At 59.8% G+C, this 57671-nt stretch carries 46 protein-coding genes and 3 tRNA genes (1 of these 49 running past the window's edge); 17 read left to right on the forward strand and 32 right to left on the reverse strand.

Annotation, left to right across the window (positions count from 1 at the left end):
• The 3 genes from ACVWY8_RS09325 to gatA all read left to right on the forward strand — a co-directional run.
• On the forward strand, window positions 1-189 hold a 189-nt coding region (locus ACVWY8_RS09325; protein WP_457397036.1), incomplete at its 5' end, for a hypothetical protein.
• Window positions 190-296: 107 nt separating this feature from the next.
• On the forward strand, window positions 297-593 hold the full coding sequence (locus ACVWY8_RS09330) for a hypothetical protein (RefSeq protein ID WP_414342514.1): 297 nt from the start codon (window positions 297-299) through the stop codon (window positions 591-593).
• Between the two features lie 166 nt (window positions 594-759).
• On the forward strand, window positions 760-2292 hold the full coding sequence (gene gatA / locus ACVWY8_RS09335) for an Asp-tRNA(Asn)/Glu-tRNA(Gln) amidotransferase subunit GatA (RefSeq protein WP_457394420.1): 1533 nt from the start codon (window positions 760-762) through the stop codon (window positions 2290-2292).
• Between the two features lie 17 nt (window positions 2293-2309).
• Here gatA and psb28 read toward each other — a convergent pair whose 3' ends face one another.
• The 4 genes from psb28 to gyrA all read right to left on the reverse strand — a co-directional run bounded on the left by psb28 (window position 2310) and on the right by gyrA (window position 6990).
• Complete coding sequence (psb28, locus tag ACVWY8_RS09340) at window positions 2310-2624, reverse strand: photosystem II reaction center protein Psb28 (protein ID WP_011433213.1); 315 nt, start codon at window positions 2622-2624, stop codon at window positions 2310-2312.
• Between the two features lie 31 nt (window positions 2625-2655).
• A complete protein-coding gene (locus ACVWY8_RS09345) occupies window positions 2656-3831 on the reverse strand; it encodes a glycerate kinase family protein (RefSeq protein WP_457394417.1) in 1176 nt (391 codons plus the stop codon).
• A gap of 78 nt (window positions 3832-3909) precedes the next feature.
• On the reverse strand, window positions 3910-4275 hold the full coding sequence (locus ACVWY8_RS09350) for a DUF760 domain-containing protein (RefSeq protein WP_457394414.1): 366 nt from the start codon (window positions 4273-4275) through the stop codon (window positions 3910-3912).
• Between the two features lie 186 nt (window positions 4276-4461).
• Window positions 4462-6990, reverse strand: coding sequence for a DNA gyrase subunit A (gyrA, locus tag ACVWY8_RS09355; RefSeq protein ID WP_457394411.1), 2529 nt, complete (start codon window positions 6988-6990; stop codon window positions 4462-4464).
• A gap of 191 nt (window positions 6991-7181) precedes the next feature.
• Here gyrA and ACVWY8_RS09360 point away from each other — a divergent pair, with 191 nt between their 5' ends.
• From ACVWY8_RS09360 to ACVWY8_RS09370, 3 genes are all read left to right on the forward strand, one after another.
• Entirely contained in the window at window positions 7182-7415 is a 234-nt protein-coding gene (locus tag ACVWY8_RS09360; RefSeq protein WP_414383944.1) for a hypothetical protein, read from the forward strand.
• A gap of 134 nt (window positions 7416-7549) precedes the next feature.
• Window positions 7550-9256: a SulP family inorganic anion transporter gene (locus ACVWY8_RS09365; RefSeq protein WP_457394408.1), complete on the forward strand. Its 1707-nt coding sequence runs from the start codon at window positions 7550-7552 to the stop codon at window positions 9254-9256.
• 69 nt (window positions 9257-9325) lie between these two features.
• Window positions 9326-10165, forward strand: coding sequence for a DUF6671 family protein (locus ACVWY8_RS09370; RefSeq protein ID WP_457397039.1), 840 nt, complete (start codon window positions 9326-9328; stop codon window positions 10163-10165).
• A gap of 132 nt (window positions 10166-10297) precedes the next feature.
• On the opposite strand, the gene ACVWY8_RS09375 is transcribed toward ACVWY8_RS09370, so the two are convergent.
• From ACVWY8_RS09375 to groES, 7 genes are all read right to left on the reverse strand, one after another.
• Window positions 10298-11881, reverse strand: a complete 1584-nt coding sequence (locus tag ACVWY8_RS09375) for an iron uptake porin (protein WP_457394402.1) — start codon at window positions 11879-11881, stop codon at window positions 10298-10300.
• A 445-nt stretch (window positions 11882-12326) separates the two neighbouring features.
• Window positions 12327-13907 carry an iron uptake porin gene (locus tag ACVWY8_RS09380; protein ID WP_457394399.1) on the reverse strand — a complete coding sequence of 527 codons (1581 nt, stop codon included), beginning with the start codon at window positions 13905-13907 and terminating at the stop codon, window positions 12327-12329.
• A gap of 299 nt (window positions 13908-14206) precedes the next feature.
• Window positions 14207-14278: transfer RNA gene (locus tag ACVWY8_RS09385), tRNA-Val, on the reverse strand.
• Between the two features lie 41 nt (window positions 14279-14319).
• Window positions 14320-15483: a GuaB3 family IMP dehydrogenase-related protein gene (locus tag ACVWY8_RS09390; RefSeq protein ID WP_457394397.1), complete on the reverse strand. Its 1164-nt coding sequence runs from the start codon at window positions 15481-15483 to the stop codon at window positions 14320-14322.
• A 114-nt stretch (window positions 15484-15597) separates the two neighbouring features.
• Window positions 15598-16392 (reverse strand): DUF429 domain-containing protein, encoded by a 795-nt coding sequence (locus tag ACVWY8_RS09395; RefSeq protein ID WP_457394394.1) that lies wholly within the window; start codon window positions 16390-16392, stop codon window positions 15598-15600.
• A gap of 336 nt (window positions 16393-16728) precedes the next feature.
• The gene (groL, locus tag ACVWY8_RS09400; protein ID WP_011433224.1) at window positions 16729-18363 is read right to left on the reverse strand and encodes a chaperonin GroEL; all 1635 of its coding nucleotides are present in this window, start codon (window positions 18361-18363) and stop codon (window positions 16729-16731) included.
• Window positions 18364-18453: 90 nt separating this feature from the next.
• A complete protein-coding gene (gene groES / locus ACVWY8_RS09405) occupies window positions 18454-18765 on the reverse strand; it encodes a co-chaperone GroES (protein ID WP_011433225.1) in 312 nt (103 codons plus the stop codon).
• 244 nt (window positions 18766-19009) lie between these two features.
• On the opposite strand from groES, the gene ACVWY8_RS09410 reads away from it, so the two are divergent.
• Window positions 19010-19822, forward strand: coding sequence for a PhzF family phenazine biosynthesis protein (locus ACVWY8_RS09410; RefSeq protein ID WP_457394445.1), 813 nt, complete (start codon window positions 19010-19012; stop codon window positions 19820-19822).
• Window positions 19823-19983: 161 nt separating this feature from the next.
• Here ACVWY8_RS09410 and ACVWY8_RS09415 read toward each other — a convergent pair whose 3' ends face one another.
• Window positions 19984-20967, reverse strand: a complete 984-nt coding sequence (locus ACVWY8_RS09415; protein ID WP_457394391.1) for an apocytochrome f — start codon at window positions 20965-20967, stop codon at window positions 19984-19986.
• 122 nt (window positions 20968-21089) lie between these two features.
• Complete coding sequence (locus ACVWY8_RS09420; RefSeq protein ID WP_457394389.1) at window positions 21090-21608, reverse strand: cytochrome b6-f complex iron-sulfur subunit; 519 nt, start codon at window positions 21606-21608, stop codon at window positions 21090-21092.
• Window positions 21609-21791: 183 nt separating this feature from the next.
• Here ACVWY8_RS09420 and ACVWY8_RS09425 point away from each other — a divergent pair, with 183 nt between their 5' ends.
• On the forward strand, window positions 21792-22109 hold the full coding sequence (locus ACVWY8_RS09425) for a DUF3067 family protein (RefSeq protein ID WP_414408353.1): 318 nt from the start codon (window positions 21792-21794) through the stop codon (window positions 22107-22109).
• Between the two features lie 123 nt (window positions 22110-22232).
• Here the strand turns inward: ACVWY8_RS09425 and ACVWY8_RS09430 are convergent, their stop codons facing one another.
• From ACVWY8_RS09430 to ACVWY8_RS09445, 4 genes are all read right to left on the reverse strand, one after another.
• The gene (locus tag ACVWY8_RS09430) at window positions 22233-23573 is read right to left on the reverse strand and encodes a hypothetical protein (protein WP_457394385.1); all 1341 of its coding nucleotides are present in this window, start codon (window positions 23571-23573) and stop codon (window positions 22233-22235) included.
• Between the two features lie 145 nt (window positions 23574-23718).
• Window positions 23719-24243, reverse strand: a complete 525-nt coding sequence (locus ACVWY8_RS09435) for a hypothetical protein (protein ID WP_457394383.1) — start codon at window positions 24241-24243, stop codon at window positions 23719-23721.
• A 98-nt stretch (window positions 24244-24341) separates the two neighbouring features.
• Complete coding sequence (locus tag ACVWY8_RS09440; protein WP_457394381.1) at window positions 24342-24896, reverse strand: phycobiliprotein lyase; 555 nt, start codon at window positions 24894-24896, stop codon at window positions 24342-24344.
• A gap of 135 nt (window positions 24897-25031) precedes the next feature.
• A complete protein-coding gene (locus ACVWY8_RS09445) occupies window positions 25032-26309 on the reverse strand; it encodes a S41 family peptidase (protein ID WP_457394379.1) in 1278 nt (425 codons plus the stop codon).
• A gap of 191 nt (window positions 26310-26500) precedes the next feature.
• Between ACVWY8_RS09445 and petB the strand changes: the two genes are divergently transcribed.
• From petB to leuB, 3 genes are all read left to right on the forward strand, one after another.
• Window positions 26501-27148 carry a cytochrome b6 gene (petB, locus tag ACVWY8_RS09450; RefSeq protein ID WP_041436518.1) on the forward strand — a complete coding sequence of 216 codons (648 nt, stop codon included), beginning with the start codon at window positions 26501-26503 and terminating at the stop codon, window positions 27146-27148.
• Window positions 27149-27246: 98 nt separating this feature from the next.
• A complete protein-coding gene (petD, locus tag ACVWY8_RS09455) occupies window positions 27247-27759 on the forward strand; it encodes a cytochrome b6-f complex subunit IV (protein WP_011433236.1) in 513 nt (170 codons plus the stop codon).
• 207 nt (window positions 27760-27966) lie between these two features.
• Entirely contained in the window at window positions 27967-29082 is a 1116-nt protein-coding gene (leuB, locus tag ACVWY8_RS09460; protein ID WP_414399133.1) for a 3-isopropylmalate dehydrogenase, read from the forward strand.
• An 81-nt stretch (window positions 29083-29163) separates the two neighbouring features.
• Here the strand turns inward: leuB and dusB are convergent, their stop codons facing one another.
• From dusB to ACVWY8_RS09485, 5 genes are all read right to left on the reverse strand, one after another.
• Window positions 29164-30249 carry a tRNA dihydrouridine synthase DusB gene (gene dusB / locus ACVWY8_RS09465; RefSeq protein WP_457394376.1) on the reverse strand — a complete coding sequence of 362 codons (1086 nt, stop codon included), beginning with the start codon at window positions 30247-30249 and terminating at the stop codon, window positions 29164-29166.
• Between the two features lie 16 nt (window positions 30250-30265).
• Window positions 30266-30481: a 30S ribosomal protein S18 gene (gene rpsR, locus ACVWY8_RS09470; RefSeq protein WP_011433239.1), complete on the reverse strand. Its 216-nt coding sequence runs from the start codon at window positions 30479-30481 to the stop codon at window positions 30266-30268.
• A gap of 29 nt (window positions 30482-30510) precedes the next feature.
• Window positions 30511-30705: a 50S ribosomal protein L33 gene (gene rpmG, locus ACVWY8_RS09475; RefSeq protein ID WP_457387255.1), complete on the reverse strand. Its 195-nt coding sequence runs from the start codon at window positions 30703-30705 to the stop codon at window positions 30511-30513.
• Between the two features lie 91 nt (window positions 30706-30796).
• Complete coding sequence (locus tag ACVWY8_RS09480; protein ID WP_457394372.1) at window positions 30797-31660, reverse strand: RDD family protein; 864 nt, start codon at window positions 31658-31660, stop codon at window positions 30797-30799.
• A 29-nt stretch (window positions 31661-31689) separates the two neighbouring features.
• Complete coding sequence (locus tag ACVWY8_RS09485; protein WP_011433242.1) at window positions 31690-32676, reverse strand: ribonuclease Z; 987 nt, start codon at window positions 32674-32676, stop codon at window positions 31690-31692.
• 110 nt (window positions 32677-32786) lie between these two features.
• Between ACVWY8_RS09485 and ACVWY8_RS09490 the strand changes: the two genes are divergently transcribed.
• On the forward strand, window positions 32787-33143 hold the full coding sequence (locus tag ACVWY8_RS09490; RefSeq protein WP_457394443.1) for a HesB/IscA family protein: 357 nt from the start codon (window positions 32787-32789) through the stop codon (window positions 33141-33143).
• Between the two features lie 35 nt (window positions 33144-33178).
• Here the strand turns inward: ACVWY8_RS09490 and ACVWY8_RS09495 are convergent, their stop codons facing one another.
• From ACVWY8_RS09495 to ACVWY8_RS09515, 5 genes are all read right to left on the reverse strand, one after another.
• Window positions 33179-34411, reverse strand: coding sequence for a hybrid sensor histidine kinase/response regulator (locus ACVWY8_RS09495; RefSeq protein WP_457394370.1), 1233 nt, complete (start codon window positions 34409-34411; stop codon window positions 33179-33181).
• 34 nt (window positions 34412-34445) lie between these two features.
• Complete coding sequence (locus tag ACVWY8_RS09500; RefSeq protein ID WP_457394367.1) at window positions 34446-38738, reverse strand: PAS domain S-box protein; 4293 nt, start codon at window positions 38736-38738, stop codon at window positions 34446-34448.
• 241 nt (window positions 38739-38979) lie between these two features.
• Complete coding sequence (locus ACVWY8_RS09505) at window positions 38980-41769, reverse strand: cation-translocating P-type ATPase (protein WP_457394440.1); 2790 nt, start codon at window positions 41767-41769, stop codon at window positions 38980-38982.
• Between the two features lie 134 nt (window positions 41770-41903).
• Window positions 41904-41975, reverse strand: a tRNA-Thr gene (locus ACVWY8_RS09510).
• A gap of 8 nt (window positions 41976-41983) precedes the next feature.
• A tRNA-Tyr gene (locus ACVWY8_RS09515) sits at window positions 41984-42069 on the reverse strand.
• 221 nt (window positions 42070-42290) lie between these two features.
• Here ACVWY8_RS09515 and lysA point away from each other — a divergent pair.
• From lysA to ACVWY8_RS09530, 3 genes are all read left to right on the forward strand, one after another.
• Window positions 42291-43670, forward strand: a complete 1380-nt coding sequence (lysA, locus tag ACVWY8_RS09520; protein ID WP_011433248.1) for a diaminopimelate decarboxylase — start codon at window positions 42291-42293, stop codon at window positions 43668-43670.
• Between the two features lie 218 nt (window positions 43671-43888).
• The gene (gene cdaA / locus ACVWY8_RS09525) at window positions 43889-44812 is read left to right on the forward strand and encodes a diadenylate cyclase CdaA (RefSeq protein WP_414423620.1); all 924 of its coding nucleotides are present in this window, start codon (window positions 43889-43891) and stop codon (window positions 44810-44812) included.
• A 6-nt stretch (window positions 44813-44818) separates the two neighbouring features.
• Entirely contained in the window at window positions 44819-45565 is a 747-nt protein-coding gene (locus ACVWY8_RS09530; RefSeq protein ID WP_011433250.1) for an isoprenyl transferase, read from the forward strand.
• 38 nt (window positions 45566-45603) lie between these two features.
• Here ACVWY8_RS09530 and ACVWY8_RS09535 read toward each other — a convergent pair whose 3' ends face one another.
• The 5 genes from ACVWY8_RS09535 to ACVWY8_RS09555 all read right to left on the reverse strand — a co-directional run bounded on the left by ACVWY8_RS09535 (window position 45604) and on the right by ACVWY8_RS09555 (window position 55362).
• Window positions 45604-46203, reverse strand: coding sequence for a CPP1-like family protein (locus ACVWY8_RS09535; protein ID WP_011433251.1), 600 nt, complete (start codon window positions 46201-46203; stop codon window positions 45604-45606).
• Between the two features lie 68 nt (window positions 46204-46271).
• Window positions 46272-47477, reverse strand: coding sequence for a cysteine desulfurase family protein (locus ACVWY8_RS09540; protein WP_457394364.1), 1206 nt, complete (start codon window positions 47475-47477; stop codon window positions 46272-46274).
• A gap of 120 nt (window positions 47478-47597) precedes the next feature.
• A complete protein-coding gene (gene rodA, locus ACVWY8_RS09545) occupies window positions 47598-48908 on the reverse strand; it encodes a rod shape-determining protein RodA (protein WP_457394361.1) in 1311 nt (436 codons plus the stop codon).
• 90 nt (window positions 48909-48998) lie between these two features.
• Entirely contained in the window at window positions 48999-53693 is a 4695-nt protein-coding gene (locus ACVWY8_RS09550) for an NINE protein (RefSeq protein ID WP_457394358.1), read from the reverse strand.
• A gap of 154 nt (window positions 53694-53847) precedes the next feature.
• Window positions 53848-55362, reverse strand: coding sequence for an ABC transporter ATP-binding protein (locus tag ACVWY8_RS09555; protein WP_457394355.1), 1515 nt, complete (start codon window positions 55360-55362; stop codon window positions 53848-53850).
• A gap of 133 nt (window positions 55363-55495) precedes the next feature.
• Here ACVWY8_RS09555 and ACVWY8_RS09560 point away from each other — a divergent pair, with 133 nt between their 5' ends.
• Together ACVWY8_RS09560 and ACVWY8_RS09565 are read left to right on the forward strand one after the other, a co-directional pair.
• Window positions 55496-56494: a ribose-phosphate pyrophosphokinase gene (locus tag ACVWY8_RS09560; RefSeq protein WP_011433256.1), complete on the forward strand. Its 999-nt coding sequence runs from the start codon at window positions 55496-55498 to the stop codon at window positions 56492-56494.
• 142 nt (window positions 56495-56636) lie between these two features.
• Window positions 56637-57671: the 5' portion of a PAS domain S-box protein gene (locus ACVWY8_RS09565; protein WP_457394354.1), read on the forward strand. Its footprint extends 2028 nt past the window's final position; only the first 1035 of its 3063 coding nucleotides appear in the window; the start codon lies at window positions 56637-56639; its stop codon lies off the right edge, out of view.

Raw genomic sequence — 57671 nt, forward strand, 5'->3', positions numbered from 1 at the left:
CTGCGGGAAGGGCAGGCGATGCTGGCACAGTTTTTCCGGGAGGCGCTGGATCGCTTTGACGAGCGCACCCGAGCCATTGAACGGCGCACGGAAGCCCTGGAACGGCGCACCGACGAGATGGCCCAAGAGATGCGGGAGATGCGGCAAGAGATTCGGGATCTACGCCGCGACTTTTTGGAACGGCGGTAGCTTGGGCCCAAGCGCTCCGCGTTGCTAGTGTAACCATCCCCGGATCCTTCTCCCAGGAGGAGATTTAGGGTGGTAGGATTTCCTTGTTCTGTAGCGCCTTGGTAACCATGACACCTGAGCAAGAGCAGTGGCTGATTCGGGCCGTCCAGGAGTTGCAAGCTGCCCAGCAAAACCAGCAGGTTTTGATCCAAGAGCTGCGGGAAGGGCAGGCGATGCTGGCACAGTTTTTCCGGGAGGCGCTGGATCGCTTTGACGAGCGCACCCGAGCCATTGAACGGCGCACGGAAGCTGTGGAGCGCCGCACCGAAGCTTTGGAACGGCGCACTGACGAGATGGCCCAAGAGATGCGGGAGATGCGGCAGGAGATTCGGGATCTGCGCCGCGACTTTTTGGAACGGCGGTAGCTTGGGCCCAAGCGCTCTGCATTGCCGACGCCCTCACCCCCAGCCCCTCTCTCTCAGGGAGAGGGAAAATTGGCGGGATTTTGGGTAGGAAGGGATCCCACCTAGATTAATCTAGAGGAACTTTGTCTGGCCTCACTGGCATTTGCCCTTCCCCACGAGTTTGCCTATGTCTGTCATCCGTGCCCTCCACAGGCAGTTGGTAACCAAAGAGCGCTCTGCCGAAGAGATCGCCCGCGAGTACCTGGAGCGCCTGGCCCAACTGGAGCCGCAGCTCAAGAGCTTTATTACTGTGACCGAGGAACTGGCTCTGCAACAGGCCAGGGCGGTGGACGCCCGCATTCGGGCCGGGGAGGCGATCGGCCCTTTGGCCGGGATCCCGTTAGCTGTCAAAGACAACCTCTGTACCCAAGGGATCCGCACCACCTGTGCCTCCCGGATGCTGGAGGGGTTCATTCCCCCCTACGAGTCAACAGTGACGGCGCGGCTGGCGGCTGCGGGCATGGTGACGGTGGGCAAGACCAACCTAGACGAGTTTGCCATGGGCAGCTCCACGGAAAACTCGGCCTTTCAGCGCACGGCCAATCCCTGGGATCTGACGCGGGTGCCAGGGGGATCCTCTGGGGGATCGGCGGCGGCGGTGGCTGCCGACCAAGCGGTGGTGGCCCTGGGCTCGGATACGGGGGGATCCATCCGCCAACCGGCAGCTTTTTGTGGGGTGGTGGGCCTCAAGCCCACCTACGGGCTGGTGTCTCGCTACGGGCTGGTGGCCTTTGCTTCGTCTTTGGATCAGGTGGGGCCGTTTGGGCGCACGGTGGAGGATGTGGCCTTGCTGCTGCAGGGGATCGCCGGCCATGACCCGATGGACTCCACCAGCCTGAAGGTGGATATCCCGGACTATAGCCAGGCTCTGATCCCGGACATCAAGGGGTTCAAAATCGGGGTGATCCGCGACTTGCTGGGGGAAGGATGCGGCGAGGAGACCCGCGCTGCCGTGCAAGCGGCCATTCAACATCTGCAGGAGCTGGGGGCGGAGATCCTGGAGATCGACTGCCCCAGTTTTCGCTATGGCCTGGCCACCTACTACATCATCGCCCCTTCGGAAGCCTCTGCCAACTTGGCCCGCTACGACGGGGTAAAGTACGGCCTGCGGGAACCTGCCGACTCGCTGCTGGCCATGTATGGCAAGACCCGCGCCCACGGCTTTGGGCCAGAAGTCAAGCGGCGCATCATGATCGGCACCTATGCCCTCTCCTCGGGGTACTACGACGCCTACTACCTCAAGGCTCAGAAGGTGCGCACCCTCATCAAGCAGGACTTCCTCAAGGCTTTCGAGAAGGTGGATGTGCTGGTCAGCCCCACCACCCCCACCCCAGCCTTCAAGCTCGGCGAGCGGGAGGATCCCCTCAGCATGTACCTCTGCGACCTGATGACGATCCCGGTGAACCTGGCGGGTTTGCCGGGGCTGAGCCTGCCCTGCGGGTTTGCCGATGGCCTGCCCATTGGCCTGCAAATTGTGGGCAATGCCCTACAGGAGAGCAAGGTGCTCCGCGTGGCCTATGCCTACGAGCAAAGCACCGACTGGCACAAGCGACGGCCGCCGCTGGGGCAGCCCTCAGTTGAAGAAGGCCAGGGATCCGATCCCGGCCAACCTCAAGCCAAGCGCAGATCCGGCAAAAGGAGCAAAAAATCCAAAAGCTGAGGCGGGAAGGGCGGCAACTAGGCCATGCCCATCTGGTTGGCCGCTGAAAAGCGTTCCATAAAGCGCAGGAAGCGATCCCACTCTGCCTCGGTTTCCATGTCGTAGGTCACTTCCAGGGCTTTGAATTCCCCGTTCAGGAACTTGGCCCTGATGTTGCGGGTGGTCAGCTCCCCTTCCTCATCGATCATCCGCATGCCGAGGATGTTTTGCGTATCGGATTTTAGATCCTCGAAGCGGAAAATCGCGGATCCCCGGTTGCCGGTCTTGGATTTCAGCACTCGCACCTGGGTGGGCACCTCTTGGATGCCGGGGGAGAACTCGATACTGGCCATGATGTCCTACGAAACATGATGATTTAAGCCATTATAACCGGCCAATCCCCGCATCCTGCTCCAGAAAATCTCTCAGCTCCTGGGCCGTCATCTGCTCCAGGTGATGGCCGGCCTGCCGTTGGGCTTCTGCCACATCGGGGATCCGGTCGCACAGGGCGCCAACCCGAAGGGGAAGAGGTTGGGCTGCCAACCAAGTGCGCGCTGCCGGAGTCACCTGGCCACAGAGGATGAGCAGGGGTTTTTGGGCTTGGATAGCCTGCTCCAGCACGGCCCCCACCACCTTTCCCATCGTGCTTTGTTCGTCGAGGCAGCCCTCTCCGGTGACGACCAGATGGCAGCGGCGGATGCGCTCCGGCAGGGCCAATTGCCGCGCCAAGAGCTGGATCCCGGACTCCAGAGTGGCCTCCAAAAAAGCCACCAGACCTGCTCCTAAGCCGCCTGCGGCTCCGGCCCCCGGGATCCCGGCCACGGCCTGGCCCAAATCTCGCTCCACCACTTGAGCCCACTGCTGCAGCGCCTGCTCCAACTGCTGCACCTGGGAAGGGGTGGCGCCCTTCTGGGGGGCAAAGACGGCGGCGGCTCCCAACGGGCCAGTGAGGGGGTTTTGCACATCGCAGAGGCCGCGGACCCGTTTCCCCTGCCAACCAGGCTGTTCGGGGGGCTCGATGCGCGCCAGCCGGGCCAGCTCCGCCCCACCCCAGCCGATGGGATCCCCAGCTCCATCCAACAGGCGATAGCCTAAGGCCTGCGCCATGCCCGCCCCTCCATCCACGGTGGCGGATCCCCCCAGTCCTATCCAGATCTCAGCGATGGGATCGCGGCAAACAGCCCGCAGCAGCTCCCCCAGGCCGTAGGTGGTGGTGCGGGTGGGATCCCGCCGCTCCGGTGGCACCAAGGTCAGGCCAGCCACCTGGGCCAGCTCCAACAGGGCCAGCTCTCCTGCCACCCCGTACTCCGCCCAGACGGGATCCCCCAGGGGGCCGGTGACCCATAGGCCCTTCTTCTCTCCCCCCAGCGTCGGCAGCAGTGCCTCTAGGGTGCCCTCTCCCCCATCCGCCAAGGGGATCCGCTCCACCTCGACTTCCGGCAGCACCTGTTGGATCCCATGGGCTATGTGCTCTGCCGCCGCCGTGGCTGTTAGGGATCCCTTAAAACTATCCGGGCAAACCAAGATCCGCCGGGGCGCACGCTCGAATTCGGATCCCATCTTTCCCAGCCCGAACTCGATGGACTCAACGTCTGATCTGCAACAGCTCCCGGCGGAAAGCAGCTCAAACTCGGGCGGCTAAGAATGGTCGGCCTCCGGCTGAGAAGAAGAGTCGGAAGCGGGCGAGCTGCCCAAGGATTGCTCCAGGGCTAGGCGCTGCTCCATGACCCGCAGGAAATAGCCGCCCATCATCGCGCCGGAGAGCATTTTGGCCAAGCTCTCGCGGTTGGTGATGATCTGAACCCCGAATTGATCGGAGGGCAAGCTCCCCACCAAGCTGCGGATGTTGTGGCCCAAGATCTCCAGCACTTCCGGAGAAGAATTGCGGGCAATATCCTGAAAGACACTGGGATCCTGAGACTGCAAGTATTGCCAGAGCCGGTTGTCGGGGCTCGGAGTTTGCACTGCCTCAAAACCAGGGATGAAATTCAACGGGCTCGCCATGGAGTAACCCAGCTCCACAAACACAGCAGGTGTAGCCCAAACTAGGGCGCTCGGCCTGATCCCACAGACCTTCGCCGTTCCCGGAATTTGGGCTATCCCAAAGGTAACACCCCATCCTCACCCTCTCCGGTACGGGATCCCACCCTTCTGCGGCGGCAAATGCCGTACCTAAGTAACGGCCGGGGATCAAGCGCTGGCTTCTGAGGTCTCCTCCTCGGCAACCAAGGCAGCGGGTACCACTGTAACTCCCACAATGCTGTCTTCCGGATCCAGGCGCTGCACCAGCACCCCGGTCGCCTCGCGGGACTGGGTGGGAATGGCCTTGGCCAACTGGCGCATGACAATGCCCCTGGCGGTTACCAACAGGATCTCGTCTTCGGCATTGACGATGCGCAGGGCCGCCAGCTCGTCCGACGCCTGGCGGAACTTGGTGGCGATCACCCCCTTGCCGCCGCGGTTTTGCTGGCGGAAATTGTCGATGGCCGAGCGCTTGCCCCGCCCTTCTTTGGTGATCACCAGCACCCAAGGGTTAGCCAGCTTCTCCCCCTCTCGCTCGGCAGCCATCACCGATTCGGCAGAGATAATATCCATGCTGACGATGTCATCGCCGGCGTTGAGGGTAATGGCCCGCACGCCCCGGGTGGCCCGTCCCAGAGGGCGCAGTTGCTCGTCATCCGCCGGGAAGCGAATGGACATGCCTTGGCGGGTCGCCATGACCACATCATCGCTGGAGCGGGCGCGGCGCACCCAGCGCAGTTCGTCGTTTTCTTCCAGAGAGATGGCAATCAGGCCGTTGGAGCGTACATTGGCAAAGGCGCTGAGGGCCGTTTTTTTGATGTAGCCGCCGCGGGTGAGCATCACCAGATATTCGTCGTCGCTGAACTGGCTCACCGGCACCATGGACGTAACCCGCTCTTCCCGGGTGATCGGCAGCAACTGAACGATGGCGCTGCCACGGGCGGCGCGGCTCCCCTGGGGGATCTGGTGGGCGGGCAGGGTATAGACTACGCCCCGATTGGTGAAAAAGAGGATGGTGTCGTGGCTGCGACAGGCAAAAAACTGTTCGATGGCATCGTCTTCTTTGATGCGGGCGCCGGCTTTGCCGCGGGTGGCTCGCCCCTGCACCTGGAACTCCTCAAGGCCCATGCGCTTGATATAGCCCTGCTCGGTTAGAAAGATAACCGTCTCCCGATTTTCGATCAGATCATCCGTTCCCAGCTCCCCATCCTCCAAACAGAGGCGGGAACGGCGCGGGCTGGCAAAGCGGGCTTTGAGCTGCTGCAGCTCTTCGCTGATGATCTGCATCACCCGTTCTCGGCGGGCCAGAATATCCCGCAGGTCGGCAATTTGCCTCACCAAGTCTTCGTGCTCGGCCTGGATTTTTTCCGCTTCCAGGGCGGTGAGGCGGCGCAGCTGCATCTGCAGGATCCCGTCGGCTTGGGCTTCACTCAGGCCCAACACCGCCTGCAATTCCTCTCGGGCTGTGGCGGTATCGGCGGCTCCCCGAATGAGGGCAATCACCCGATCCAACTGCCCCAAAGCCAAGAGATAGCCCTGCAGCAGGTGATCCCGCTCCTCGGCTTTTTGCAGCTCGTAGCGGGTGCGCCGCTCAATGACCCCCTCTCGGAAGTCCAGAAAAGCCTGTAGAGCATCCCGCAGGGTCAGGGTGCGCGGCTCGCCGTTGAGGATGGCCAGCATGTTAACCCCAAAGTTGGCCTGCAGGGGGGTTTGCTTGTAGAGGTTGTTGAGCACCACCTGGGCTTGGGCATCCCGCTTTAGCTCGATCACCACCCGCATGCCGCTGCGGTCGCTCTCGTCGCGGATGTCGGCAATGCCTTCCAGTTTTTTCTCGTTGACCAGCTCGGCGATCTTCTCAATCATGGCTGCCTTGTTGGTCTGGTAGGGCAGCTCGGTGATGATGATGGCATCCCGAACCGGTCGGCCCCGCTGCTCTATGGTTTCGACGGTGGCCACCCCCCTCAGGGTGATGGAGCCGCGCCCGGTGGTGTAGGCTTCGCGGATGCCCTCCTGGCCCATGATCAGCGCCCCGGTGGGGAAGTCGGGGGCCGGGATCCACTGCATCAACTCCAGGCTGGTCAGGTTGGGGTTGTGGATGAGGGCGATCAGGCCGTCCACCAATTCGCCCAAGTTGTGGGGCGGGATGTTGGTGGCCATGCCCACGGCAATGCCGGAAGAGCCGTTTAAGAGCAGTTGCGGGATCCGCGCCGGCAGCACCAGGGGTTCTTGCTGGGATCCGTCGTAGTTGCCCACAAAATCGACAGTGTTGGCGTCAATATCTTGGAGCAGGGCTTCTTGGGCAAAGGCAGTCAGCCGACACTCGGTATAGCGCATGGCTGCCGGCGGATCGTTGTCCACAGAGCCGAAGTTGCCATGCCCATCCACCAGCCGCTCCCGCATGGAGAAATCTTGAGCCATGCGCACCAGCGCATCATAGACGGCCTGATCCCCATGGGGATGGTATTTCCCAATTACATCCCCCACCACGCGGGCACACTTGCGGAAGGGGCGATCCGCCGTCAGGCCCAACTCGTGCATAGCGTAGAGAATGCGGCGGTGCACCGGCTTCAGGCCATCCCGCGCATCTGGCAAAGCCCTCCCGACGATCACGCTCATGGCGTATTCCAGGTAGGACTGCGACATCTCCCGCTGCAGGTCGGTAGAGATGATGCGCGCCGTCGATTCGTTGTCGCTCATGGGGTTGGGTTATCCGTAAGGGATCCCAGTCGGCCTTGGCGCAGTGGGTTCATGGAAGTTTATCGAGAAGCCAACCTTGGCCGTGGCAGACTGAAGGTGATTGAATTGAGCAGAAAGCTTTTGTATTCCCAGTCTACCATTCGCCCTTTGTGAAGGCTGGCTGACTTCCAGTAGGAGAGGCTCGGTGGTTCATCGGCGGCCCTCTCTACAGCCTCATGGATCGAGATTTACAGGTGGGCCAAGCGGAGCTGATCATTACCCTGACCGGCATCGACGATACCTTTTCCCAAACCATCCATGCTCGCCACTCCTACTTGGCCGATGAGATTCTCTGGAACCACCGATTTGCCGATATTCTCCACCTGGACAGCAATGGGCATCGCTATGTGGACTACTCTCACTTTCACACCACTCTGCCAGCTTGAGCCCCATGCCTCACTCTGAGTGGGATCCAGATAGGGATCCCTGAGGAAAATCATAGAAGAAAACCTATCATCTAGCGTGATCTCTATAGTAACGTTCAATGATAGGCTGCCCATAGCGTGGAGGGCTTTGGGGCATGCTGAGCCAAGCGAAAGAACAACAGTCCGGCGGCAAGAGATTTCTGGATTGGCACCGACGTCTGAGCCTAGACAACTGGCGCGGGGATCTCTTCGGCGGGCTGACGACAGCGATTGTTTCCTTGCCGATGGCCTTGGCCTTTGGGGTGGCTTCGGGGGCAGGGCCAGTGGCGGGCTTGTACGGAGCAGTGTGTGTGGGCTTTTTTGCGGCTCTGTTTGGGGGTACGCCCACGCTCATCTCCGAACCCACCGGGCCGATGACTGTGATGATGACGGCGGTGGTTGCTAATGTTACAGCTCGTTACCCGGAGCAGGGGCTGGGGCCGGCCTTCACCGTGGTGATGCTGGGGGGCTTATTTCAGATCCTGTTTGGATCCCTGAAACTGGGTAAATACATCACCCTCATGCCCTACAGCGTTATCTCCGGCTTTATGTCCGGGATCGGCTGGATCATGATTTTGCTGCAGATCCCGCCGCTGCTGGGCCACGCCAGCCAGGGGGGAGTGATTGGGTCGGTGCAGAACCTGCCGACCTACTTGCTCAACCTCAAGATGCCAGAGCTGGGGCTGGGGCTGCTGACGCTTGCCATCCTTTTTGGCTATCCCAAGCCCTGGCGACGGGTGGTGCCGCCGCAGTTGGTGGCTTTGGTGCTGGGAACGCTGGTGGCCAGCTTGTTCATGGCCGATGCGGATCTACGGCGCATCGGCTCCATCCCCACTGGCTTGCCGCAAGTGCAATGGCCGCAGTTGCCCTTTTCCTCCCTGGCCAACTTGGTGCTGGATGGAGTGGTGCTGGGGATGCTGGGCTGCATCGATACCCTCTTGACGGCAGTCATTGCCGATAACCTCACCCGCACCCGCCACGACTCCGACCAAGAGCTGATCGGGCAGGGGATTGCCAATATTGTCTCTGGCTTCCTGGGGGGCTTACCGGGAGCCGGCGCCACCATGGGCACGGTGGTGAATATCCAGTCGGGGGGACGTACCCCTCTAGCCGGCATTACCCGAGCGTTAATCCTGCTGATGGTGGTGCTGTTTGCGGCTCCCCTCACGCAAGGGATCCCGATGGCGGTGCTGGCAGGGATCGCCCTCAAGGTGGGGGTGGATATCCTCGACTGGAGCTTCCTCAAGCGGGCCCACCGGCTTTCCCTCAAAGGGGCAGCCATTATGTACGGGGTGATGTTCATGACGGTGTTTGTGGATCTCATCGCTGCAGTGGGAGTGGGAGTGTTTGTGGCCAACTTGCTCACCATTCAACGCCTCAGCGAGATCCACTCCGAAGAGGTGAAAGCCATTACCGATGCCGATGATGCGGTGGATCTCACTCCCCGTGAGAGGGAATTGCTGCGCCAGGGATGCGGGCAGGTGTTGCTGTTTTACCTGAGCGGGCCGATGATCTTCGGGGTTTCCCAAGCCATTTCCCGCCAACATCAGGCGGTGGCCTCCTGCCAAGCCTTGGTGCTGGATTTGTCGGATGTGCCGATGCTGGGCGTTTCCGCAACGCTATCCCTGGAAAATGCCATTCGCGAGGCCCTGGATCGGGGCAAACAGGTGTGGATTGTTGGGGCCAAGGGCCGGATCCGGCAGCGCCTGGAAAACCTACATTTGCCGCTGCCCCCAGAGCGGTTTGTGGACAGCCGTGAGGTGGCTTTGGCCGAGGCTGTTGCCCAGTTGGGCTTGCCGCTCGAGGCCAGTCCCCTGGTTTGAGTAACCCCAATTGGCCTGAGCCACAAAGCTGCGGGATCCGTTTGCCAGATCTAGGTTAAGTCTGAGTCTATGCAATGGAAGGGTCGGGTCGCCTACTTGGCAACCATGCATCGCAAAGAGCAGGTCATCGGCCCTCTCTTGGCCGAACATTTGGGGATTCAAGTCCAAGTAGCAACTTTTGACACCGACCAACTGGGCACCTTCTCGCGGGAGCGGCCCCGACCGGGGGATCCCATCCACACTCTGCGCCTGAAGATTGCAAGGGCTTTGCAGGATTATCCTGAAGCTCTGGGCTTGGCCAGCGAGGGATCCTTTGGCCCCCACCCCCAGATCCCTTGGATCCCTTGGAATCAGGAGTGGGTCATGCTCAGGGTTTTTGAACCCGGCGCGGAGCCCTTGGAGCTGGTCGGCTATGCAGAGAGCACCCAAACCAATTTCAGCCATCGCTGGGTGCAGAGCTGGGCAGAAGCGCTGGACTTTGCCCAAAGGGCGGGTTTTCCCCAGCACGCCCTGATCGCCCTCGACCAGCCAGAAAAGCCCCAGGTTATCCACAAAGGAATCCAAGACGAAGCAACCCTGAAGCAGGTGGTGGGGGAGCTGCTGGCTCGGCAAGGGGGCCTTCATCTGGAAACCGACATGCGGGCCATGTGCAACCCAACCCGCCTGCAGGTCATCGCGGCAGCCACCCAAAACCTCATTGCCAAAGCCCAAAGCCTTTGTCCAGCCTGCGGCACTCCCGGCTACTGGCGCATCCGCCCCCTGGCAGGCTTGCCCTGCGGCCAGTGTGGTGCTCCCACCCCTGTAACCAAGGCATGGATCTATGGCTGTGCCCGCTGTTCCCACACCCACACCGAGCCTGTGGCAGAGCCCTGGGCGGATCCCGCTCAGTGTGCCTTTTGTAATCCCTAGCTTTGTCCCAAGCTTGACGTCAAGCCCAGGCTTTCATCCCCCCAGAGGGGCTGATGTAAGAAAATAGGGATCCAACCCAGTGGATCCCTACTTAACTTAACGACTTGAATGTCAGCGTAAGGACTCTGGGAACTAGAAAGCAAACACAGCCCGCAAGACACCCACGCCGATGGTTGGATCGGTATCCCCAGACTTGCTAGGCCCACCATTGGGATTGCTCACAAAGTAGGCTGCCGGGGTAAGGGTGAGGTACTCGTTCACCGGGAAGCTGTAGTAAACATCCACGATGAAAGGACGGCTGTCAAAAACTCCCTCCTCGGTGCTGACAATCGGTTGGCCAAACACCACACCGCCCTGAGCACCCTCAATGAAGAGATCCGGGAAAGCAAAGCCAAACAGGAACCCGTTAAAATCTTCATCACCCGGATCGATGGTGCCAGCCGGTACCACATTGGGCAAGTTGTAATCCACATTGCCAGCAGTAAACCAGCCAGATACGATGACGCGGGGGGTAATCTCCCAGTTGGCAGCCACAGAAAAGGCGTTCACCCGTGCAGAGGTGGACACATTGGTTACTCTCAGAGGGCCACGGAAAAGAGCTGTACCGTTGGCCAAGAACTCAGGGCCATCGTTTGCCGTCTGCAGATAGGTACTGGCAAACTGCAGGTAAATCTCTAGATTTTCATTCGGCAGGAAGCCCAGCTCTACCGCGTGGGCACTGTCGCTACCGGTTATACCGCTGTCGCCGAAGCCCTTGCCCAAAGCTTGAGCGTTCCTGGTGCTGTAGCTGTAGGCCAAGCGCAGTTGATCGGAAAGGCGGTAGCGGAAGCCAAACAGAGCTCCACCTGGCACATCCGCCGTGGAGTTGGGAGCGTCGGCGAAGTCGGAGAGAGCTTCGAAGGGTGTGCTGTAGTTGAATACATCGAACACACCTGAGCCAACGATACCCGTGTAGATGGTAGCTGCTCGGTTGAAAGCTGGGAATTGGTAGATCAGCTTGGCCAGGGTGAAAGTGCCGCCGCCACGGCCGCCAAACTCAAGGCCGGGATCCCCATCAAAGAACTCAGTCACAGCATCGCGAGCTTGGAGACGAATGCGCAGGCGATCGCGACCCACAAAAGAAGCATCGAAGTTCAAGCGTACCCGATAGGGAAGAGTCATGTTGGCTTGGTTTTGCTCTGCTACTACCTTCCCATCAACAACTCTGTCTTCCGTGAGAGCGCTGCCTACAACAGCGGCGATGACTTGGGCATTCAACTTGGTAACCGGGTTGAAGACCTTCCCTTTCAAATCAGTAACATCGGCTTCCAGGGCATCCACCCGCCCGCGCAGGGCTGCCAGCTCAGCAGCAAATTCCTCTTGCAAGCGCTGCAGCGTGGCCAAGTCTTCCTTGGAGACTTTGTCGGCCAAACCGGCTGCAATCAACTCATTGATGCGATCCAAGCAGGCGTTCATACCGGCGGCAAACTCAAAGCGAGTCATAGCCCGGTTGCCGCGGAAGGTGCGGTCAGGGTAGCCGGCAATACAACCGTAGCGCTCCACCAAGGATTGCAGGGCTTGGAAGGCCCAGTCGGTGGGCTGCACATCCGAAAGCTCAGAGATGGAGGTGACCGGCCCGGTAGCTTGGGCATAAGCCACTCCAGGGGTCAGGATCGCTGCTGCACCCAGAGTGCCGGCCAGCAGCGTTTTCCAGTAGTTCGCGTGTTTCGCGGGCATGTTTCTCTCCTTGTTCTTTTCCTCACACCTTTTTGGCTGTAGGGATGTCTTCTAGAGGTAACCAATTGCCTAACTCAAGAACAAGTCTGGCAACTGCGGACTTCGGTGAAGACATGATGTGGAGATTATGATACAGCCGAAGTCCACATCCTCTTGCTGTCCGGCCTGCCCTACAGTTAATGCGGTGTCCCCACATCTGTGGCCAAGACATGGGTATCTGTTCCCGCCATTCTCACACCTACACCGAGCCTGTGGCAAAGACCTGGGCAGATCTCACGCAGTGCGCTTTTTGTAGCCCATGGCCTCGTCTTAAGCTCAACCTCAAGCTCTTCAATGCCAGCATCCTTATCCCCACAGAGGAGTTGATTATTCTTATTCAATGAAGGGATCCAACCCAGTGGATCCCTACTTAGCAACTTGGATGTCAGCGCAGGGATTTTAAGAACTAGAAAGTAAACACAGCTCGCAAAGCCCCCACCCCAATGGTTGGGTCGTTGTCTCCGGGTCTGCCGCCATTGGGGTTGCTCACAAAGTAGGCAGCAGGCGTTAGAGTAATGTACTCGTTGACCGGGAAGCTGTAGTAGACGTCCACAACGAAGGGGCGAGTATCCCACACTCCGTCGTTGTCGGCAGTCACAATTGGCTGGCCAAACACAATACCACCTTTGGCACCCTCCACGAAGAGGTCGGGGAAAACAAAGCCAAGGAGGAAACCGTTAAAGTCTTCCTCTCCCGGATCCACAGTACCAGCCGGTACCACATTGGGCAAGTTGTAATCCACATTGCCAGCCGTAAACCAGCCAGACAAGGTAATGCGAGGGCTGATCTCCCAGTTGGCTGCGACTGTAAAGGCGTTTACCCGCGCAGAGACATTGACCTGCGTTCTTCTTACCGGTCCACGGAAGAGACTTTTACCCGTGGCCAGGAAGGTGGGGCCGTCGTTCGCCTGCTGCAGGTAGGTGGAAGCAAACTGAAGGTAAAACTCCAAGCCCTTGGTTGGCAAGAAGCCCAGCTCGACGGTGTGAGCGCTATCATCACCTGTTAAGCCACTGTCGCCAAAGCCTCTCCCCAGAGCTTGACCTCTTCTGGTGCTGTAGGCGTAGGCTAAACGAAACTGGTCGCTCAAACGGTAGCGAAAACCAAATAGGGTTCCGCTGGGCACATCTGCCGTAGAGTTGGGAGCATCGGCAAAGTCCGACAGGGCATCAAAGGGCGTGCTGTACTGCAGAACGCTAGACACTCCCGTACCCGTAATGCCCGTGTAGATAGTAGCAGCGCGGTCGAAAGCAGGGAATTGATAAACCAGCTGGGCAAGAGTAAAGGTACCGCCCGCGCCTCCTTGGAAGCCAACGCCTGGGTCACCCTCAAAGAAGGTGGTTACCGCATCGCGAGCTTGGAGACGAATGCGCAGGCGATCGCGACCCACAAAAGAAGCATCGAAGTTCAAGCGTACCCGATAGGGAAGAGTCATGTTCGCCTGATTCTGCTCGGCTACCACTCTCCCTCGCACGACCCGGTCTTCTGTAAGGGCGCTGCCGAGAATTGCGGTGATCACCTGGGCGTTAAGCTTGGTGACTGGGTTAAAGATTTTCCCTTTCAGATCGTTGATCTCGGCTTCCGCCGCATCCACCCGCCCGCGCAGGGCTGCCAGCTCAGCAGCAAATTCCTCTTGCAAGCGCTGCAGCGTGGCCAAGTCTTCCTTGGAGACTTTATCGGCCAGACCAGCTGCAATCAACTCGTTGATGCGATCCAAGCAGGCGTTCATGCCAGCGGCAAACTCAAAGCGGGTCATGGCCCGGTTGCCGCGGAAGGTGCGGTCAGGGTAGCCGGCAATACAACCGTAGCGCTCCACCAAGGATTGCAGGGCTTGGAAGGCCCAGTCGGTGGGCCGCACATCCGAAAGCTCAGAGATGGAGGTGACCGGCCCGGTAGCTTGGGCATAAGCCACTCCAGGGGTCAGGATCGCTGCTGCACCCAGAGTGCCGGCCAGCAGCGTTTTCCAGTAGTTCGCGTGTTTCGCGGGCATGTTTCTCTCCTTGTTCTTTTCCTCACACCTTTTTGGCTGTAGGGATGTCCTCATAGAAGCGACAAACTGCCTACCTCAACAACGAGCCTGGCAATCGCGGACTCTGGGAAGACATGATACAGCCGAAGTCCACATCGTCTACCACTTTACACACTTTCTGCGCGAGACTCAATGCGAGACCCAACTGCGGTAGATGATCGAGGCTCGATATCCACTACTCTACCTCAGGGATCCGGCTCTGGCTAGCGGGTGTATCTCAAACTGAGACAGAGCTCTCAAGCTGCAAGCTCCGGTGGGGATGGGCGGTACCGGACTCGAACCAGTGACATCCTGCTTGTAAGGCAGGCGCTCTACCGCTGAGCTAACCGCCCCCGAGGGATCCCAGTCCACCGAGTTTAGCATTCCCAAGGGACTATTTCCCCATGCCCAGGCTTTGCGCCTTCTGGTACACCTTCCCCTCTGTGAGCAGGGAGGGGGCAATGCAGATCTCCACCTGCTGCATTTCTCGGAGATTGGCAGCCCCCAAGGTGGCCATGCTGGTGCGCAGGGCGCCCAAGAGGTTGTGGGTACCGTCGTCCAGGCGGGCGGGGCCGCGCAAGATTTCTTCCAAGGTGCCGGTGGATCCCACGCGGATGCGGGTGCCGCGGGGCAAGATGGGGCTGGGGGTGGCCATGCCCCAATGAAAGCCGCGACCGGGGGCCTCATAGGCGCGGGCCAAGGGGGATCCGATCATCACTGCATCGGCTCCACAAGCGATGGCCTTGCAAATGTCGCCACCGGTCACCAATCCCCCATCGGCAATCACAGGGACATAGGTGCCGGTTTCCGCCAAAAACTGCTCCCGTGCAGCGGCACAGTCGGCGATGGCCGTAGCCTGCGGCACTCCCACCCCCAACACGCCGCGGGAGGTACAGGCAGCCCCCGGGCCGATCCCCACCAGGACACCGGCAGCTCCGGCCTGCATCAGCTCCAGAGCGACATCGTAGGTAACGCAGTTGCCCACCACAACAGGAATGGGCATCGACCGGCAAAATCGGGCCAGATCCAGCAGTTCCATGCCTTCGGGAACCTTGTGGTGCACCGAAACCACCGTGGCCTGGACGAAAAACAGATCCCCCCCGGCTTCCGCCACCAGGGGGCCGTATTGGGCGGCGTGGGCGGGCACGCAGCTAGCGGCGGCAATGGCGCCAGCAGCTTTGATCTGGCGGATGCGTTCTTGGATTAGCTCTGGCTTCACCGGCTCGCTGTAGAGGCGCTGCATTAGGGGCACAAACTCGTCTTTGCCCACCGACGCAATCTGATCCAACACCTCATCGGGATCGGCGTAGCGGGTTTGGATGCCATCCAGGTTCAACACCCCGAAAGCTCCCAGCTCCGAGAGCAAAATGGCCATTCGCACATCCACCACGCCATCCATGGCGCTGGCGATGATGGGGATTTGCCGTTGGATCCCTCCCAGAGTGAAGTGGGTGTCCACCAGGCTGGGATCCAGCGTTCGCCTGCCCGGAGCCAGAGCGATCTCATCCAGCCCATAAGCGCGTCTCGCCTGCCGATTGCGGCCCAGTTGCACGTCCATTGTTCCCCTGTTCTGCGGATCCTTGTTCTTATCATGCCGCCAAGGGGGGATCCAAGGCCAGCGAGAGTCTTGTTCTTCTGGTTGGGATTTCCACCTGCGATCCCGGAGCGGGTCTCAATCAGCCTCAGAGGTTCGAGGGGGCAAGGGCGTGAAAATGTGCCCTTCTTGCAGGTTGCCGAAACTGCGGCAGCGCTCGGATCCCCAGCGGAACCCGTAGAGGGCGATGTAAGCACACATCAAGGCATCCACTTGATCTTCGTAGTTTTTGAGCCGACGGCTCTTGAGGGATCCCACCTTCACTTGGAGCAGCTCCTCGTGGCCCTGGAGAGCCGGGTCAGCGGCAGCCAGAGAGCGCAGATGATGCTGGTAAAGTTGCCAAGCTTGTTGCCGTTCCGGCCAGGTGCGTCGAGGGCGGGCCTTGTATTTTAGAGTGCGGCTGAGGCCAAAGAGGCTGACCAAGGCGCTGTGGGGGAAGACCTCGGTCACTTGGCGGCTAAGTTTTCCTCGCTCGATGCTGGCCTGCTCCCGAAAGCCATAACTGGCTAGGGCTTGCACCAAGGCTTCCCCTCTCACCTGGCCGTTTTTTTCTAGAAGCCGGCGGTTGGCTGGGTGGGCCCCGGCTGCATAGGCGCGAAACACCCGGTTCAGTTCGGCCTCGGCCCGTCGCTGTCCGCTGAGGTTGGGGACGCGCAGGGGGGCATCCACCGCCACCAAGCAGGGATCTTCGCCCGCCTGAGCTTGAATGTAGTCCAGGATCTCCTCATCCGTTTGGAGAATGCGGCTATCGACCAGATGGCCTGTCAAGTTCTGCCTGCCGGGATCCCCGAGCTGGACTCGCAGCGTGGCCAGACCGGAAGGGTTGCGGGGCGACCAAGCCAGATCCAGGCCAATGCAAATCAACTGAGCCACACCGCCTTCCCCTTTTCCTCAAGTTCGACAGATCAAAGCCATTTCCAAGAGCCAGTTTGAGGCAGTTCCCGATTGCATGGCTCCGGCGCCCTCACCCCCAGCCCCTCTCCCAAAGGTAGAGGGGGATCAACGTCACAGACAGTTGCGCTGCTGTTGCATGGGTATTGGGAATGATCCCGCCAGCTCGCCTGTCTTGATAAAAAATAAAAATCCATAAAAAAGGGATCCCACTAGGGGATCCCGAAAGATTCATCCAAGATGCCTGGCCAGGAAGCGAAGTGCCCATGGGCTCTTCGGTGAGCCTCAGGGATCCACCTCGCTGTGGCGGTCAACGGATTAGTAGTCGTAGTCACTCATGCCGCTGCCGCTGCTTGCCGGCGTGTTGGTCTTGGGCTCCGGCTTGTCCACCACGATTGCTTCGGTGGTCAGCACCATCCCCGCAATGGAAGCGGCGTTTTGCAGGGCGGAACGGGTAACCTTGGCCGGGTCTACAATGCCCGCCTCGAACATATCCACGAAGGCGTCGTTCTGAGCATCGTAGCCGGTGTTGAAGGGCTTATCTTTCACCCGCTCCAGCACAATGGAGCCGTTTTGGCCGGCGTTCTCAGCAATGCGGCGCAGCGGAGCGCCCAGAGCGCGGGCGACCAGGTTGGCCCCCACCAGTTCATCGCCGGACAGGTTGGCTTGCGCCCACTCGGTTACCACTGGGATCAGGTGTGCCAAGGTGGTACCGCCGCCGGGAACGATCCCTTCTTCTACCGCCGCTTTGGTGGCGTTGATGGCATCTTCCAGGCGCAACTTGCGGTCTTTCATCTCGGTTTCAGTGGCCGCGCCCACTTTGATCACTGCCACACCGCCGGAGAGCTTGGCCAGGCGCTCTTGCAGTTTTTCTTTGTCGTAGGTGGAGTCGGTTTCCTCAATTTGACGGCGAATTTGCTCGCAACGAGCTTTCACGGCCGCTTCGTTGCCTTCCGCCACGATGGTGGTATTGTCTTTGGTTACCGTGACGCGACGGGCAGTGCCGAAGGAATCGAGGCGAGCGTTCTCCAGCTTCAGGCCGCGCTCTTCGCTGATTACCTCACCACCGGTCAGGATGGCAATGTCTTCCAACATAGCCTTGCGGCGATCCCCGAAGCCAGGGGCTTTTACCGCTACCACGCTCAGCACACCCCGCAGCTTGTTCACCACCAGGGTAGCCAGCGCTTCTTTCTCGATGTCTTCGGCGATGATCAGCAGAGGACGACCGGCGCGGGCTACCTGCTCCAGAACCGGTACCAGGTCTTGCACCAGGGTGATCTTCTTATCGGTGATGAGGATGTAGGGGTTTTCCAGAACCGCTTCCATCCGCTCGGTATCGGTGACGAAGTAAGGGGAGATGTAGCCCTTGTCGAAGCGCATCCCTTCCGTCACTTCCAGCTCGGTGGTCATGGACTTGCCTTCTTCCAGGGAGATCACCCCTTCGCGGCCCACCTTGTCCATGGCCTCGGCAATCATACGGCCCACTTCTTCATCGTTACCGGCGGAAATGGCCGCCACCTGGGCAATGGCTTTGGAATCTTCGACCGGGCGGGCATGTTCGGCGATTTTGTCTACCAAAAACTTCACCGCCTTGTCGATCCCTCGCTTCAGGGCAATTGGGTTGGCGCCGGCAGCCACGTTTTTCAGACCTTCTTTCACCATGGCGTGAGCCAAGACCGTGGCCGTGGTGGTGCCATCTCCAGCCGTGTCATTGGTCTTGGAAGCCGCCTGCCGGATCAAGGAAACGCCTGTGTTCTCAATGTGGTCTTCCAGCTCGATTTCTTTGGCAATGGTTACCCCGTCGTTGATGATTTGGGGGGCGCCAAACTTCTTCTCCAGCACGACGTTGCGCCCTTTGGGACCCAGGGTAACGGCTACGGCTTCTGCCAAAATATCCATGCCGTGCTCTAGAGCGCGGCGGGCTTCTTCACTGAAGATGATTGATTTGGCCATAGTCAACCTCTCCGATGCAAATGCAGGTAAGGGTGAAACAGAGTCTCAAGGATTCAATCGTTCGTTGAACTGCTGCTGAATCACTGACCATTACTGAACAATGGCGAGAATGTCCCGCTCGGCCAACAGCACATATTCATCGCTGCCCAGCTTGACTTCGGTTCCGGCATACTTGGAGTAGAGCACTTTGTCGCCGGCTTTCAGTTCCATCGGGATCAGCTTGCCCTCGTCGTTGCGCTTGCCAGGGCCAACAGCAACCACTTCCCCCACCTGGGGCTTTTCCTTGGCAGTGTCCGGCAAGAAGATCCCACCTGCGGTTTTCTCGTCCTGCTGAGCGATTTTGACCAGCACGCGGTCGCCCAGCGGCTTCAGGGTAGAGACGTTAAGAGCTACTGCAGCCATGACGAATGTCCTCCGTGATCCTAAAGCACGAAGCTGAAGTTTTCATTTCCATTAGTTCCACTTCCCCGAAGGGAAGCGACTTAGCACTCTCGACTTACGAGTGCTAGTTTATCAGCCAACTTTCTGGCCTGACAATAGCCTCTGTCGGTGGGATCCCGCTTTTGGCGGGTACGGTCGGGGTGCGGATCCCCCTACTTTTGGTGCCGGTGTGGGATCATGGCCTGAGTTGGGCTGGGTTGAGAAGGTGTGGATCCCGTTGTTTCAGGTGGATGCGTTTACGGCAGTGCCTTTTGCAGGTAACCCCGCGGCGGTGTGTTTGCTGCCTCAGGAGCTGCCGCAGGCGCTGATGCAGGCCATTGCCGCAGAGAACAATTTGTCGGAGACGGCTTTTTTACTGCCTCAGGGATCCCAGGGCGAGGTTCCCCACTATGGGCTGCGCTGGTTTACGCCGACGACGGAGGTGGATCTCTGTGGCCACGCCACCTTGGCTGGTGCCCATGTGCTGTTCACCGAGGTGCATCCTGAGGCGGAGAGGGTAGCCTTTTCCACCCGCAGTGGCCTGTTGCAGGTGCGGCGGCAGGGGGATCGCCTGGCCATGGATTTTCCTGCTCAAACTCCGGAACCTTGGCCAGAAGCCAAGGAGCAGGTGGCAGCGGCTTTGGGGATCCCACCTGTGGAGCTATACCGGGGGGACATGGGGGTAGCGGTGCTGGCTTCGGCGGAACAAGTGCAGCAGGTGCAGCCGGATCTGGTTCAGGTTCAAGCGCTCCCCGTTCCGGGGTTGATCGTCACAGCCTCTGGGGCGGCTCTGGGGAATGGGCCGGATTTTGTCTGCCGCGTTTTTGCCCCTCGACTGGGGATCCCGGAGGATCCGGTGACGGGATCCGCCCAGTGTCTTTTGATGCCCTATTGGGCCAAACGCCTGGGCCGACTTGATTTGAAGGCTCACCAGCTCTCGGCCCGCGGGGGCGAGCTGTGGTGCCGAGATCGAGGCTCACGGGTGGAGATTGCTGGGCAAGCGGTGCTGGTGATCAGAGGAGAGCTGAGGCTGCCTTAGAACCGTTGTCGACTAGGGTGCTAGCGGCAGGGAACAAGGCCTCCGGCCCGCTAGGGCGAGCAGTTGAAATAGATGGTAATAAAAACCACGACTGCTATCAGCCCTACAGAACAAAAAACACCTCGGATACCTCCGAGGTGCAGGCCAGGAAAGAGCTTGAGCTAGCCAAGGATTTCGGCGGCTTGAATGAGCTCCACCTGCTTTTTCTTGAGCACCAATAAGAGCTGGGCAATCGTAACGGCTGCCAGGAAAGCCACCAGCCATTTCACCCGCTCCGGGCTTTGCAGCACCAGATCCCGCTCCACCTGGCCAAAGCCGCCCACATTGGGATTGTTGGTGACGGGATCCCCTTCTTTGACGCTGTCGCCAACGGCAACCACCAGCTCCGGCCCAGGTGGCACCACCAGGTTGTGGATCCCGCTTTCGCTCTCGAAGCTGAGAACCCGCGTGCCTGGCAGCTCATATTCCGGGGGCACCAGGCTGGCCAATTCAGCCGGTAGATCGCTGATATCGGAGTTGAGGGTGGCGATGTTGACCAGACGCCCCGTGGCCGGAGCGCGGAAAACGTTGTTGTTGCTGAGGCTGCCGTCGGGGTTAAGCTGACCGCGACCTCGGTTGGCCCCGATGTAAACGCGATACTTCATGAAGGCCACCGAGGGATCCTCTTTCGGGTCAGGGGCCACCACCGGGAAGACGATTTCTTGATGCTGCTCGCCCGGCAAAGGCCCGACCAAGAGGATATTGGGCTTCGCGTCGCTGTAGGGGGTGATGTAGGTCTCGGCGGTTTCCTGCCGCTGTTCCTCGGTCATTTCGGCTTCGGTGGCTAAACGGAAGCCCTCCGGCAAGACCACCACCGCGCCCACATTCAACCCACCCTTGCTGCCGTCTGCCAGCACCTGCTGCTTGCTCAGGTCATAAGGGATCCCAACTTTGATGGTGAACACCTGGCCGGGGGTGACGGCCTGGGGCACCTCGGCGCGAGTGGGCATGGCGTTCAGGTGGCAGTTGGCACAGACAATTTTTCCAGTCGCCTCGCGGGGGTTGTCGTAGGCCATCTGGGCATAGTAGGGGTAGGCTGCCGCCGGACGTGCCCCCATCCCCAGCAACAGCAGCAGCCCACAGAAGGCCAAGCAGATTCGCTTCATAACTCTCAGCTCAGAATGAATTTCCATCACAGGTTTAGGACACAGTCTTGGAACAGCCATCTCGACAATTTGCCCCAAATCGTTCGGCAAAAGCCGGCACAGCCAGCGGGATCCCTTGCCCTTTAGGTTTCCCGGAAATCGGGGCCTTGCCAAGGGCTGAAGCGGACGTTGTCGCCATCCACAGTGGCGCTCACCAGCTCCAGCGAGCGGGGAGCCGGTCCCCGGATCACCTTGCCATTGGCCGCATACTGGGATCCGTGGCAAGGGCACTTAAACAAGTTTTCCCCCACATTCCAGGGCACCACGCAACCGAGGTGGGTACAAACCGCGTTGAGGCCATAGTTGGCCACCGCCCCGTTGTCGATCACGATGTAGGTGGGATCCCCCTTCAAACCTTGGGCCAGCACCCGGTCCGTGGCAGCATGGGTGGCCAACAGTTCACTGACGCTGATGGGCTTGCCGAGGGCGTCCTGAGCGATGACGCCTTCCCCCCCTCCACCGGCAGAGGGCGGGATAAAGTACTTCACCACCGGGTAGAGGGCGCCCACCACCACGACTCCCACAGAGCCGCTGAGCAGGGCATTGAGAAGAACCCGCCGGCTCATGGGGGGCGCTTCAAAGTTGCTAACCGCTTCCGTCATAATGGCAAATGCAGACCTGAGAAGTTTTAACGTTCGTTGACAAGCGACATCATCCTAACCGACCCCTCTGGCCAATATCGTTAAGAAATGCAACGCTGTAAGAGGCTGTGGCCTTCCTTCCCAAGGTGAGCGGCCCACCCAGCGCGATTGGAGCAAGATCCAAGCCAGCCTCAGACAAGTCTGATGAAGGGATCCGACTTTCAAGCTTTGTTGCGCGAGAAGTGGGGCTATTCCTACGACGTGCAGCTGCGCCGTATCCAGCAGAAGGTGGTGTTGCTGGTGATGTGGCGCTACCTGGAGCAGCCCTCCTTTCCCTTGAGCGAGGCGGAGTATCTGGCCCACTTGGAGAGAGTGCTGGCCCATTTGCAGGCTTGGGGGGTGTGGGAATCGGTGCGCCGGGAGATCGAGTCCACCCGTCAGAGACCTCGTATGGGCAAGGCGGTGGCCATTCCTCTGGATTTGCAGAAGGTGGGGGAGCGGGTCTCGGAGTGGTTGCTGTGAGTTCTCCGGGGGAGAAAAAAGTCCAAGCAAACCCAAGCGCCGGATTCTCCGGCTGGGCAAGAAACTCGAATGGGTCTCAGCTCAAACGGCAGACCGGGAGTTTGCCCAACGGCCATGACCTCTCTAGAGGGGACGCGGCTTGCGCACTTGTTCGGTTTCGGGGCGATCCTGCTGAGCTTCGGATTCCAAAAGTTGGCGGAATGCCGGCTCGTCCAGACGGTAGTCCCGCTGCTCGATCAAATCCCGGTCGGTTGAGTAAATGGTGTCCGACTCTTGCACAACTTCTTGACGGCGGAAGCGGCGGGCAAAGTTGAGTTTGCGCAGCAGCGCCTCTGTGGGATGCTGCAGATGCTCTCGCCAAAGCTGCCGGACACGATTGCGACGCTCCACCCCCTGGTTGCGGATTTGCAAGGCTAGCCAGCGAACGGCGGGCACCGCCAAAAACAGCGTGCCGTAGAGGAAGAGGAAGCCGATCAACGGGTAGATGAAGGCCAAAAAAGCATTGCTGCCGGCTGCCGCTGCCACCTCTTCCCGTGCCCCATAGAGAATGGCGGCCAGAAAGAAATTGAGAACTCCCAAACCCCCTGCCAGGGTCAGTTGACCAGGCGTGGCCCGGCTGAACACCCAAGGTTTCTCCTGCAACACTTCGGGGATCCCCTTGGGCTCACGCTCTGAGGCGGCCACCTGCAGCTCTGGGAAGCGGTAGACAATGTCCCCATCCTCGCTGACCTCCGGCTGGCCGTCGAACTTGAGCAAAATGGGCAGCATGTAATCTTCGTATTCCAAGGCCGGGGATCCCGGCTCCACATCCAGGTAGGGCAACACCTGTTCCGCTGCGATCACCCCCCCATTGGCACGAATCAGTTGGCCAATGAGGGCATAGCGCTCCTCCTCCAGGTTGGCATTGGGATCCCCGTCCCCAAAGAGGAAGCTGTACACCGCTTCCAGGAAGTTCAGCTCGGATTTTTGCGGCTGGCGGGGGCGCGTCCGACCGGAGTAGCTGCCATAGTAGGGATAGGGATCCCAGAAGGGGTTGCCGATCCAAAGGTTGGGGAAGTAATAAAACCCTATCCCCCGCGATCGGCTGCGATTGTCCTGCTCGCGGCTACTGGCCATCTGCAAGGCAATCAACGCTAGGACAATCAAGACAATCGACACCACCAGCAGGATGCCGAAGGAGATGCGCAACCCATAGAGGAAGCCCCCCCACAACCGGCGACGCAGGGCTGCTAGCCGATCCTGCTGCTCCTTGCGCTTGAGAATGCTGCGAAAATCCGGCGGGAAAACATAGGTAATCTCCCCCTGCCGGGAAACCTGGAGATGCCCCTCCGCCTTTTGGGCCAAATTCAGCAGCTCTTGTTTGGCCTCGTGTAGAGCCAAGCCCGTGCTGGATGCAATATCTCCCAGCGTGACCCGCAGGCCCAACTGTTCCACTGCATCCATCACCAATGTTTGTGTAGCCACTCTTAACCTCCGCTTTCCGCCCCCATTGTCGAGGAGCCTTTGGGATCCCTAGGACGCAGATCCGCTCCCCTGAGCTAGACCTATCGTTTCCTCTACTCCCAGTATCTCCCCACTAACCCAGCAGCGGCGAGGGTTATACCCCCCTCTAGGGCAGCCAAGCCATCACGGCCAGCAGGGTCGAGAGGATCCCGATCAACACCCAGATGAGGGGCTTAGTGTCCAACGGGGGATCCGCTGCCCGGCGGCTGAGGGGATCCCCAGAAGGAGCGCCAGATCTTGGGGAAGGGCCTTTGCGTTGGGAGCGCCCATAGGCCAAGCGGTACTCTGGGGGATCAGTTTCCTCCAGCCGGCTGAGATCGGGAATTTCGCTCAACCACTCCGCTGGACGCCGCAGACGAGGGGCTTGCCAGATACCCAAGACATAGCGAGCCTGCTGGGCAACTTCTGGATCTGGGTTGCGCAGCAAGGTTTGGGCCAACAGGATGGCCTCCTGCGTTTCGCCAAGAGCTTCTTGGGCCAGGGCCTGCCAGAGCCGTAGCTTACCCGACTGCGGATAGCGGCTTTGGGCCTGCTTAACCTCCTCTAGCGCCTGCCGGTATTGTCCTCGCTCGAACCTCAACTGGATCAGAGCCAAGTGCTGAGACAATCTCAGGTCTTCGGGAAGCGTCATGCTCAGGATCCGCAGGTTAGCTAGACCGCCGGGAAGCCCCGTCCTCTCTCGCTTTAGCGGCGCGGAGCGCTTTGCATCAGCATGAGTGCGGGAGTAGGTCACGTCAGCTTCTGTTCTACCCCAAACCCCACCAGCAACAGCTCCTGCAAAGGCTGACCCTGAGGGGGACGTTGGTAGGTAAGGATCTGCCGCAGGCGCAGGCGCGGATTCAGTAGAGTGATGGTATCTACAGCAACCACACGAGTGTAGGTGGTGGTCATCACCAGTTGCAGGGATCCGGGATCAAACCGGAAAGCCGCCACCATCGGGCGATCTTCCTCGTAGGCCCGATCCCGCAGGTAGTCTCCCTGCAGCCCCAGGGGGGTTTCCTGCCGAGGGACAAACAGCATGTTCAGCTCTTGCCCGGCCTCCTCACCCTTTTCGGAAACCGTCTCAAAAGCCAAGTGAAAGCCCAGAAAACCATCCACGTTGTGGTTGGGGTAGTTGTTGTCGGCGAGCACCTTGTGCTTGAGCTCAGGGGTGAGGGTGCGAATGGTGAACTCGGTGCGGGAGCGCTCCACCTCGCCACGGTCTAGGTAATGGTAGGTGCGCTCTGTGCGCCAAGCCCCAATGCAGCAGTTGAAAAAGTGGTGAAATTGCTGGATAGCGTTCATGCGGGCGGGAGCGGACAGAGTCAGAGATCAGCGCTGGACGGGAAACCCTGCTTTCGATCCTAAAACGAATCGAAAACAACCAGGAATCCAAATCCTGAATGCCAACGATTGAGTTCTACCGTGGGATCCCCTTCCTCACGGGCTTTTGGCCACCCGGATCCCTTGGGTCTGCCCCAACAACTCCAAGGCTCGCTGCAGCTGGATGTCCTCCGGCCCGGCCAAGGTTTCCGCCGTCAGGGGAATGGATCCCTCCGCCACCACCACATCGGGCTGGATCCCCTGGCGATGGATGTCGTGGCCGCTGGGGGTAAGGTACTTGGCCGTGGTCACCGCCAGCCCCGAGCCATCCGCCAGCTCCAGCAGGGATTGAATCAGACCCTTGCCAAAGGTGCGCGTTCCTACCAGTTGGGCTCGCCCACTGTCCTGAAGTGCCCCGGCCAACACTTCACTGGCACTGGCGCTGCCCTGATTTACCAAGACCACCAGCGGCGCCTCTGTGAGCACCTCGCCGGTGGCGGGAATGCTGTCTTGAATGCCGTGGCGATCCGTCACCAGCACAATGTCGCCCTTGGGGATCCAGAAGCGGGCGATCTCAATGGCCGCCTGCAAGAGTCCCCCCGGATTGTTGCGCAAATCGAGAATGTAGCCCCGCACCCCTTGAGCTTCTGCGGCCCGAATGGCTTGGCGGACTTGAGCGGCAGCATTACCGTTGAACTGGCTGAGGCGAATGTAGGCCACCGATCCCTGAGGCAGCTCAAAAAAACGGGTGCGCACGGGGTTGATGGTGATCGATTGGCGTACCAGCTCCACCTCCCAAATGCGATCCTGCCGCTTCAGCTTCAAGGTAACCGGCGTGCCACTGCGCCCCCGCATCCGCTCGGCCACTTCGTCCAGACTCAACCCCGCCACCGGCACCCGATCCACCGCCAAAATCTCATCCTGAGGTTGGATCCCGGCCTGCTCGGCAGGAGTGCCCTCCATGGGGGCAATCACCCGCACAGCGCCTTGCTCGTCGATAGCAATCTGCAAGCCGACACCACTCAGCTCGCCGGCTGTAGAGGTCTGCAGGCTGAGGTAGTGCTCTCTGTCCAGAAAGCGGGTAAAGGGATCCCCCAGAGTGGCCAACATCTCCTCGATGGCCTGGTAAGTCTGCTTGCGCTCCTTCAGGGGCCGGGAGAGAAACCGCTGCCGCACCTGCCACCAGTTTTGCCCGTTAAACCCCGGATCCACGTAGGCCCGATCCACGTAGGCCCAAGCCTGCGCCAGCAGTTGCTGCTCTTCTCCCCAACGGCTGGCCTGCACCGGACAGGGGCCTATGGCCAAACTCGCCCAGAGCAAACACCCAAGCAAGACAAGGCGGATCCCCCACCCTCTCCAAAGGATCCCTGTGTATCTCGGCTTCTGCACAACCATCGATCCCAAAAAAAAACATTAAGAAACATGAACAAAACGCAATATCGAAAACTTGCCTGGCCTCCTGGGATCGAGATCTTCGTCCCCAAGCTGAGCCCGACGCCAGGATGGTGTTAAAAGATTGTGTTACATTGCTGAGGAGAGTGGGCTTGCCCCGCCCTCGAGATCCAATTTCAAGAATTGCAGGCATTATGAGCAAAGTTTACGACTGGTTGGACGAGCGGCTGGAGATTACGCCTTTCGTCGACGACGCAACGGGAAAATTCATTCCGCCTCACGTTAACATCTTCTACTGCCTCGGCGGGGTGACGCTGGTGTGCTTCTTAATTCAGTTTGCCACCGGCTTCGCCATGACGTTTTACTATCGTCCGACGGTGGCCGAGGCTTTTGAGTCGGTGAACTACATCATGACCCAGGTGAACTTCGGCTGGCTGCTGCGCTCCATCCACCGTTGGAGTGCCTCCATGATGGTGCTGATGATGATCCTACACACCTTCCGGGTTTACCTGACGGGGGGATTCAAGAAGCCCCGCGAGCTGACCTGGGTAACCGGTGTAATCTTGGCGGTGCTGACCGTCTCCTTCGGCGTTACCGGCTACTCCCTGCCCTGGGATCAGGTGGGCTACTGGGCGGTCAAGATCGTCTCAGGTGTGCCCAGTGCCATTCCGGTGGTGGGCGACTTGTTGGTGCAACTGATCCGGGGTGGCGAAGCAGTGGGTCAAGCTACCCTGACTCGCTTCTACAGCTTGCACACTTTCGTGCTACCCTGGCTGACCGCAGTCTTTATGACCATGCACTTTTTGATGATCCGCCGCCAAGGCATTTCTGGGCCTTTGTGAGCAAGGTTTGACTCCCAGACGCCTTTGACTTTCCTGGTAACTGGGATCTTTACCTGCCACTTTTTCAGAACTTTTGTCCCTAGATAAGGAGAACTCCCATGGCCGTCTCAAAACAGGTGATAGCGACCGAGGCCATCACCCGCAAGGTTGATCTAGACAACCCCAAAGTTGTAGCCAAGCTGAAGAAAAACATGGGCCACATGACCTATGGTGAGCCCGCTTGGCCCAACGATTTGCTCTTTATGTTTCCGGTGGTGATCCTGGGCACTATTGGAGTGATCGTTGGCCTGTCGGTTATGGATCCTGCAGGCGTGGGTGAGCCGGCGGATCCCTTTGCTACGCCTCTGGAAATTCTGCCGGAATGGTATCTCTACCCCGCCTTCCACATCCTGCGGATTGCTCCCAACAAGCTGTTGGGAATTGCTCTGATGTCTGCCATTCCTGTGGGTCTCTTGTTTGTGCCCTTCATCGAAAACGTCAACAAGTTCCAAAACCCCTTGCGCCGCCCAGTGGCGACAACGGTGTTCCTGATCGGCACCTTGGTCACCCTCTACCTGGGCATAGGTGCCACCTTGCCCTTGGATAAGTGGGTCACCTTGGGCTTGTTCTAAAAGAACATCTGGGACTCCCGCTTGATGGGTTGATCGTCATCATCACCATCAGAATCACCATCAGAGTGCAGCAGGTTGGTGGCCAGGCTGCACTTTGTTATTTGGAGAGCTTTTTAGAGGAGTTGTCTGCAAACCTGTGTGCCAAGGGATGGGCAAGTCCGCCGAAATGGTAGTATCTCTACGCCCTCATCTTCAGCTTGACCGCTCATGAGCACTTCTTCTTCAACTGCTCGAACCTATCGGATCACAGCCCTTGCCGGAGATGGCATCGGCCCCGAAATCATGCGGGTGGGACGAGCCGTTTTGGATGCAGTTGCCCGGCAGATGGGATTTGCTCTCCAGTGGCAAGAGGGCCTAATCGGCGGGGCTGCCTACGACCAGACCGGGGATCCCTTGCCGGCAGAAACCCTGAAAATGGCTCAAGAGAGCGATGCCGTTTATCTGGCTGCTGTCGGCGACTTCAAGTATGACGCTCTGCCTCCTGAGAAACGCCCGGAGCGGGCCTTGTTGGGCTTGAGGGCGGGGCTGGGGCTGTTTGCCAACTTGCGCCCGGTAAAAGTCTTCCCTCAACTGGTGGGGGCTTCCTCCCTGAAGCCAGAGGTGATCTCGGGGATCGACCTGGTGGTAGTGCGGGAGCTGACGGGGGGCATTTACTTCGGCCAACCTAAGGGAATCTTCACGGATGCCCAAGGATCCCGGCGCGGCGTGAACACCATGGTCTACAGCGAAGCTGAGGTGGATCGGATTGCCCGAGTTGCCTTTGAGCTGGCCCGCAAACGCCGGCGCAAGCTCTGCTCGGTGGACAAAGCCAACGTTCTCGAGGTGTCGCAACTGTGGCGGGAGCGGGTCAATGTCATTGCGGCTGAGTACCCGGAGGTGGAACTTTCCCACCTGTACATCGACAATGCCGCCATGCAGTTGGTGCGCTGGCCCAAGCAGTTCGACGTCATCCTCACGGGCAATCTCTTCGGCGATATCCTCTCCGATGAAGCGGCCATGCTGACCGGCTCTATTGGTATGCTGCCCTCTGCCTCTCTGGGATCCTCTGGCCCCGGCCTATACGAGCCGGTACATGGGTCGGCTCCCGACATTGCCGGACAAGACAAAGCCAACCCCATTGCCCAGGTGCTCTCCGGCGCCCTGATGCTCCGCTACTCCCTGGATCAGCCGCAAGCTGCCGACCGCATCGAACAGGCGGTAGAAGCCGTTTTGGCGCAAGGGTACCGCACCCCAGACCTCTACTCTGAGGGAATGACTTTAGTGGGTTGCCAGGAAATGGGAGAAAAGTTGGTGGCAGCCCTGTCCCAGCAGCAGGCGCAATAGCCTTTTTCGGGGCCACAGGCTACAGCCAAGGCAGACGTGCGGCGATTTCCAAGCAATTTCCAATTGTGGGGATCCTTGGAGCTACGCCCAACCGGCTTCAGGGAGAAGGTCGACCTCCTCGGTGGTTTTAATGGCCTCTTCCGGTCGAGGTGTGGCTTCTTGGCAGCGCTCCATGGCTTGAAGAAGCAGGGCTTCCCCTTCCTGCACCGTCTCAATGCGACAGAGGAGAGCACGGAATTGAGAGGCTCCGGCAAAGTCTTTGATGTACCAAGTCATGTGCTTGCGGGCCTGACGGATGCCACGTTCTCCCTTGTACTCCCAGAGACCGCGCAGATGCTCTAAGGCCATTTGAATCCGCTCCAGGGGAGTGGGGGCCGGTCTTTCTTGACCGGTTTTCAGGAAGTGATCGATTTCCCCCACCAGAAAGGGATAGCCCATGGTGCCGCGGGAGCACATCACCCCATCGGCTCCGGTTTCCTCCAAACACTTCACCGCTGCGGCTGTCGAGAAAATATCCCCATTGGCGATGACGGGAATGCGCAGGTGCTGTTTGACGCGGCGGATCCAGTCCCAGCGGGCTTTGCCGTTGAAGCCTTGGGCGCGTGTTCGGGCATGCAGGGTGAGCAGTTGCGCCCCTGCCTCCTGCAGACGGTGGGCAAAATCCAAAATGTTGATCTCCTGATCCGACCAGCCCAGGCGCGTTTTCACGGTTACGGGCACCTCCACTGCGTTGGCCACCGCCTCCACAATTCGCGCTGCCGTGTCGGGATCGCGAAGCAGAGAAGAGCCGCCGCCGTTTTTGGTAATCTTGTTCACCGGGCAGCCCATGTTGATGTCCACCAAGGTCGCCCCTTCGTCTACAGCCATGCGGGCTGCTTCCGCCAGAAAGTCGGGCCGACAATCGAACAGTTGGATGCCAATAGGCTGCTCCCCCTCGCCAACCTCCATGATGCGGGGCAACTGGCGGGCATAGCGCAAGCCGGTCGCGCTGACCATTTCCGTGTAAACCAAGCTGTGGGGGGCAAAACGGCGCACCAGCCCTCGAAAGACTTGGTCGGTTACCCCTGACAGCGGCGCCTGAAAAACGCGGCTCAAAACCTTCACCCCACCGATATCGAGGGGCTGGGACAAGCGGGCTTGGAGTTCCGGCGAAAGCTGCAGGCCCATCGGGATCCGGAGAAAGCTATCCCTCTTTGTTGACAAAGTAAAGAAGACCCATGATGCGCGCTCGTTTGATCGCGGCGGTGAGCTCCCGCTGCTGTTTGGCGGTCAGGCCGGTGATGCGGCGGGGCAAGATCTTGCCACGCTCGGTAACAAATTTCTTGAGCAGCTCAACATCGGTGTACCTAATGGGCTCTCCCGGCTTGATGGGAGACAGACGGCGGCGAGCGTAAACCATAGGTCAGGAGAACGGCGAAACGGCTTGAACTACTTGATCTCTTTGTGGATGGTGTGGCGGTTGCAGTGAGGGCAGAATTTCTTCAGCTCCAAGCGGGCTGTTGTGTTACGGCGGTTTTTGGTGGTGGTGTAGCGGTTCACACCTGGAGAACGTTTGTTGACGTTGGTGCGGCACTCGGTGCACTCCAGGGTGATGATGATGCGGGCACCCTTTGCTTTGGCCATGACGGATCCCAAGACGAAGGTAAACGGCAATGAGGAAACTGCAATCCCAGATCCTGAGGCTGGAGATGGGGGTTTACCTCGATAAGCGCGATCACCAATTATCCAACTTTTCCTTGACGGAATCAACCCAAGTTTTCACTTGCTTGCCCGTTTGTTGCCGTAGGCTACGGGCGTTGCGATCCACATCTTTGCTCAGGCGCTGCAACTGCTTGGACAGATCCCGCACGGCGTCATTGCGCTGGGCTTGGCGCAGCAGGTCGCGAGCAGCCGATTTGACGTCGTCAGCAGCGTCCCCCTCTAGGATGTCCTGCAAAAACCGCAAGACTTTTTCATCCAGGTGGTAGCCCCGCTCCGCTTCCACCACTAGGGTACGTCCGGCGCGGTCGTGAATGGTTTGGCGTTTTTCCTTGTCGAAGATGGCAAACAGCCCATCCGCAGCCAGAGGCACCAGCAGGGCCTCTGTAAGCACAAAGAGGGAGAGCACCCCCTCTCGAGCCAGAGAGCGAACCAGGTGCGGCGAGGCTTCGGTTTCGGGATCCAGGGTTTTGATGTTCAGCAGCCATTTGCCGAGGCTTTGGCCCTCAGGACGGGATTGGAAATAGCCGCGGTTCACCAGCCAGGTGGCGAAGAAGGCGATATAGCCGACCATGTCCACTGCGCCTGCATTGGCCCCTACCAGAGCAGCCAAGCCTTGGGCTAGGTAGGAGATCCCCAGCCCCAGCCCAAAGTCGAGGGCAAAAGCCCCAATTCGTTTGCTCCAGGGAGCCAATTTCGGCAGGGGTTCTCCCTCAGCAGCCGTTTGCGGGACTGGCCGCTTGGCTTGAACCGGGGGCAGAGAAGTGGCAGGGGGCAAAGCGCTGAAGGTTCGCCACTCGCCAGCACTTTGATCCAGTTGTTCGGTTTTGGGCCGCTCTGGAAATTGGGGGCGTTCGGGGTAGGGTCTGGGATCCGTCATTGCCGGTTGAGACAGTCAGTTCTACCATTCTAGCGAGGCAAGCCCACACCCACCGGCAGAGGGGACGGGCTGCGACGGGGGATCTCGTAGGTCAGCCGATCGCGGGCCAGCAGGGTATTGGGAAAAATGGCTTGGGCTTCTGCCAGCAGGTCTTCCAAGGTAATGGGGGCTTCTGGGGTGTAGCGGGGGCTGAAGTGGGTGAGGATCAAAGCTTGGGCCTTGGCTTCGGCAGCCACTTGGGCGGCCATGGCGGCGGTGGAATGCTTAGAGCGGCGGGCCAGCTCTAAGTCAGCCTGAGCGTAGGTAGCCTCGTGGATGACCAGATCCGCAGCCCGGGAGAGATCAACAGCATTGCGGCAGAAAATCGTGTCGGTGCAGTAGGAAAATTTGCGGCCCGGAATGGGATCCCCCACATAATCCCGTCCGTGAAAGCAGCGGCCCTGCCAGATGATGGATTGGCCGGCCTTGAGCTGCCCATACAGAGGGCCAAAGGGGATCCCATCGGCTTGGGCTTTGGCCACATTAAAGCTGCCTGGCCGATCCTGTTCCACCACGCGGTAGCCGAAGGCGGGCACCCGGTGATCCAAGGGCGCGCAGAAGACGGAGTATTCCGGCTCTTGCAGGATGAGACCGGTTTCGACGGTGTGAACGCGGAAGCCGTAGGGGATGCGCGTCTCGCTGTAGCGCAACACGGCCTTCAGGTACTCTTCCAGGCCCGGCGGGCCGTAGATATCGATGTGCTCAGGGGTGCTGCCCAAGCCACAGGAGGCCAACAGCCCCGGCAGGCCGTAGATGTGATCCCCGTGCATGTGGGTGATAAAAATGCGGCGCAACTGGCTGGGGCGCAGCTCGTCTAGGCGCAGCAACTGGTGCTGGGTGCCCTCGCCACAATCGAACAGCCACCATTCCGACCGCTGGGGAAACTGCACCGCCACCCCAGAGACATTGCGCTGGCGGGTGGGCATGCCGGAGCTGGTGCCCAAAAAGGTGATCCGAATGGCGTTGGGATCTGTCACAGGGGCAAGACCTCAAGGATTGGGATCCCTAGCTTACCAATTGCTCTCGCTGGCCGAGAAAAAACCCTTGATAGGATGGGGAATAGAACGTACCCTTGAGCCTTCTCGTCATGATCACCCTGACCGATAGCGCCATCCAAGAGTTGAAGCGCCTGCGCAGCAAGTACGAAAAAGAGGGATCCCAGCCCATCCTGCGTCTAGGGGTCAAGCCGAGCGGCTGCTCTGGCCTCTCTTACGTAATGAACTTCGAGTCTCGGGCCAACCCTGACGATCACACCTTCGACTTTGGGGATATCCAGGTGGCGGTGGATCCCTTGAGTATGACCTTGATCAGCGGCACCACCGTCGACTTTTCCGAGGATCTGCTGGGGGGCGGTTTCCGCTTCAGGAACCCCAATGCAATAGCTAGCTGTGGGTGTGGCACCTCCTTTGCCACTGCTGAGACTGCTGCTGTCGTTGGTCACTAAAGTCTCAATCGCTGCCTCCCACCCGCCTTTGGGCGTCAACGGTTGGAGGGCTCTAGGCTGGGCAGCCAAAGGACAAACCAAGTCCATCCCTTCTGGCTGGTGACCCGGATTTGGCCCTGCAGATACTCCACCCACTGCTTCACCAAGGCCAGTCCAAGGCCGCTGCCCGGTTGCGCCCAGGGATCCTCAGAAGGCACACGGTAAAAGCGCTCGAAAAGGTGGGGCAGGTGGTCAGGCTCGATTTGGGCGGTGTTGCCAATCCTTAGCTCAACCCCACCGGGAAAGGCTTGCACCTCCAAGCGGAGGGTTCCGCCCGGCTGGGTAAACTTGCAGGCATTTTCCAGCAGTTCCTTCAGGATCAGGGTTAGCCGCTGCGGGTAGCTGTAGAGCACTGCCGGGAATGAGGTCAGCTCTGCCATCTCCAGCTTCAGTTGCCGGGCTTGAGCCCGTTCTCGCACCCCGTCGAGCAGGCTTGTGCAAAGGCTGTGGAGATCGATGGTGGCAGCCGCAGAGCCCAACTCCTTGGCTTCCAGGCCCTGCAGATCCAGCAACTTGTTGATCAGCTCAATTTCAGCCTGACATTCTTCCAGGGCAATGCGGTGGTATTGGCACTGCTTCTCGTTGAGAGGAGTGCGGCCCAACAGTTCCAGGGCCAACTTGATCTTGGTGAGGGGAGTGCGCAGCTCGTGGGAAACGCTGGCCAGAAAGCTATCCTTAAGGCGGCTGAGCTGCTGCAAGTCCTGTACCTGGCAGGCCAACTGGGCGGTACGTTCCTGCACTTTGGCTTCTAGGGCTTGGTTGAGTTCCCGCAGGTGGCGTTGGGCTTGGCTGGCCTGGATCAGGTGACGGATACGCCGCTTCAAAACCGCCCAACGAATGGGTTTGGAAATGTAATCGCTGGCCCCGGCAGCAAAGGCTTCATCCACGCAGGACTCATCTTCCAGCGCCGTGACGATGAGAATGGGCAGATCCGAGTTTTGAGCATGGAGGCGGCGACAGCACTCAAACCCATCCACATCCGGCATGACCGCATCCAGCAAGACCATATCCACTGGGTGTTGAGCGGCTAGCTGCAGACAGACTTCGCCGCTGCTGGCTTCCAGGACTTGGTAGCCTTCTCGCTCAAGGGCGTAGCGAACCAAGATTCGCTGGCTGGGCTCATCCTCCGCGATCAACAACAACGGCTTCTTTTCAGGAGAGGGGGATCCCGCCTGGGCCTCAGGAACCGCCGGCGAGCTGGCCGGAGGGTGGGGATTGGGCTTCAGCATAGGCATCGAGAGGAGAGGGAGAAAGGCTCTGCACTCAGAGACTGAGGATAACTTGCCGATATGCCACCTCCAGCTTCTGCAGGGCTTGCTCTATAGTATCCCATTTTACAGAACTGGCTGGCTCGGCATGAACCAGCTTTTCCAACTGCTGACACAGCTCGGCCAGACGTTTGGCGCCTAGGGTGCTGCTGCCGCCTTTGAGGCGGTGGGCCAACCGAGCAATGGCTTGGGGATCCCGCTGCTCTAGGGCCTGCCGCAGGGATCCCAATAGAGCTTCGCTGTCCTGCCGGTAGGTTTGGATCATCTCCTGCCAGGCTTCTGGAGAGCTGAAGACTGCCCGCATCTGGGCGAGGATAACGGGGTCGAGGGGCGGATCCTCTTCTTGGCTGGCCGGGATGGGAAGGGGAAGGGATCCCTGAAGAACCCGGACTAGGGTAGCCGGCTCCAAGGGTTTGGTTAGATAGCCATCTACCCCAGCAGCTTGGGCAGCAGCACGGCCTTCCGAAAACACATTGGCCGTGAGGACAACAATGCGAGGCTGGCGCTCAGGAGGCAGTTCAGCGCGGATGCGACGGGTGGCCGCAAGACCATCCAGCTCCGGCATTTGCATATCCATCAACACCAGATCGTAGGGTCGCAGGCGCAGAGCTTGGACGGCTTCTAGGCCGTTGCCGACAATATCGGGCCGGTAGCCCAATCGCTCCAGCATGAGGCGAATCACCTTCTGGTTAACCGGGTTATCCTCTGCCACCAGGATCTGAAGCGGGTAGCGGCTGGCCAGGGTCGCGTCCCAAATGGAGGGAGGAGCGGCGGGAGAGGAAGATAAGGAAGAAGGAGCTTTTTCTCCCACCAGCTCCAGCAGCAGCTTCCGCAGTTGGGAGGCTTTGACCGGCTTGGCCAAAGTGGGGAGAGGGTCTGCTGTGGAGATGAAGTTGCGCCCCGTCAGCACTATGGGCAACAGGCGGGGTTGCGCTGTCTGCAGGTCAGCCGCCAGGGTCAAGCCATCCCGGTCTGGCAGGGTGGCATCCAGAAGGGCCAGGTCAAAAGGACGAGTTCTAACTGCAGCCTGGGCTTCTGCCGCCAAGGCACAACAGGTTACCTCCATGCCCCAAGCGCTCAGCAGTCGGGATAGCAACTGCCGTTGACTGGCGTTGTCTTCCACCAGCAAAACCCGCTTGCCGGCCAAGCACGGATCCGGTGCGGCGGTTGGCAACAGCTCCTGGTCTGGCCTCTTTAGGGGGATGCGAAAGCGAAAAGTGGATCCCTGGCCCGGCTGACTTTCCACCCCGATTGCTCCCCCCATGAGCTGGCAGAGACGCTGGCTGATGGCCAAGCCCAGGCCGGTGCCCCCAAACTGGCGGCTGATGGAGCTATCCACCTGGCTGAAGGGCTTGAAGAGGCGATCCAATTTTTCGGGGGGAATGCCAATGCCTGTATCCCGCACCTGAACGTTGACCCATTGCTTTTCAGGATCCCTCTCCCCGGCCTCGACCGTCACCACTACCTCTCCCTGGGGGGTGAACTTGATGGCGTTGCTGAGCAGATTGGCCAGGATTTGGCGCAGCCGGTTGGGATCCCCTATCAAGGTTGGCGGCAGGTTGGGATCCACCCAGGCCACCAGTTCCAGATCCTTGCTCTGGGCTTGGGCGGCCATCAAATCCAGCAGCTCTTCCACCAACTGCGGCAAGGAAAAGGGTATTTCCTCCAGTTCCAGTTTTTGGGACTCGATCTTGGAGAAATCGAGGATGTCGTTGATTAGGTTCAGCAGCACCTCGCCTCCATAGCGGATGGTCTGTACCCAATCCTGCTGCTGCGGATCCAAGGAGGTGTCCAGGAGTAGACTGGTCATCCCCAAAATGGCGTTGATGGGGGTGCGGATCTCGTGGCTGATGGTGGCCAGGAACTCGCTCTTGGCCCGGCTGGCGGCTTCGGCAGCTTCCTTGGCTGCTTTCATCTGCTCTTCTGCCAGCTTGGCTACGGTGATATCCCGTCCGGCGGCGTAGAACAGGGATCCGGCCAAAGAGGCTCGCCACTCGATGAAACGATAGCTGCCGTCCTGGGTGCGGTAGCGGTTGACAAAGTGATCCAGCCGTTTCTCTTCGATAAGCTGCTGCATGGCCGCCTGCGTGGCGGGGACATCTTCCGGATGAACCCACTCCAAAAACGGTCGGCTCTGGAGCTCCTGCAGGGAATAGCCCAGGGTGGTCTCCCAGGCTCGGTTAAGACGGCGAAGGTACCCTTGGGCATCGGCAATGCAAAGCAAATCCAGAGCTACCGAGAAAAACTGCTCCAGCTCCGCTTCTGCCGACTTGCGGGCAGTGATGTCCACCGCGGTAAACACCCAACACGGGATCCCGCGCAAGACAAGGGGCTGCACAAACACGTCTTCCCAGACAACTCGGCCATCCTGCCGCTGCCATTGCCACTCAAAGCGGGCGGATCCCTGCTGGCGGGCTTGCTCCAAGTAGGACTGCAGCGAGAACTCCCCGCCCCGAAGAGCCTGGCGATAGGGAGACTGCTCCAAAGTGTCGAAGGCTCGCAGCTCCTCCAGGCTGGAGAAGCCATAGGCCGAAATGGCTTGGGAGTTGGCCTCCAGGATCTCGCCGGTCTCGGCATGGCGGATGAGGATGGCCACAGCGGCATTCTCAAACAGCGCCCGGAACTTCTGCTCGCTTTCCTGGACGGCCTGCTGGGATCGCACCCTGTCGGTTACATCGCGGACGATCACCACCACCTCTTGGGGGTTGAGGGGCACAATGCGCACCTCTTCGTGGCGGGTCTCTCCTTGAATCTCGATGCTTTGGTCGTAGCGCTGCCGCGTCTGGGTAGCTATAGCCTGCTGAACAAAGAAAAGCCGCCGCTCGGCCAACTCCGGTGGCAAAAGCTCCTGCAGGGATCGGCCCACGTAGGTGTCGGGTGAGCTATAGGGAACAACCTCGCCCCCCCAGACAAAGCTCAAGCAAATGCCCTGGCTATCCAGGCGGAAGATCAAGTCGGGAATGGCTTCTAGAATGGCTCGCTGCACCTGTTCAGCGGCTTTCAAGGCCAGCTCTGCCTGCTTGGCTTCTGTAATATCCCGCACGATTGCCAGGACTTCCTGGCTGTTGAGAGGGACAATGCGGGCCTCTTCGTAGCGTACCTCCCCTTGAACTTCAATGCTGTACTCGTAGCGCTGTTGGGTTTGGGTGGCCAGGGCTTGCTGAACATAGAAAAGCCGCTGCTCTGCCAGCTCCAGCGGCAGAATTTCCCGGGGGGATCGGCCCAAGTGCTGCTCGGCTGGAGTGTAGAGATGGATATCGCCTCCGGAAATAAAGCTCAGGCAGATGCCCTGGCTATTCAGGCGAAGGATGAGGTCGGGGATGGCTTGGAGAATGGCCCGCTGGGTGGCTTCCATTTCTCTAAGGGCCAACTCTGCCTGTTTCCGCTCGGTGATATCTCGCACCAGGATGTAAACTTTGTCTCTCCCGTGAGCGACAACGCAGGCTCTCCGATAGCAGCGGATCCCCGGCTCAATCTCAACTTCGTACTCTAAGTACTGCGGCGTCTGGCTGACCAAGGCCCCCTCCGCCAGAGATGGATACTGCTCTTTCAGCGAGCCAGTAAACACGTCTTGGGCGCGGCAACCCACGTAAAACTCAGGCGGATGTCGGGTGGGAACGTAAGGGGAAGGCTTGCAATGAAGAATGACTCCCTCGGCGCTGAGCTCAAAAATCAAGTCGGGAATGGCCTCGTAGAGGGCGCGGTAGCGAGACTCGCTTTCCTGTAGAGCCCGCTCCATCTTGACCCGCTCGCTGATGTCGCGGCTGGTGATGAGGATCCCATCGCCCACCGGCACCACTTGGTGATGGATCCAACTGGCCTTCAAGCCCGGCTGCCCCGAAATGGGGAACTCCTCTTCCAGAGGAATGCCGGTTTCCACCACTCGCTTGTATTTCTCAAAAAAGCCCCCCCAGCGGTTGATGGGCAGCAGCTCGCACAGCCGCTGGCCGATGATCTGCCGGCGCTGGAGGGAAATGAGCTCTTCCCCCTTGGCGTTGACATCCACAAAGACAAAGTCGCGGATCTCGCGGGTAACGGGATCCCGCACCGCCTCCAGCAGGTAAATAGCATCCAAGCTGGCTTCCAAGGCTGCCCGAAAACGAGCCTCTGGGCTGGGGGTGCCCCTAAGAAGTTGGAAAGGAAATCTCAGGATCCTCCGCAAGACAGAAAGCTGCTGCAGGCCGAGCAGCAGAAGAGCCAGAAGGAGGGATCCCAGCAGCCAAAAGGCAAGGCCAGAGGGATCCACCAGGCCCACCGTTTTCCCTACCGCCCATAGCTCTCTGTGCATAGAACCCAGAGATTCCTGCCCCCTTTCCACAGTATCCCAGCAAGTCTTTCCAGCTTATCTTGGAGGTCAAAAGGGAAAGCTCAGCTAACTTGCGGAAATGGCCTCTATGCAATGGGCAGGATTCCTCAAGAGTGGCTTTTTGGGGAAATGAGTCTTGGCTCAAAGCTTTGTTTCTGGGTGCAGTAGGGAGAGAGACTCTTTATTGTGAAGATGCTTTATTGTGAAAAATAATTGTGAAGATTCAGCGGGATCCCTTGCGCCAGCGGCAATAGAGTTTTTCCAACTCCACCCAGACCATAACCACGGTGCTAAAGCCCAAGCAGATCAAAAGTTCAGTGCGGGTTAGCTCCTCTGTGCCAAAGAAGCTGCGCAAGAAAGGCACATAGAGCAGAGCCAATTGCAAGAGCAGAGTGGTCAGGACCGCGCCCAGCAGGTAGGGGTTGGAGAAAGGGTTGGTCTCGATGGTGAGCTTCTCGTTGGAGCGCACGGCCAGCGCATGGCCCATCTGGGCGATACACAGGGTGGTGAAGACCATTGTGCGCCAGTGGGGGATGTAGGCTTCCACAATGGCCATCATGAGGATTGTGGAGATGGCAAAAACCACGCCGATGCGCACCATGTAGGCTCCCAGCCCCTGGGCGAAGATGCTCTCTTTGGGGTTGAAGGGGGGGCGCTGCATCACCCCTGGCTCCGCCGGTTCCAAAGCCAAGGCCAGAGCGGGCAGGCCATCGGTCACCAAGTTCATCCACAAGATCTGTAGGGGTGTCAGCGGCACATCCCCCAAGCCCAGGATGGGGGCAGCAGCCACTGTCAGCACCTCACCGATGTTGCTGCCCAAAATGTACTTCACAAAGCGGCGGATGTTGCTGTAGACCACTCGCCCTTCTTCAATGGCTGCCACGATGGTGGCGAAGTTGTCGTCCAGCAGCACCATATCGCTGGCCTCTTTGCTCACATCGGTGCCCGTGATGCCCATGGCGATGCCAATATCCGCTTGGCGCAGGGCAGGGGCGTCGTTGACCCCATCCCCGGTCATGGCCACGAACTCGTTTTGCTTTTGCAGGGCTTGCACAATGCGCAGCTTGTGTTCGGGGGCGACGCGGGCATAGACCCTGACGGTTTGTACCGTTTGCAGCAGCTCCTCGAAACTCAAGCGGGAGAGGGTACGCCCGTCAATCGCCTGATCCTCCGACTCGAGAATGCCCAACTCCCGGGCAATGGCCACAGCCGTGAGCTGATGATCGCCGGTAATCATCAGGGTGCGGATCCCAGCTTCTCGGCAGCGGGCCACGGCCTCTCGTGCCTCTGGTCGCGGAGCATCGTGCATCCCCATCAGGCCCAGCCAAACCAGGTTGTGCTCCACCTCTTCCCCGTTGTCCGGGATCCGCTCTAGCCTCTGGGTGGCTACCCCCAGAACCCGGATACCTTGGGCGGCCAGGCGGTTATTGGTGCCGAGGATGGCCTGGCGATCGGTTTCCGACAGCTCCTGCCAAGTGCCCCCTTTCTGGATACGATCACACCGCTCCAGCACCAGCTCTGGGGATCCCTTGGTGTAGACGCAGTAGCCGCCGTTTTCTTGGATCACCACGCTCATGCGTTTTCGTTCCGAGCTGAAGGGGAGCTCCTGCACCCGTGGGTAGCGCTCCTGTAAAGAGCCTTTGTGGAGGTTGGCTTTGGCGGCTGCCACCAGCAGGGCTGCTTCGGTCGGATCCCCCAGGATGGACCAGGTGGGCGTTGAAGGGGGGGAAGAAACTGCAGACCGAGGGTTGCGACCGGCAACGGGTTGGAGGCTGGCCTGCAACAGGGCATCGTTGCAGAACACCACGGCCCGCAAGATGGCCTGCAGATCCGGGGCGCTCCCGGGATCTATGGGCTGGCCGCCGCAGTAGAAGGATCCCTTGGGAATGTAACCGGTGCCGCTGACGTGGTAATGGCGGTCGGGGGTAATGATGTCGGTCACCACCATTTTGTTTTCCGTGAGGGTGCCGGTTTTGTCGGAGCAGATGGTGGTCACGGATCCCAGGGTCTCTACTGCCGGCAGGCGGCGGATCAGGGCATGGCGGCGCACCATGCGTTGGGTGCCTATGGCCAGGGTGACAGTGATAACCGCGGGCAGCCCCTCTGGTACCACGGCCACGGCCATGCTCAAGGAGGTTTCCAGAAGCGAGGTGAAAGGGGCCATGCTCCCGGCTTGCAGCAGCCCTATCCCCACCACCAGGGCCACCAAAGCCAGGGATCCCGACACCAGCACATTGCCCAGTTGGCTCATGCGCCGCTGCAGGGGAGTGGGCTCGTTTTCCACCGTTTGTAGCAGCTTCGCCACCTTGCCCAGCTCCGTGTTCATGCCGGTGGCAGTAACCAAGAGGATCCCTCGCCCCTGAATCACTTCGGTGCCCATGAAGGCCATGTTGCGCCGTTCCCCCAGCTCGATGTCCGGCGGGAGTACGCAATCTGCCTGTTTGGTTACAGGGGTGGCTTCTCCGGTCAAAGCTGCTTCCCGCACCTGCAGGTTCACGGCCTCGGCCAAGCGCCCATCGGCTGGGATCTGTACCCCGGCTTCCAGCAGCACGCGATCCCCCGGCACCAGTTGGCTGGCTGGAACTTCTTGCCACAGGCCATCCCGCTCCACCCGCACAGTAGGGGAGGCCAGTTTTTTCAGGGCCGCCAGCGCTTTTTCCGCCCGACTTTCTTGCAAATAGCCCAGGCCACCGTTAAGGCCAACGATCAACAAAATGGCCAGGGCATCTTTGGGAAACTCGCCTTCTTGCAAGTCCAAAGTGGCTGAGATCGCCGCTACGGCGATCAGCATCAGCAGCATGATGTTGCGGAATTGATCCAGCAGGACTTGCCAGGAGCTACGGCCAGAAGTGGTGATCAGCTCATTGGGGCCATATTGCCGCTGCCTCTGGATCACCTGCTGAGTGGTGAGGCCACGATCGGGATCGGTCTGCAACTTCTGGATGGCGGCGGCAAGGGTGAGGCTATGCCAAGCAGGGACAGAGGAAAGGGAGGATCCATCCGGTGGGATCATCGCGACCACTCGAGGGTTCTTGCCGCATTTTGACATACTCCCCGCCCTCGAGGGGGAGGATTCTTGTCATCTCCCCAGTTGTTCGGGCCATAGCTCTTCTGGCGCCAGCGGCTGGGATCATCTTCAGAGCGCCAAGCCCACGACGAGGATCGAACTCGTGACCTCCCCCTTACCAAGGGGGTGCTCTACCACTGAGCCACGTGGGCAAAGCCGATGGTGGGCCGAGTTGGATTCGAACCAACGTAGGCGTAAGCCAGCGGATTTACAGTCCGCCCCCTTTAACCCCTCGGGCATCGACCCGTTGACACCGGTCTTTCATCATAGCAGAAGGTGTTGCGTAAGTCAGACACACTCCCACTGTGCCAATTGTCAGCCATCTCAAAACCGAGGAGTCAGAGTCGAAGCGGAACGAGGCAGCCCCAGAGCTGGGTATAAAGGGATCGGGTTAGGGCTGGGCACTTTTCAAGACAAACTGAATAAGGAACTTGATATCGTTTAAGACAGTTTTCTGACTCCTGACCATGATTTCGACCCTCGGCACTCCCACCCATCCAGAGCAGACCCTTTCCCCCAACCAGTCTTTGCGCCCCTTGACCAGCCGTATCAACAGCCGGGGGCACTTGGAAATTGGGGGGTGCGACGTGGTGGAGCTGGTGCGCCAGTTTGGATCCCCTCTCTACATCCTGGACGAATGGACGCTGCGCCGCGCCTGCCAGCTTTACCGTGACACCTGGGCCCGCTGCTACGCCGGGGGATCCCGGGTTTTGTACGCCACGAAAGCCTGGAATTGCCTGGCCATCTGTGCATTGGCGCTGCAAGAAGGGCTGGGGTTGGATGTGGCTTCCGGCGGGGAGCTGTACACAGCCCTGCAGGCGGGGGCCAAAGGTGAAGATCTCTATCTGCACGGCAACGCCAAGTCTCTCGACGAGCTGAACTTGGCCCTGGAGACGGGCTGTACTTTGGTGGTCGATAGCCTGTACGAACTGCAGCAGGTGTCGGCCCTGACCACGCCCGCACGGCCAGCGCGGCTGCTCCTGCGGGTTAACCCCGGTATTGACGTCCACACCCACGAGTACATCCGCACCGGACAAACCGACAGCAAATTCGGCATCGGCCAATGGCAACTGCCGGAGGTGTTTGACTTTTTGGCAGCCCATCCCCAACTGCAGTGCGTTGGGCTCCATGCCCACATTGGGTCACAGATTTTTGATCTACAGGGCCACCGCGACCTGGCGGGGGTGCTGGCCCAGATCTGGCGGCAAGGGCTGGGCAGAGGGTTGCCCCTACAAGAGCTGAATGTGGGTGGGGGCCTGGGGATCCGCTATATCGAATCCGATGATCCCCCCTCCATCCCGGAGTGGGTGGAAACTGTGGCAACGGCGGTGCAACAAGCCTTTGCCCAGTCCGGGATCCCTTTGCCCAAGGTGCTCTGCGAGCCTGGACGATCTGTGATTGGGCCGGCTGCCGTGACCGCCTACACCCTGGGAGGGCAAAAGCGGATCCCTCCCAGCGATGACCTGCCCCAGGGACGCACCTACATCACCATCGACGGTGGTATGTCCGACAACCCCCGCCCGATCACCTATCAAGCCCGCTATACCGCCCTTCTGGCCAACCGACCAGAGGCAGAGGCCACGCAGCGGGTAACGGTGGCCGGCAAGCACTGCGAGTCGGGGGATGTGCTGTTGAAGGATGTGCTTCTGCCCGCCCCAATGGCAGGAGAAGTGTTGGTAGTTTTGGCGACGGGGGCCTACAACTACAGCATGGCTTCCAATTACAATCGCTTCCCTCGGCCAGCCGCGGTGCTGGTCAACGAGGGAGAGGCCCAGTTGATTGTGCGGCGAGAAACTTATGCCGACTTAATCCGTCAAGATGTCTTGCCAGAGCGGTTGCTGCGTTGAAGGGGAAGTTTGCCCATACCCATCTGGTCAGTAGAGGCACAGCCTTTCCTGGCAGCGCCGACCGCAGCCAACGCACCTCATGCGAGAAAGACTGGAAGACAGCCAGGAGGTGAGTGGTAGGCTGGTCTGGGGGCCGCAGTCCAACAGGGGTTCTGAGGTGCAGAACGGCACCAGGCAGAAGGTCCGCAATGAGGGGAGCGTGAACGGGGTTTTTCGCCATGCTGGCGGCCTTATGGGCTTGGCTACAGCAGTTTAACTTTCTCAGCCTCTTGGACTGGGCTCTGGCTGTCTTTCTGTTGGCTTTGGCTCTCTACTACACCCGCGAAAGTCGTGCTGGGGTGCTGGTGAGGGGATTTATAGTGCTGCTGGTGCTGTACCTGGCCACAGCCTCTCTCCCCTTGGTTCACCTGATCTTGGATCGCCTGCTCCTGGGCGCAGCTGTAGCCATGGGCGTGCTCTTTCAACCGGAGTTTCGGCGGCTGCTGGAGCAATTGGCAAGAGCCATCCGCATGGAGTGGCCGAGCAACGCAGGCGATGACGAGGAGGATCCTGAGGAAGATTTGGTGGAAGAACTGGTGCAAGCAGTGCGAGAACTTTCCCAAAACCGCACAGGAGCGCTGATTGTGATCGAGCCGGAGCAACCAATTGACTCGCGGGTATTTACCGACAAAGGAGTACCTCTCCAGGCGCGGGTGTCGCGGGAGATCTTGCAGACCATTTTCCAGACTTCAACTTTGTTGCATGATGGGGCTGTGGTCATCCATCGGAATCGCATTCGCGCAGCGGGGGTCATCCTGCCGGTTTCGGAGCGGGCCGCCTCTCGACAGCTGGGCACACGGCACCGCGCTGCGATGGGGATCACAGAGCAGACCAATTGCTTGTGTATTGTGGTCTCAGAAGAAACGGGATCCATTTCCCTGGCGGAGGGTGGGCGCATCGAGCGGCCTCTGACCAGTGCCAAGTTACACGAACTGCTGGTACAGCGGTTGCGCAATCCCCGCGATGCCAAAAAACGAGATGCTCCGCTAAAGGGATTGTGGGCCCACCCCTGGTTTCGCAATGGGCCGCTGCGCTGGTGGGGATCCCTCTCCGATCTGACTAAACTCTTTCGCAAACCTGAGAAAACCCTCCCCGAAGACTGAATCTCCATGACCCTTTCTCCTGCCCATCTTCTGCAGTTGCCTGCCGACCTAGATCCGCAGTTGTTGCCCCGCCATGTGGCGGTGGTGATGGATGGCAACGGGCGTTGGGCGCAAAAACGGGGCTTACCCCGCAGTGTTGGGCATCAGCGAGGGGTAGCGGCCCTGAAGGAGCTGCTGCGCTGTTGTGATGACTGGGGGATCCCAGCCCTTACCGCCTATGCCTTCTCCACCGAGAACTGGGGCCGGGCCCGCGAGGAGGTGGATTTTCTCATGACTTTGTTCGAGCAGGTGCTGTGGCAGGAATTGGGGGAAATGGTGCAGCAGGGGGTGCGCATCCAGTTTGCCGGCCAGTTGTCGGCTCTGCCCCACTCTCTGCAGGAAACCATCGTGCATGCGGTGGCCTGCACCCAGCACAACAAGGGCATTTGCCTGACGGTGGCCCTCAACTACGGGGGACGACAGGAGATCCTACAAGCCTGCCGCTCCATTGCCACCTTGGTGCAGCAGGGGCTGCTGCAGCCGGATCAGATTGACGAGGCCCTCTTTTCCCAATTTCTCTACACCACCGGCTTATCGGATCCTGATCTGCTGATCCGTACCAGCGGCGAGATGCGCATCAGCAACTTCCTGCTCTGGCAGATGGCCTACACCGAGCAGTATTTCACCCCCATCCTCTGGCCGGATTTCGACCGAGCCGCTTTTCACCAAGCCTTGCTTAGCTATCAGTCGCGGCAGCGGCGGTTTGGCAGGTGAGGATGATCCCTGGTTGGATATCCGTTGCCAACCGGCAGCTAGCGCAGAAAGCTGGTCACCAACCACATCACCGTAAACGTGATCCCCACCAACAGCGCACCAGGAGCATCGCCACCGGTGAGAGGAAGGGCAATGCCGTAGGCCAACATCAGCCCCAGGCTCAGGCCCGCCAGGGCCAAGAGAAAAGCGCGAATGAAGCGGCGCTCTTTGCGGTACAGGAAATAGATACAAGCCATCAGCCCCAAGGCCAGTTGCAGCGAGGGGTACTCATCGGGAGCCAGGATAACCCAACCCCCCAGCCCACCCAGCAGCGCCGCAGGCCAGAGGGCATCGGCGGTAGAGGGGGTATCCAACCAGCGGCTGACCCAGGGGGGATTTTGGGCAGCAGGGCGAGGCAAACTCAGCTCCGGCTCAGGATGGGCAGCCCGTTGTTCGGCGTAGCGAATGCGATCGGGAACGGCGATTTTGCCCTCTTTGCGCAGGCGCAGGCGCTGCATCAGGATGGCATCGTAGGCTTGCTCCACCCGCTCTTGCTGCTGTTCATCGGCGCCCAAGCTGGCCAGGAGCCGAGCCCGCGCCGATTGAATCTCTTCAAAAGAGGCTTCTTCGCTAATTCCCAACACCTGATACGGACTCATCTCAGCCATAGCGACCAGCCCTGTAACTCTTTATCACCTTAACCCAGCCTGCCCGACCTTCGATCCGGCTACGTGACGGGGATCGACAACGGGGATTGAGTTGCCGCATTCCCCAAGGCTACGGATTTGGAGATGGAGGCAAGCTCCGTTTGTAGACATCGGGCCACATACTCAACCGCAGCGTAGGTGGTGGCTTTGCCAAGGCTAAGGCGAATGGATCCCAGCGCCTCGGCTTCTGAGTGGCCCATGGCCAAGAGGATGCGGCTGGGGATCAGTTGGCCGCTGCTACAGGCGGAGCCGGCGCTAATGGCGATCCCCTGGCGGCTTAGGGCCCTGACCAGCACATTCCCCGGGATCCCTGCGGCGCAGTAGCTGAGGTGGTGGGGCAGACGCTGCTCCAAACGGACGGGGCCGGTCAGCCGCAAACCGGGCACCTCCGCCAGCAACTGGGCCAAATGCCGTTGCAATTGCCGCAGGCGGGCCGTTTCTTGAGATAGCTCTTGGGCCGCCAAAGCTGCCGCCACTCCCAAGCCGACAATGCCCGGGATCCCTTGGGTGCCAGCCCGCAGCCGCCGTTCTTGCCCACCCCCCCGCAGCAGCGGTCGCAGCTCCACCCCTGGGCGCACGTACAGCGCCCCCACCCCCTGCGGCCCGTAGAGCTTGTGCCCGGAAAGGGAGAGCAGATCCACCGGCAGTTGTGTCAGATCCAACGGGATCCGCCCCACCGTCTGCACAGCATCGCTGTGGAACAGTACCCCAGCTTGGCGGCAGATGTGGCCCAGCTCGGCAATGGGTTGCAGGGATCCCACCTCATTTTGGCCGTGGACGATGGAGACCAAAACGGTATTGGGTTGCAGCGCCTGGATCAAAGTCTGGGGATCCACCTGGCCGGCGGCGTTCACCAGCAGACGGGTGACCTGCCAGCCTTGGGACTGCAACTGGCGGGCAGCATTCTCCACCGAGGCGTGCTCGACGCTGGAGATGATGAGATGTTGGGGAGTAGAGTAGCGCTGGGCCACCCCAAACAGGGCCAGGTTGTTGGACTCCGTCCCGCCTGAGGTAAACAGCAGCGCCTCCGGCTCACAGTTAAGCAGCTCGGCCACCTGCTGCCGCGCCCGCTCCATGGCCATGGCGGCCCGTTCTCCCCACCCGTGCAAGCTGGAGGGGTTGCCCCAGCTTTCCTGCATCGCCATCTGCATGGCCTCGATCACCTCAGGCCGAGGCGGAGTGGTGGCGCTGTGGTCAAAGTAGAGGGCAGGATCCAAACGCAACATGCCAGCTCGACCAGCCGGGGCTCCGTGTTCCTATCTTAAGATCCTTGGCCAGTGTTGCCCAACGCTGGCAGCAGCTTCCCCTTGTTGAGGCCAAACCCGCTGGAGGCAAATTGAGCCTGCCTACTTGAAAAGACTAGTACGCTGGCGGTGCATCACCACCGATTCCACCAAGCCAATGGCCAGAAAATTGGTCAGTAGAGCCGAGCGGCCATAACTTAGAAAAGGCAAAGGCAAGCCGGTAATCGGGGCCAGGCCGATGGTCATGCTGATGTTCACCACCGCCTGAAAGAGGATCATCGCCAGCACCCCAATGGCAATCAGGGATCCAAAATTGTCCTTGGCCCCTTGGGCAATCCAGATCAGCCGCGCACACAGGATCCAAAACAGGATCAGCACCGTCAGGGCGCCGATAAAACCCATCTCTTCCCCAATGGCCGAGAAAATAAAATCCGTGTGCTGTTCGGGGATGAAGTCCAGCTGGGTTTGGGTGCCCTGCTGGATACCGCGGCCCCAGAGGCCGCCGGCTCCGATGGCAATGCGGGATTGAATGAGGTGATAGCCGGCTCCCCAGGGCTCTTGCATGGGATCGATAAAAATCTCCAGCCGCCGCCGCTGATAGGGCTTGAGAAGGTGCCAAGCTAGCTGACCCAACTGCCCCGAGAGCAGGTTGATTACCCCAAAAGTTACGGCCCCCGTCCACTGCCAGGGGAGACGCCAAGCAGCCAACCCCGCCATTCCCAGACACCAGAGCAGCCAAACCCAAAGCATCCAGCTCAGCTCTGGGCGAGTGTGTAAGCCATAGAGAATGGCCCCCACCCCCGGCGACAGGAGCAAGAGGATCCAACTGCCCTTGGCTCCGGCCCAGTAGAGCATGACCAGGACAATCACCACAAACACCAGGGCAGTGCCCAGGTTGGGCTGCAGGAAAATCAAGATCCAGGGAGGAGCAATGACGGCAACGGCCACCCAAATCTGGCTGAAGTATTTGATCGGCCAGTGGTGCAGGAGAGCGGCTAGGGTGATGATTACCCCCAGCTTGGCAAACTCAGAAGGCTGCACCTGAAAGCCAGCGATGGAGAGCCAGCGCTCCGCCCCTCCCCCCGCCGTGCCGAAAAAGAGCACTGCAATTAAACCTGCCAAGGTCAGGAAGTAGGTGAACCAGTGCCAGCGCAAAAGCCGCTCATACGGGATCCGGGCTACCATTCCCAAAAACACCAGGCTGATCCCGGCCATGATCAACTGCTGCAGCCAATAGTGGCTGATGGGACGCTCCCAGACTGCGCTGCGGATGGCAAGAATGCCGATGCCTGTCAAGGCCAGCACCGTGGCCAGCAACATGCCATCGAACTCGCGCCAAGGAGCCAAGATCTGCCGCAGAAGCTTTTTCCACCTAGGCTGAGAAGACACCTTTGGGTCAACGTTGCCCAGCAATAGACCCCATCCTCCAAAGCAAGGCCAGCACCAGTTTGACATGCCCCTTGCCCCACTGGCTCACTCTCGACCCCTCTCCCACGGGGGGAGCTATTCCCAGCTCTGCAGTTGCCCTAGCCAAGCGGAGAGGCGGGATCCCACCTCTTCTCGACGCCCTTCAAGATTGGCTGCCGTCCAAATCAGAAGCAGGCCCAGCAGGATCCCAGTGGCCCAGAGCAGCAGCGCATCAGTTGTTACCAACAGCCATCCCTGCCGCAGGATCCCCAGCCCAAAGGCCAGCGTGCCCACGAAGAGATAGGCTCTTACCCGCAAGGCCAAGCCCAGCAGACCCAAGGCCAAACCCAACCCTACCGGCCAAAAGCCCGTCCACCGTTGCCCGTGAGTTTCCACCAGCACCACCAGCAGCCATGTGCCCAAGGAAACCAGCCGCAGCCAATGCCGCCCCCGCCGTCCGTTGGTTTCCTGTAATCCCGGATCCACCTGGGCCACATAGAGCAGGGATCCCACCAGGGGCAGGGCATAGAACGTCAGGGAAGCCCAATCCTGATGCCAGCCGTAACTCCACAGGATCCAGTTGCTCAAGAACAGGCTGACATAGCCCAGGCGCACTTGGGATCTCCAGATAGCCAGCAGGGCATAGTAGGTTGCCCCCAGCAGCAGATTAAGGGTGTTATTTCCTCCCGCGGTTACCAGAAAAGCGGCCAGGGGCAGCACCAAGGCTGTATTCTGCCAGGGATCCGACGGCCAGCCCCACCCTCGCCAGGGCAAGCCATGGTAAACCAGCCCCAGCCCACAGAGCAGGGATCCGGCCCATCGCGCTATGGATAGCTGCGGCAGCCCCAGGAACACACCGCCCAGCAGAACCCCAGCTCCTTGCCATGCACTGAGGTAACCCCAGACCGTTGGCACCCAATTTTGCTCTGTTGGAGATTCTAGAGTTGAGGTTCTCGCCTGTCCGGCGGCATAGGCCACCAGGCCGGATCCCGTCAGCACCCAGAGGAGCTGTCCCCAACGGCTGAGGCGAGGATCGAAAAGGGCAGACCAGAGGACAAGGCTGGCCAGAGCCCAGTTGGCCAAGGCCATCCAGCGCAACCCAGCTCTTTTAAGCTGCAGGGTCGCCGCCAGCCAAGGGGGACAAAAGCCGTAGCCCCAGGCCAAGCTCAGCCCTAACAGAGCGATCAACACCAACCCATTTGCCAGGGATCCCCCAGTTCGCTGGCTGAGGAAGTAAACCCAGCTCTCGTAGGCGGCCACAGACACGCCCCAAGCGCCCAGGAGCCCTTTCCAGTTGGCAGGACGGAGGTCTTCCCGGCCTTGCTCTTGCGCCCGTTGGACCGCCTGTCGACGCCCCAGGCCCAGCAACACGATGGAGAGACCTAAGCTGCCCAAGCCCGTTACCTCACTCCACTGGGCATGGGATCCCAGCCAGCCCAACCCTGCATAGATCAAAGGCCCCGTCCGCCAGAAGCTCAGGGCCCTGACCTGTTGCAGGAGCTGCCCCCCCAAAGACTTTGTCCCGCCAGCGCGAGCGGCCCCCTCAAGCAAGAGTTTTTCCGGCCCAATCCAAAAGAGGATCCCCAGGCTCAGATTGATGACGGCAAGCAGAGGGGCAACAGGACGGGATCCCTGTACCACCCACAAGAGGCTGCTGGCCACCAACAGCTCCAAAGCCCAGATCAGCCCATAGGACAGCCCCTCCATTACAGACCATGAGATGGCCGACGAAGCCTCCTGACCGCTGCCGCCAGTTGAGACATCCTCCGCCCTGGAAGGAGACGGGCTTTCGCTCTCCAAGCCAGCAGGATGGACACCGCCGTCGCGATAAAAAGCGGGAGCCACTTCCACCCAAAGCCGCAAAACAATGGCCACCAGGACAGTCCCAGAGGCCAGGGTCAGAGCCACTGGGGAATCCAGGTACTTTCCACCACCGATGCGACCTGCTTCTGGCTGCAATGTCTGCAACGTTAGGGAAAGTAAAAGTACGATCCCCAGCAGAAAGCCAAAGCCATCCAGCACCGGTCGGTAAGCTGCCCGAAGGCGGGGAGAGAGGTAGTGGAACGGAGTCCCTAGGCTGTAGCGACAGCCGCTAGTGCTCCGCACCGCTGTCGCGAACAACAGCAGCACCCCCAAGGCCGTCAGCCATTCTGACTCCGTTAAAGCGGGGAACAGCCGATGGATTCCCACCAGACCGAACCCCCAGCCAAACGTCACTGTCAACAGCACCTCTGCTGGAACAACTGCGTTGGCGGTGTGGAGCTCATGGTCGGCGGAGGGGAAAGAGGCCCACACCCACACCTGAGTGGCCATCAGCAGCAACCCCAAGCCCAGACCCAGAAACTCAACCCCCGGCCTTCCAAAGGTGAGTAACTGGGCCAGCAAAAGGGAGAGAACTGCCGGGAAACGCAAAGACCCGCGCTCCGGGATCCCCTGCCGCCAGGAAAGGGATCCCACCTCCCCTTGCTCTGGGATCTGCAGCCAGCGGGGCATGAACTCCAGGGGGGGCAGGGCCAATACCTGAGCTGCCGTCAAAACAAGAGGCACCAGCAGCCACAGCCAGCCAAAGGATTGTTCACCCGTCGCAGACAACTCGGGGAGCCGTTGCAGCAAAAACGCCAAGTAGCTGGATCCCACCAGCACCAGCCCTATGCCATCTGCACTTCGCTGCCACAGCTCCGCAGGCACTCCCCAAAAAAAGCGCTCTGACCCACCCAGAGCTACCCGCCCTGCCCATTGCAATAGGCCCACCAGCAGCAGAACCACTCCCCAACTGGACAGGCTAGTGCTCCGCACCGCTGGCGCGAACAAGTCGGGCAAAAGCCAGCGGATCCCGGCCAGCAGCGCCCCCACTCCGTAGGCATGGGTGAGAAATACCCAGCGGGGATCGAGGAGCTCAGCTCTCTTGGACTTCTGCCGCAGCCACCAGGTCAGGATGCCAGTACTCAAAAGCAAATGCCAGAAGCGAATGGCCGGATGGGGAAGGCTCAAAAGCAGCAGGGATCCGCCCAACCCCAGCACCAAGCACTCTGTCGGTTCTACCAGCCTAGAAAAGCCTGTCTCACCGGCTTCTGGAGTGCTCCTCTGCCAGCGGGCCGCCAACCCCAACCACAGCACCTCGTAGGGCAGTAGCACCAACCCCAGCAATCCCCAGGGGGAATCAAGGGGCTGAAACCAGTTGGTTACTGTAGCCACAACCTCTTGCCGCCAGCTTGCTGGCCACACCTGCCAAAAAGCCCAGCAAGTTTCCAGGCCCAGCAAGAACAGCAACGTCAAATGCACCCTAAGGACTTCGTCCCGCTGGGGCGACTGGGTGTGTCGGCGCAAGCGCCCGATTAAGACATGGATCCCCAGCAGGCTAATCCCCAGCAACTGCCAGCCGCTGAAAGGGCTCTCCGCCAAGCCAATGGCAGCCAGCAGCCAGCCCACCACCAACAGCACCCAGCTCCCCTCCCACCAGCGGGAGAGCATCCCCTCCTGAGCGCCTTCTGCTACGATGTGCGGGGATCCCTGGGGCCATTCCGCTGCTAGCCAACCCAACAGGGCCACCGCCAACCCCAACTGCGGCACTTGGACATGCCCAGACAGCAGCCCCCGTAGGATTAACAGGGATCCGGCAGCCCCGATTAGCCAGATCTTGGAGCCCCGTAATTCCCGAGACCGGCGGCTCCAGGTGTAAATCACGGTGCTGAGGATCCCCAGATACAGGATCCCCAGGACAAAAGCAGGGCGAAGCTCCTGCGGCCCCAAGCTCCAGAAAGCGTGCAAGCCAGAGAGGGCCAAAAAGTTCACCAAGGTTCCGTAAAAGGCATTGGGCTCCACACCGCTGTCGCGAAAGCCGGCACCTGAACCCAGCGAGCGCACCCGACCCTCAGCCGTCAACGGGATCCCCAGCAGCAAGCCCAGCGCCAGGATGCGGATCCCCCAAAGGATCCCCAGCCCATCCAGGGCCCACATGTTCACCGGCACCAGCAGCAGGGCAATAGCCTCCAAGGTTTGACCGGTTAGACGCAGCCCTTCCTGCCGTTGGATCCATCCAGCACCTACCCCAAAAGCGGCCGTATAGGCCAAGAGCACCCCATACTGAGCAGTTGGAGAAAATTGCTCCCAGTGGCTGGCCGCCAGCACCCCCGAGGACACCACCACCAAAAACAGGCCCAGCAGCAACAGCCAAGCCACGCTCAGCTCTGACAGCAAGTTCCGCAGCAAAACAGCCAGCGCCGGGGTAGGGGGGGGCAAGGACTCCGTCCGAGTAGCGCGATAGTGCTCCGCACCGCTGGCGCGAACAGGTTGAGGGGCAGCTTGGGGCTCTTCTCCCCCCTCGACCGCAGGTTCCTCAACCCCAGATCCGGCCAGGCGAGCATTTCTTTCTCGCACCATCCCTGGGATCCAAATCAAATCCAGGAGCTGACCGATCCCCAGCAGCCCAAAGGTCAACAGCCAGAGCAAACCCGTCCGCCAGCGGCCCAGATAAAAACGGTGCAGGCCACAGATGCCAAACAAACCCAAAATCCAGAGCACGTAGGCCGAGCCAAGACGAGCCGGGATCTCGTCGCTGGGGGAAACTGCCGCTGACCTTGGTTCCTCCCCCTCTAGCCGATACTGCTCCACCAGCAAGCGAAAGTGCTCTGGAGTCAGCAAGCTCAGCTCCAGCCAGGCCCGCAAACCCTGCAAGACTTGCTGCCGGGATCCCCGAACGGTGAGCTCCAAAAGGACTTGCTCCGAGGAGGGCGAGCGGTCAGATTGCAGCTCCTCTGCTCCTGGAGGCAAGAGGTGATCCTGGGATCCCATGGCCAGATTCCTTGAGCAAAAGGCTTGGGGCTACTGCTACTCTAAGCCTTGCTCTAGCCGGTTGCCATGCCGTTCTCAAATCCTTCTCCTGCTGCGGCAAAGCGAAAGAGCTACGCACCGCTGACGCGACCGCTAGAGGGCTTCGATTAGCCCTCTAAACCTCAGTCGGGATCCCTGGAATCTCGCTGCTGTTGGTGACGGGGAGTGTCATCATCTGCCCCAGCCGCGAAACGGTGAGCTCCGCCGCCGGAATGGGCTCCGAGACCTGTCCGCCGCTGAACACCATCACCCGGTTGCTGTACTGCAGGATCTCGTCCAAATCCGCCGAGGCAAAAAGAATAGCCGTACCCGCTTGGGTGCGTTCCAGCAATTGCCCCCAGACCCACAGCGCCGACTCAATGTCCAACCCTCGCGTTGGGTGCTCCATCAGCAAAAGACTCAGGGGTGTGGGCAAGAGAGCCAACTGACTGCGCTGTTGGTTGCCCCCCGAGAGTTGCTCCACCCGGCTGTAGGGGTGACCGCGAATGCTGAAGTGTTCAATGGCCGCTTGGGCCTGTTGACGGGCCAGAGCCCAGTTGATCCAGGGATCCTGCTGCTGGAGGGCAAAATGCTCCTGCAAGGTTAAGCCGGGGATCAGCCCTTCCCGCAGCCGATCCGCCGGAGAAAACCCCACCCCACAGCGCAGGTAGTCGCCGTAAGGACGGCCTGTCATCTCCTGCCCCCTCAACAAGATCTGGCCCCGCCTGGGCGGCAACAACCCTGCACAGGTGAGAAGGAAAGAGCGTTGCCCACTGCCTTCCAAACCGGCCAACCCAATCACTTCCCCCGGCTGCACCGCCAGATCTGGCAAAGCCAAGGCAAACGGCTCATGCCGCACCACCAGAGAGCGCAACTCCAACAGGGGATCCGCCCTCCTTTGCGGAGAATGGGGCCGAGCCGGGGGTGCCAACTCCCGCCCGAACATCCAATCGATCAACTGCTGTTCCAACAGGGCAATGTCTTCACCCCTAACAGGCAGCTCCCCTACCACCTCCCCCTGCCGCATCACCGTCACCCGATCGCAAAGGCATTCCACATCGGCCAGCTTGTGGGAGACGAAGATCACCGATTTGCCCTGCCCCGCCAGCCTTCTCAGAGCCGCGAACAAAAGATCTTTTTGCGCTGCAGAAATGCCCGTCGTCGGCTCATCCAAAATCAAGGTGTTGATCCCCAGGGAAAGCAACCGCAGCATTTCCAGTTGTTGCCGTTCCCCCACCGTCAAGCTGCCGATGGCTCCATCGGGGTTGAGGTTGAAACCAAACTCTTCACAGGCTTTCTCAAGACGTTTCCGGCTTTCTCGCAGCCCCAAACCCAAGCGCCCCCGCTGCCCGGCAATAAAGTTTTCCAGCACCGTCAGAGAAGGAAAATCCAAGGGATCCTGGTGCAACATGCCAATGCCCAGACGAATGGCCGCTGCAGGGCTGTTGATGCGAACCGGTCGCCCATCGATCCAAATCTCCCCCTTATCACAGCGCAGAGAGCCGCTCAGGATCTTAACTAAGGTACTTTTGCCGGCCCCATTCTCCCCAAGCAGGCCGTGGATTGTGCCCGCCTCCACCCGCAAGGACACATTGCGGTTCGCCTGTACCGCCCCAAAACGCTTGTGGATGTGCAGCAGCTCGACCTTCATCTTGACTATGGTAACTTGCTCCCCCCAAACTCAAAATCCGGAAGAATACACTTGCTGAGGTTGCAAGCGCCAGTGCTACGATAGCGGCAGCTCGCCGTCAGGCGTTGGCTACGGACGAGTTCAGCATCGATCTGTGGTTCGCCCTGCACCCCTTCTTCGCCCTTCTCCCCTGCCACCTATCTCGGATAGCAACCGCCTCAAAATCTTCTCAGGCAGCGCCAACCCGGCTCTGGCTCAGGAGGTAGCGCGTTACCTGGGCATGGATCTGGGCCCGATGTTGCGCAAGCGCTTTGCCGATGGCGAGCTGTACATCCAAATTCAGGAGTCGATCCGGGGTGCCGATGTCTACTTGGTGCAGCCCACCTGCCGCCCCGTCAACGACCACCTGATGGAACTGCTGGTGATCATCGATGCCTGTCGCCGTGCCTCTGCCCGGCAGATCACCGCCGTCTTGCCTTACTACGGCTACGCTCGTGCCGACCGCAAAACGGCAGGACGAGAAGCGATCACCGCCAAGCTGGTGGCCAACATGATCACCCAGGCAGGGGCCCATCGCGTGCTGGCCATGGATCTGCACTCGGCTCAGATTCAAGGCTACTTCGACATTCCCCTCGACCATGTCTACGCCCAGCCGGTATTACAGGCTTACCTCAAGGAAAAGGGCTTGCTCGACGAAGACATTGTGGTCGTCTCTCCCGATGTGGGGGGTGTGGCTCGTGCCCGTGCCTTTGCCAAAAAACTCAAGGAAGCCCCTCTGGCAATCATTGACAAGCGCCGCCAAGCCCACAACGATGTGGAAGTCATGAATCTGATTGGGGATGTGCGGGGGAAAACTGCCATCCTTGTGGATGACATGATCGATACCGCAGGCACCATCTCGGAAGGGGCAAAATTGCTGCGCAAGCTGGGAGCCAAAGCGGTTTATGCCTGCGCCATTCATCCTGTTTTTTCTGAGCCGGCCATTCAACGCCTGCGGGGTGGTCTATTTGAAGAGGTGATCGTCACCAACACCATCCCTATCCCTCCAGAGCAGCACTTTCCCGAGTTAACCGTTCTCTCGGTAGCTAATGTGCTGGGGGAAGCGATCTGGCGCATCCATGAAGATAGCTCCGTCAGCAGCATGTTTCACTAAAGTTTCTCCAGAGTATCGCTAGAGTAGAGTGGGTGCAGAATGGGTGCGCCTGCTCCTTTTCCCTGTGGAGATCAGCCCAACCAGGCACCCCCGATCTGTCGTGATGGACTGGGTTGAGCCAGCTCCTCGGCCAGGTTTTCCCATGTCACCTCCCATTTCTCGCTCGCCAAGATCCGTTGTGCACGGTTTTGCTTTCCCGCGGACTGCTCCCAGGGAAGGGCAGTCCCTTCAAACCGAACTGGGTACAGCGCTGTACCCGCTGTTGCAATTGTTGGGTCAACTGTTGAAAGTACCTTTGGTCTATCTAGAACTGGCCCAGCCGGGATCCAATCCCCACTCGTCTTCAAAAGGGATCCTCTACCGGGATCCGCAAAGGATCCCAGCCGGAGAACCTTTCAACCCCGATGTCGGCTCTGAGCAATGGCCTTTTCATGAGTCCTTTCTCTTGCAAACTGAGCAGGGGATCCGGTTGGCCAATCTGCACCTGCTTGACTGCCATCCTCGCCAACTGAGTTCCTTTGAACGGGAACAGATTGACCTCGTTGCCCTCAGCCTGAAGCACATTCTTCTCCAAGCCCAGGAGCATCGGCAAACCCTCGAGCAGCTCCAATCCCAACTGCAGGACAGCCGCAGCACTGCTGCCCGCTACCAGCAGATCTTCGAGAACGCCGTCGAAGGCATTTTTCAAACCACCCTAGAGGGCAAATATCTGGTTGCCAACCCGGCCTTGGCCCATATTTTCGGCTACGAATCCCCTGAGGATTTGATGCACAACGTCTCCGATATTGGCACCCAAATCTATAGCGATCCGGAGCAACGAGCCGAATTCATCCAGCGCATGCTGAGAGAAGGTCAAGTTGTGAATTTTGAACACCAAGTCTGCTGCAAAGATGGCAGGCTAATTTGGATTTCTTTAAATGCCCGTACCATCTACAACGACCAAGGGGATCCCCTCTATTTTGAAGGATTTGTTACTGACATCACAGCATCCCGTCAACTTAAAGAACGACAACAACAATTGGAAGAAGCCCGCCGAGAGAGCGAGCATCGTTTTCTGCAACTGGTAGAGAATACGCAACAACTGTTTTGGATTACAACGGTCTACAGCAAAGAGCTGATCTACGTCAGCCCAGCCTGTGAAGCCATTTGGGGCCGCTCCGCCGAAGAGGCCTACGCC

The organism is Thermostichus sp. OS-CIW-32 (genome assembly GCF_054060415.1).

Bases quoted from the DNA above. Each gene is read 5' to 3' on its own strand.
- psb28 (WP_011433213.1), bottom strand. From the start codon at position 2,624: ATGGCCAGTATCGAGTTCTCCCCCGGCATCCAAGAGGTGCCCACCCAG.
- rpmG (WP_457387255.1), bottom strand. From the start codon at position 30,705: ATGGCCAAAGCAAAGGGTGCCCGCATCATCATCACCCTGGAGTGCACC.
- ACVWY8_RS09495 (WP_457394370.1), bottom strand. From the start codon at position 34,411: ATGCTGAAGCCCAATCCCCACCCTCCGGCCAGCTCGCCGGCGGTTCCT.
- ACVWY8_RS09390 (WP_457394397.1), bottom strand. From the start codon at position 15,483: ATGGACGTGCAACTGGGCCGCAATCGGCAGGCGAGACGCGCTTATGGG.
- rpsR (WP_011433239.1), bottom strand. From the start codon at position 30,481: ATGGTTTACGCTCGCCGCCGTCTGTCTCCCATCAAGCCGGGAGAGCCC.
- ACVWY8_RS09345 (WP_457394417.1), bottom strand. From the start codon at position 3,831: ATGGGATCCGAATTCGAGCGTGCGCCCCGGCGGATCTTGGTTTGCCCG.
- cdaA (WP_414423620.1), top strand. From the start codon at position 43,889: ATGCTGGCGGCCTTATGGGCTTGGCTACAGCAGTTTAACTTTCTCAGC.
- groL (WP_011433224.1), bottom strand. From the start codon at position 18,363: ATGGCCAAATCAATCATCTTCAGTGAAGAAGCCCGCCGCGCTCTAGAG.
- ACVWY8_RS09550 (WP_457394358.1), bottom strand. From the start codon at position 53,693: ATGGGATCCCAGGATCACCTCTTGCCTCCAGGAGCAGAGGAGCTGCAA.
- petB (WP_041436518.1), top strand. From the start codon at position 26,501: ATGAGCAAAGTTTACGACTGGTTGGACGAGCGGCTGGAGATTACGCCT.
- ACVWY8_RS09370 (WP_457397039.1), top strand. From the start codon at position 9,326: ATGCAATGGAAGGGTCGGGTCGCCTACTTGGCAACCATGCATCGCAAA.
- ACVWY8_RS09530 (WP_011433250.1), top strand. From the start codon at position 44,819: ATGACCCTTTCTCCTGCCCATCTTCTGCAGTTGCCTGCCGACCTAGAT.
- ACVWY8_RS09480 (WP_457394372.1), bottom strand. From the start codon at position 31,660: ATGACGGATCCCAGACCCTACCCCGAACGCCCCCAATTTCCAGAGCGG.
- lysA (WP_011433248.1), top strand. From the start codon at position 42,291: ATGATTTCGACCCTCGGCACTCCCACCCATCCAGAGCAGACCCTTTCC.
- ACVWY8_RS09435 (WP_457394383.1), bottom strand. From the start codon at position 24,243: ATGACGCTTCCCGAAGACCTGAGATTGTCTCAGCACTTGGCTCTGATC.
- ACVWY8_RS09365 (WP_457394408.1), top strand. From the start codon at position 7,550: ATGCTGAGCCAAGCGAAAGAACAACAGTCCGGCGGCAAGAGATTTCTG.
- ACVWY8_RS09505 (WP_457394440.1), bottom strand. From the start codon at position 41,769: ATGATCCCACCGGATGGATCCTCCCTTTCCTCTGTCCCTGCTTGGCAT.
- ACVWY8_RS09415 (WP_457394391.1), bottom strand. From the start codon at position 20,967: ATGAAGCGAATCTGCTTGGCCTTCTGTGGGCTGCTGCTGTTGCTGGGG.
- ACVWY8_RS09425 (WP_414408353.1), top strand. From the start codon at position 21,792: ATGAAGGGATCCGACTTTCAAGCTTTGTTGCGCGAGAAGTGGGGCTAT.
- ACVWY8_RS09535 (WP_011433251.1), bottom strand. From the start codon at position 46,203: ATGAGTCCGTATCAGGTGTTGGGAATTAGCGAAGAAGCCTCTTTTGAA.
- ACVWY8_RS09490 (WP_457394443.1), top strand. From the start codon at position 32,787: ATGATCACCCTGACCGATAGCGCCATCCAAGAGTTGAAGCGCCTGCGC.
- petD (WP_011433236.1), top strand. From the start codon at position 27,247: ATGGCCGTCTCAAAACAGGTGATAGCGACCGAGGCCATCACCCGCAAG.
- ACVWY8_RS09500 (WP_457394367.1), bottom strand. From the start codon at position 38,738: ATGCACAGAGAGCTATGGGCGGTAGGGAAAACGGTGGGCCTGGTGGAT.
- ACVWY8_RS09380 (WP_457394399.1), bottom strand. From the start codon at position 13,907: ATGCCCGCGAAACACGCGAACTACTGGAAAACGCTGCTGGCCGGCACT.
- ACVWY8_RS09445 (WP_457394379.1), bottom strand. From the start codon at position 26,309: ATGGTTGTGCAGAAGCCGAGATACACAGGGATCCTTTGGAGAGGGTGG.
- gatA (WP_457394420.1), top strand. From the start codon at position 760: ATGTCTGTCATCCGTGCCCTCCACAGGCAGTTGGTAACCAAAGAGCGC.
- ACVWY8_RS09330 (WP_414342514.1), top strand. From the start codon at position 297: ATGACACCTGAGCAAGAGCAGTGGCTGATTCGGGCCGTCCAGGAGTTG.
- dusB (WP_457394376.1), bottom strand. From the start codon at position 30,249: ATGGGCCTGCAGCTTTCGCCGGAACTCCAAGCCCGCTTGTCCCAGCCC.
- ACVWY8_RS09555 (WP_457394355.1), bottom strand. From the start codon at position 55,362: ATGAAGGTCGAGCTGCTGCACATCCACAAGCGTTTTGGGGCGGTACAG.
- leuB (WP_414399133.1), top strand. From the start codon at position 27,967: ATGAGCACTTCTTCTTCAACTGCTCGAACCTATCGGATCACAGCCCTT.
- ACVWY8_RS09420 (WP_457394389.1), bottom strand. From the start codon at position 21,608: ATGACGGAAGCGGTTAGCAACTTTGAAGCGCCCCCCATGAGCCGGCGG.
- groES (WP_011433225.1), bottom strand. From the start codon at position 18,765: ATGGCTGCAGTAGCTCTTAACGTCTCTACCCTGAAGCCGCTGGGCGAC.
- ACVWY8_RS09540 (WP_457394364.1), bottom strand. From the start codon at position 47,477: ATGTTGCGTTTGGATCCTGCCCTCTACTTTGACCACAGCGCCACCACT.
- ACVWY8_RS09375 (WP_457394402.1), bottom strand. From the start codon at position 11,881: ATGCCCGCGAAACACGCGAACTACTGGAAAACGCTGCTGGCCGGCACT.
- ACVWY8_RS09350 (WP_457394414.1), bottom strand. From the start codon at position 4,275: ATGGCGAGCCCGTTGAATTTCATCCCTGGTTTTGAGGCAGTGCAAACT.
- gyrA (WP_457394411.1), bottom strand. From the start codon at position 6,990: ATGAGCGACAACGAATCGACGGCGCGCATCATCTCTACCGACCTGCAG.
- ACVWY8_RS09440 (WP_457394381.1), bottom strand. From the start codon at position 24,896: ATGAACGCTATCCAGCAATTTCACCACTTTTTCAACTGCTGCATTGGG.